This window comes from Psychroflexus gondwanensis ACAM 44 (assembly GCF_000355905.1).
GTDB classification, from domain to species: Bacteria; Bacteroidota; Bacteroidia; order Flavobacteriales; family Flavobacteriaceae; genus Psychroflexus; species Psychroflexus gondwanensis.
The window spans coordinates 115,344-171,467 of record NZ_APLF01000004.1; the positions used below are offsets into that span (position 1 = coordinate 115,344).

Genomic DNA, 56,124 nt, shown 5'->3' on the forward strand with positions numbered 1-56,124 from the left:
TAAAGATAAGTAAATATATGTGTTAGAAATTGTTTGTCTCATTAAAATACTTGCACAAAATTCCTATTACAAATCCTTATCTTTGAAAAAAATTAAAAAAATGGATTTGCAACTTATTCCAAGACTAAAACATACCAACTCTTCCAACTTTTTCTTACTAGCTGGACCCTGTGCTATAGAAGGTGAAGATATGGCGATGAGAATAGCCGAACGCATCTTAGAAATTACTGATAAGCTAGAAATCCCTTTTGTATTTAAAGGCTCTTTCAAGAAAGCAAACCGAAGTAGAATAGATAGTTTTACAGGAATAGGTGATGAAAAAGCCTTAGAAATCCTCAAAAAAGTGAGTGAAAAATTTGATGTGCCGACGGTTACAGATATTCACCAAGAGAGTGATGCTGCAATGGCTGCAAAGTATGTGGACGTCTTACAAATTCCTGCTTTCTTAGTACGACAAACCGATTTACTTGTTGCAGCAGCAGAAACAGGTAAGGTCATCAATCTTAAAAAAGGACAATTTATGAGTCCTGAAAGTATGCAGCATGCAGCGCAAAAAATAAAGGATTCTGGCAATGATAAAGTGATGATTACAGATCGTGGAACCATGTTTGGGTATCAAGACTTAATTGTAGATTTTAGAGGTATTCCAACGATGCGGGGTTATGCTTCAACAGTTTTAGACGTCACCCATTCTTTACAACAACCCAACCAATCTTCTGGAGTGACAGGAGGAAGACCAGAAATGATTGAAACTATTGCTAGAGCCGGAATAGTCAATAATGTAGATGGACTGTTTATTGAAACTCACTTTAATCCAAGCGAAGCTAAAAGTGATGGCGCCAATATGCTCAATATAGATTTACTGGAAGGGATTCTAACCCGTTTGGTCAAAATAAGACAGACTATTAACCAATTTTAATCATCGGAATCCTCGTTTAAATCTACCATATCATCTAGAGCCGAATTGACTTCGGTCTCGGTTTTGGTTAACACTGTTTTACAATACTTAATCAACTCTGAAGCTCGTTCTACCTTTTTGGTAAGTTCGTCTACAGACACCGAGTCATTTTCGATTTTTGAAACTATTGTTTTTAATTCGCTTAAAGCAGTTTCGTAGTTTTTAATTTTTTCCATTGAGTTTTGTTTTTATCACTTTACTTTCAGCATAACCGTCTGCAAACATCGTCTTTAGTTGGTCACCAGTTTTTAAATCGGAAACGGATTTTATAATCTTATCGTTTACCAAATTCAGTGTATATCCACGCTTAAGAATTTGATCAGGCGATAATAATTTTAAATTGGAAGATAAGTAATCCAGAGTGTTGTGATTCTTTGCCAACAAAACTGAAGTTTCCCTCTGTAAGGTATTCGAAAGCCGTTTTAACTGTTGGTTTTCAGTTTGAAAGCCTTGCTTGGTCATAAACTTAAGTTGAAAACTCAACTGTGTTAAGCTATCAAACCGACTTCTTACATAGGAAGGTAGTGTAGATTTGATTCGTTGCCGCTGTTGTTTCAACATAAAGTCATGCCGCTGTAAAAGCGTGTCGACTTGAGTTTTAAATTGTTGGTGCAGAGCCTTCAATTCAAACTGTTCTTCCTTCAATTTAAACTTAACTAATCTATTGAATTCTGAATGAAGCATACTCAACTCTTCTAGGCAATCCTTAAAGCTATCGATAAAAAAATAAGCGACATCTGTAGGAGTGATTTTGTTGATATAGGTTACCATTTCGACTAGAGTTTCGTTGGTGGAATGACCAATCCCAGAAATAACGGGCAAAGGGAATCTTGCCACTTTAGAGGCTAAAATAAAACTGTCGTAACAACTTAAACCTACATCTCCTCCACCTCCACGGATGATAGTGACAGCATCGAACTCTAATTTTCTTTGCTGAATACTTTCTAGAGCTTTAGAAATGGAGGTAATGGCATTATCGCCTTGAAGCAGAGCGGGAAAAAGCTCCAACTCAAATCTAAATCCATATTTGTTATGGGAAATGATATTTAGAAAATCTTGATAACCTTTACTTGTTTCCACAGAAATAATGGCTATACGCTTTGGAACTTTTGGAAAAGTAAGAGTCCTATTTAGGTTAAACAAGCCTTCTGTTTTTAGACGCTTAAGGCTTTCTAGCTTTTCTTTGGCCATCTCACCTAGGGTGAAACTAGCATCAATATCTACAATATTCAAAGAAAACCCATAATTGGGATGGTAGTTTACTTTAGCTAAAATCATAACCGTCATCCCTTCAGACAAAGGTTTTCTGGTCACGTCTTCAAATTGTTTTGAAATAGTCTTAAAAGTATCCGACCATATAGTCGCTCGCATTTGAGCCAATACTTGTCCGTTCTGTTTTTCGACTAAGTCTGGATAACAATGTCCACTTTTGGTATATGCATTTAACTTGGCAATCTCGGTTTTGATCCAGTATGGCTTGTGGTAATGCGTAGAGATCATCCGTTGCAAACTCTTACCAATATCTAGTAAAGTAAATACAGAAGTTGCAGTTGAGTTTGACATTGAATTCTTATAAGTAACGCTCTTTTATTATTTGGATATGATGCTTTTGGTGACCACATAAAATAAAAGGTAAAACTCTTACAGAAAATGGACCTCCACTGGCTTGTCCAATATTGGTTAGCATCTCATTTTCAAAACTTTTAAATAAAAATATGCTCGACATCCTCAAAGCCTGGAATTCTTCTAACAAAGTGTCTATAGTTCTGTTATTAGAAAAACAGTGCTCCGCATAGTGGTCTTCATCATAACCAGGTAACTCTGTAAAGTCTTTTCTTGCAAACCTTAAAGCCCTATTCATAAAAATACGCTCGGTATCGATGAGATGTTGGAGAACTTGCTTTGGTGTCCACTTATTAGTTTCATATCTGTAGTCCAATTTATCCTTTGGGATAGCATTGAAAAAATTAATTAACTCCTCTTTTTGATCCAGAGCTTCTAGTAGAGTGGTTTCTGAAAGGACGCGTTGAAGATACAAGTCGTAATACGGTTTATACTCGCCTAAAGAAATCTCTGCTTTTGTAACTTTCATATTATTCAACTCGTTTTACAAATTGGCCATCTCTTCTTTGCTTTTCTTCTCTTAATAAAGATAATTCACGGCTCGTCTGACCTTGAACAGAAGAATTTTCTTGAGCTCTTCTTATCAGATAAGGAATCACATCATTGATAGGACCAAATGGAATAAGTTTAATTGCATTGGAATTAATTCTGCCAATATTGAAAGAGATGTGGTCGCTCATCCCATACAATTGTCCAAACCAAATTCGGTCGTCTGAAAGCGAAATTTCTTTTTGGCTCATTAACTGTAATGCCATATAAGTACTCACCTCGTTGTGAGTTCCTATAAATTGCGAAATTTGATCTATTTTGTCTATACAAAAACACATGACTGCATTAAAGTTGACATCGGTGGCTTCTTTATCCTCACAGATAGGAGTTGGATAGCCTTTTTTCTTGGCCCTCGAATTCTCTTTTTCCATATATGCACCCCGAACTGTTTTAAACCCTACTTTAAAACCATCCTTTTGGGCTCTGTCATGAATAGCCTTTGCATAGGATAATCTGTCCCAACGGTAACATTGCAGCGTATTAAATATGATCGCTTTTTCCTTATTGAATTTTCTCATCATATCCTCAGCCAGATTGTCTGCTGCATCTTGCATCCAAGTTTCTTCTGCATCGATAAGAAGTTTGGTATCATTATCGTAAGCGGCTTGGCAAACTCTTTCAAACCTGGCTTTTATACTGTCCCATTCTTGTTGTTCTTCTCCAGAAAGGACATCGTTGGCAGTGACTTTTTCCCATATTGCAAAACGTCCCAAACCCGATGGCTTTGCTACAGCAAAAGGAATTTCTTTTGACTTAGAGGCATATTTTATAATCTCTATTTTTGCGTTCGCAGCTTTATCAAATTCTTCTTCGGTTTCCTTGCCTTCTACAGAATAATCCAAAACACTGTACACATTTTCCGTATACATTTTTTTAACCAGGGGCATGCATTCATCTTGACTTTCACCTCCGCAAAATTGTTCGAAAATAGTGGCTCTCACCAAACCCTCGATAGGAAGTTTTAAGTCCAAAGCTAAATTGGTGGCTCTCGTTGAAATCGGAACAAAAAAAGGAATGTTCATCATAGTAAAGAGGAACAAGGAACGCTTCAAGTCTTTATCTGATTTTAAAACAAAAGCGTGTTTGGTGTCGTTAAATATTTTAGTATCGATCATATTGAAAAATTGTATTCAAATATAGGGATTGATGTAGTATTTTCGCTGAAGCAACTAAGCTATTTCAAGAATCTTAACAAAGCTTTTTAATGATGAATACGATAGAGCTAGAAAACTACACCATAGCATTTCAAGAACAGGCCTATATTGAACTCAATTTATTAATAAACACCAAAGCTTATTCTTCCATTTATATTTTGGTCGACTCCAATACTCAGGAGAACTGCTCTAAGTTTCTTTCAGAAAAAATGGAAGCAAATGTGAGAATTGAATGGATTGAAATTGAACCTGGAGAAGAATTTAAAACTATTGCAACTTGCTCGGAAATCTGGAAAACCTTATCTGAAACTGGGGCTGATAGAAAGTCGCTTCTGATAAATCTCGGTGGTGGAATTGTAACAGATATTGGTGGGTTTGTAGCCTCTAGTTTTAAAAGAGGAATTGACTTTGTTCATATCCCTACCACTCTACTCGGCATGGTAGATGCAGCGATTGGGGGAAAGAATGGTGTAAACCTTGATAGTTTAAAAAATCAAATCGGAATTATTCGCCCACCTCAAATGGTTGTGGTAGATGTTGGTTATCTCTCTACTTTACCTTCCAAAGAAATGAGAAGTGGGTTGGCCGAAATGCTAAAACACGGTTTAATTGCAAATGAAGAATATCTAGACAACTTTAAAGATTTATCTCAATTTCAAGTGGACAAACTGCCTGAATTGATTAGAGATTCTATTCAAATTAAAACTAAAATAGCCGAAGAAGATCCTTTTGAAAATGGATTGAGAATGGCCTTAAATTTTGGACATACCCTAGGACATGCAATAGAGTCCTATCAAATGGAATCGCCTTCTAAAACAAAACTTCTTCACGGAGAAGCTGTAGCTATAGGAATGATTTTAGCATTGAAGCTATCTGTAGATATATTGCAATTTTCAGAAGAAAAATGCGATGCCGCAAGTCAATTAATAAGCCAATATTTTAAACCCGTTACCTTCACTTCAGAGGATGTGTCCAAGGTGAAAACTTATCTTAAACACGATAAGAAAAACACGGGGGGCACTATTAACTTTGTTTTGTTAGAAAAAATAGGTCAGCCAAAACTAAATTGCAAAGTGAGCGATGATCAAATAAATAAGGCCTTTGCATATTACAAAGGCCTTGATTAATTTGCTATGTAAGTAAAATCTAACTTAGCGCAGCCTGTGGTTCAGTTCTAGGTGTAGATTCTAGACTTGCTAGATAACGCTCTGCATCTAATGCAGACATACAACCTGTACCTGCTGCTGTAATTGCTTGACGATACACTTTATCTTGAGAATCACCGCAGGCAAACACACCAGGATAATTCGTTTTAGTAGATTTTGGTTTTGTGATAATATAACCAACCTCATCCATGTCCAAATAACCTTTAAACATATCAGTGTTAGGTTTATGCCCAATGGCTATAAACAAACCAGTAATTTTTATCTCTTCTTTTTCACCAGTTTTGTTATTCAGAATTCTTAAGCCTTCCACAACTTGTTCTCCAAGTACCTCGTCGACTTCAGAATAATATCTAAGATCGATGTTTTTTGCATTTTCAACACGATGCTGCATAGCTTTAGAAGCTTTCATATCTCCTTTTCTTACCAACATAGTCACTTTAGTACAAATATTGGATAAGTATGTTGCTTCTTCACAAGCAGTATCTCCACCACCTACAATCGCAACATCCTGTCCTTTATAGAAAAAACCATCACAAACCGCACAAGCTGAAACTCCTCCACCTCTCAATCGCTGTTCACTTGGTATCCCTAAGTATTTAGCTGAGGCACCTGTTGAAATAAGAAGTGTCCTAGCTTCAACCCATGTTTTATTATCGATTTGGGCTTTATGAATACCACCTACTTTATCAGACAGTTCTACCTTGGTGACCATACCTATGCGGACATCAGTTCCAAAACGCTCGGCTTGTTCTTGTAACTCTACCATCATTTTTGGACCATCAATTCCTTGAGGATAACCAGGGAAGTTATCAACTTCTGTAGTGGTTGTCAATTGCCCTCCAGGCTCCATTCCTGTATAAAGCACTGGTTTCATATCTGCTCTTGCAGCATAAATCGCAGCTGTGTAACCAGCAGGTCCTGAGCCTACAATTAAACATTTGATGCGTTCTATAGTATCTGACATAATTTCTAATTTTATACAAAGATAATAAGTTTTTAGGTTTTCTAGGACTTCAAAAATATGTTCTTAGTATATATGTATTAGCTTACTTTATGGTAATAAAAGTTTTGATACTGATATTACAAAGAGTTAATGATTTGGTCAACCTTATTTAATCAAATTGACCTTTAACTTGACTAATTTTAATAAATTTGAATTAAAACAAAATTCGATGAATGAAGAGCTTTTAAAGCAACTCAAAAACAAGTATGAAGCCTTAGGAGAGAATCCTGAAACTTACTTAAAAGGCCTTTTGCATTCCAAGCCTCTCAATTATTGGGATTATATTGAAGTAGATACCTTGTTGTCTTTACAAAAACCTAAAACAGATTTTAAAGACGAAACCGTTTTTATCATTTATCATCAAATTACTGAGCTTACCTTAAAGCTTATGATCCATGAGGCTCGACAAATTACAGAACTTAAAGACTTTACTAAGGAAGAGGTCTTTATGGATAAGCTCAAACGACTTATGCGCTATACCGATATGCTTATCACTTCTTTTGATGTCATGAAAGACGGCATGGATTACGACGATTACAATCAATTTCGATTATCTCTAACACCGGCTAGTGGGTTCCAGAGTGCGCAGTTTCGTCATTTGGAATTGATGTGCACACCTCCCATTAATTTAGTAAATGAAAGCGGAAAAAAAGAGCTTTCCACCTCTCCTAGCACTGATGACATTTTTGAAAATATCTATTGGAGAGATGCTGGCTATAACAGAAGTACTGGTAAAAGCACTCATACGCTTAAGGCCTTTGAAGAAAAATACCTTGAAGGTTTTAAAGCTTTAGCAGTGAATATTCAAGGCCACAGTATTTTAGAACACTATTTAAAATTTGAAAACCCCAGCGAGAAACTAAAAATTAGAATGAAAGATTTTGACCATCACTACAACGTAAGATGGCCAATGGTTCACCTTAAGACTGCAACAAAATACTTGCAAAAGAAAGGAAAAACAAAAGAAGCAACTGGTGGTTCCGACTGGAAAAAGTATCTTCACCCTAAATATCAGCAACGCTCTTTTTTTCCGGATTTATGGAAGGGGGATGATATCTTAAATTGGGTATAATTTTTGATCAATTGTAAGTATGAAATTCTCAAAGCTTTTTTTAATTGCCACTTTCGTATTAAGCTTTCATTTTTTGAAAGCTCAATCTGATTTTGACATGTTTGAGCCTAGACTAATTACATCCTTAAGTTTTACTGAAGACCCTTTTAGCCTTAGAACAGTGGGAAGGCAGTTTAATTTACCTGAAGTCAATATTTTTAAAGACCCCTTTTCTTCAAGGCCAGAAATAAATATGGTAGAAGCAGCGAACAGAAAAGCTTATAGAGCTAAGCAACAACAAGAGCAACAATTTTCTTTTGTAGAAAGACAAACTGCTATGTTTGGTAATTTCAAACCAAAAATAGACAACAGTTCGTCTTCACCTTGGGCTCCCTCATATCACAATCAACCTATATATTCAGATCTCCATAGACTCAAAAATTCTGCTTATGAAGATTTAGGGGACCAATATCGATTTATATCTCCGTTTTATCAATTATCGCCTTACAGAAGATCTTCAGGAACGGGATTTTACTTTAGATAATTTCTTTTTTAATATAGATACCAACTCCATTTTCAATAGTAATTTGCCTGTTTTTATATAGTGTTCCTATAGCTTTTTTGAAAGCTTTCTTACTCAGATGAACCGTATTATATATCTGCTCAGGATTGGACTTATCATGTAAAGGAAGAAAACCATCCTCTGTTGCTTGAAGAACCTCCATCACCTTATCGGCATTTGGTTCAATACCCCTATAACCTGGGCGTTGAAGAGAGACATCTATTTTATTATCAGGTCTTATTTTTTTGATAATCCCTTTGAGTTTATCTCCAGTTTTTAATTCTTGAAAGACTTCATCTTTATATAGTAACCCTGAATGAATTTCATTAATAATGACATTATATCCCATATCTGTAGGATTAGTCACAATCAAATCTACTTCATCAAAATGCTCTACAGTAAGGATAGAATTATCGACAAATTTATTGACACGACTCGATGCGACTAGACGGTTGGTTTGCTCATCTAAATAACAGAATATCAAATAATGCTCACCTTCTACCATTCTGTAGGCTTGCTCGATGTGAGGGACAAACAGATGTTTTTCTAATCCCCAATCCAAAAAAGCACCAAAATCATTACTGTCGACGCACTTCAAAAAAGCAAATTCATCTAACATCACTTTAGGCTCCAAGGTTGTCGCTACTGGACGCTCATCGAAGTCTAAATAGACGAACACCTCCAACTGATTTCCGATTTCAAACTGCTCTGGTTTGTATTTATTGGGGAGAAGAACCTCTTCTTCAGTAGAATCTTGTATTAAAAACAATCCTGGAGGGGTGTCTCTATCAATCGTTAAGGTATGCTTTACGCCTAAGTCTAACATTAAATTTAATTTATTTGTAAAAGTAAGTAAAATTAAGCTTGCTTATAAATTAAGCCGCCACTAAGACTTTAAAGATTTAGGTTGAAGCACAGACTTGAAATCAATATTATTTTTTAGGAAATCAAAATAACTCAATAAGACTTTGTCATTTTTTAATCGAGGGGTGAAGATTTCAATAAGTTGTGGACTATTATTTCTTTCAAAAAAAGCGGGTAACTCCTTGTTTACCTCTTTTTGATCGTGTGCAGTTACGTAGTTTATGCCATACATAGCACATAAATGCTCAGCATTAAACTGATGGGTGGTCTCAAAGAAATTTTCAAAATAGTCCTCTTCTTTATTACCGGGTAGAATTCTAAATATTCCGCCGCCAGCATTATTCAAGAGAATAATTTTGAAATTCTTTGGGATGTACTGGTTCCAAAGCGCATTAGAATCGTAAAAAAAACTCAAATCTCCAGTTACCAAAGTGGTTGGTTCTCGACTAGCTACAGCATAACCTATGGCTGTAGAGGTGCTGCCATCTATTCCACTAGTTCCCCTATTGGCGAAGGTCTTTATAGGACGTTTAGAATCAAATAAATTAGCATACCTAATGCTTGAACTATTGGCGAAATGAACGATTTCATCTTGAGGTAAGGTCTCAAAAAGGCTATAGTAAAAAGCAAAATCTGTAAATTCTATGCGTTGCTTGTAAATCTCTCTATACTCTAGGGTTTTTAACTTAATAGCATTCCAAGATTCAAAGTAGGAAGAATGAACTTCATCTAAGCTAGGCCTTACAATTTTAAAAAAGGAATTCACCGACGTTTCAAAATGCTGGGTCAAGGAAAAAAAGGTGTCATTTGCTTCTCTTGGATCGATATGGAAATGCTGTTTTGGTTTGTATTGTCTTAAAAATTTCTTTATTTTTTTAGAGACAATCAACCCGCCAAAGGTAATAAGCATTTCTGGCTGCAGAGCTTCAAAAAGCGAAACCGAATCTGACTCCTGCTCTATTGGAGCCAGTATTGAGTCGATATTCGTAAAGAAATTAGCATCGGAGATATTGGAGGTAATTTCTGTCATCACAATAACCGAAGGATCTTCAGACAACAACTTCAAAACCTCTATGTCTATTTTTTCATCAAGATTTACCCCTACCAGGACCAATTTTTTCTTAGAAGAATTCCAAGCTTTCGCAAATGCAGAACTATCAAATTCAACCGACTCCAGATTAAATGCATCCTGACTAGAAATCTTAACGTTCAATTTCTCAACTTTATGATACAAGGGCTCATCAAATGGGGCATTGATATGAACAGGACCTTGTTTTAGAATAGCAGTCTGTAAAGCTTTATGTGTTTCCTTAGCATTAAAATCATGAACAGATTTATCTTCAGAATTATGAAAGTCTCCTTTAAGATTAGCAGAATAGAGGATATGATTTTTAAAGACATTTGTTTGTCTTATAGTCTGTCCATCACCAATGTCGATAAGGTGTTTTGGTCGATCTGCAGAGATCACTACCAAAGGTAAATTGCTATAAAAAGCTTCTGATACAGCTGGATAATAGTTTAAAAGAGCTGAGCCTGAAGTACAAACTACCGCAACTGGGGTATTGAAACGCTGAGTCATTCCTAAAGCAAAAAAAGCGGCACAACGTTCATCAACGATGCTATAGGCTTTTATTTTAGGGTGATGAGCAAGTGTAATAGTGAGTGGGGCGTTGCGAGAACCAGGAGAAATAACTACATGTTCGATGTGATTTTTTACACAAAGTTCTGTTATAATTTGAGCTGTAGGAATTGAAGAATAAATCTGCTTCATGATACAAAAATACAAGGAACTATGCCTATACCTTAAGGTTATTCAAATTCTTATAGCACTTTTAACATCGTCCTAGATTTATTGACCGTTTCGGTCCATTCTTCTTCAGCAATACTATCTTTAGTAATTCCCCCACCTACGTATACATGCACCTTTCCATAATTAAAACTCATACATCTCAAATTCACATATAAATTGGAGGCTCTCACAATTGATTTGTAAGCTTGGTTTTCTTGATTTCTAGTTCTCTTGGATCGTTGTGTTTGCTTAGCCACGTTTAATTCTCCAAAAAAACCAGTATAAAACTGCCTATCATAGCCTTCATTCTCTTTTAAAAATTTGTAAGCCTTTGCTTTGGGAAGACCACAAACAGCTGGGGTGGGGTGTAAATCTTTTAAGACTAAACCCAATTTGGAAGAGTCTAAGTCTGTTGAAATGTCTGTTCTAAGATGAAACAAATCTCCAGCCTGATCGGTTGTTCTAGGATGAACTTGCACATTTTGGGTGTGATTTTCCAAGGCACTCACGATTTCATCGGTTACGATCTGCTGCTCATCTAGCTCTTTTTGTGTCCACTCCCGATTTTCATTTACTCGCTTTGTTCCAGCTAAAGCCATCGTTTCAAATTTGGTCCTATACGTTTTGGCAAATATTTCTGGTGAAGCTCCAGCCCATAAGCCTATTTCTGGATGAAACCAGACATAAGTAAAAGCTTCTGGATAAAAATGTATTAACTTCAAAAGCAACTCTTGTGGATTTTCCAAAGTATAATCCTGGGTCATTACCCTAGAAACCACTACTTTTTTATATTCCTCGTTTTTAATTGCTGTAATGGTGTGCTGCAACAAATCTATGTATTTATTCTTATCGGATAGAGTATTCTTTAGGCTGAATTTAGACACATAATCTATTTCAGCATCGATGAGCTCATACTTAAGAACATCAGAGTTCTCTTCAGAAAAAAAGATGGGCCGAGAGTTAACTTCAAAAGGTGAAAAGATAAATCCAGACTCTTCATAATTCTGAAGGTAACGTAAACCAGCTTCCTTTTGAAAAAAACAACTCACCTCTCCAGAATTTGGAGAATGATAGGCGACGAAAGGCAAGTTAGAAGCCCATTGTTTCTGTATATCTTCTTTTAGTTTTTGCATTATTTCGCTTTTGGTAAAGCAATTGTAGTCAACTTTACAGCAGAAATAAGCCGTCCTTCTTCATCTTTCAGTTTGATGTCCCACACCTGAGTTGTTCTTCCCTTATGGATGAACTGGGCTGTTGCAAATACGTCTCCACTACTCAAACTTCTTACATGATTAGCAGAAATTTCTAAACCGCGAATCATAAAATTTTTGGTATCCAAAAAAACAAAACAAGCTGCGCTCCCAACACTTTCAGCTAAAGCTACCATAGCACCGCCATGTAAAACTCCATCGGGTTGATGTACTTTTGGTGTTACAGGCATCTTAGCCACCAAAAAATCATCACCTACATCAACGTAAGTGATATCTAAAGTTTCCATTAACGTATTCTTATTATAAGCATTGCACTGCTCGAGTATCTTTTCTTTATTCATGATTGCTTTATCAGAATTCAAAATTACAAAAGGAAATTCATTGCTTACTAGAAGTAAGTCGATTTTAAAATACTTTTATAACTTCCATAAAACGTTAAAAAACGATTTAATGGTCAGCATAAAATTCTTTGAGATAGGCTTCAGATTTTTTCCCCTGTATAGAAAACCGATTTCGATGTCGATCTGATTTTAAATTATAGTAAGGAAACCACTTCCATAAAAATCCACCAGCAAACCAATCTTCTTTCCATAAGCTTTGGTGTAAAGCCTTTAACAGGTTGAGTTGTGCATTTTCATTTGACTTATCTTCCACTCTTTTAGAAACCCAAGGCTTCTCTCCTGCAAAATCTATACTCCTATATCCGTATTCTGTGAATAACACTCGTGTTTGAAAATCTTTAGAATAGGCCTTGAGATCTTCTTTTAAAATCTCCCACTTCAAAAAAGCCTCTTCAAAACCAGGAGTTTTAGAATTAGAAATGGGAAAATAAGCATCAATACCTATAAAATCTAGACTATCCCAAAAGTAAACTTCGGTATACGTATCCCAGTTTTCTGCGTAAGTGAGATCACCAGAATAAACAGATTTGACTTCATCAATAAGCGAACACCAAAACACAGGTCTTTGATTTACAAAGCTATTTAGTTCAGTACCAATACAAAACAATTTAACTTTCATAGATTCAGCTAGATGTGCAAACGCTAAAATGTATTTTTTGTAATTGTCTTCAAACTGAATCCAATCCTCTTCAGAAAACATCTTGATATCTCCAGTAAAATTACCATTCCAAACCCAAATGTGAGGTTTTAACATCACTCCTAACTTTTGAGCCTGTAGCGTTTCGATATCTGCTTTGATACCACTCATGGTTTCACCAAACCATTGTTTATTTGTATCAAAAACAAGTTCTGGTTGAGAGAGTTTAGGCATAAAAGCATAAGGCATAACACTTACGAAATTAGAATTTAAATGAACTATTGCCTTCGCATGATTTTGAGTGATGGCATTTCTGGAGGCTACCATACTTATTCCATTTATCTGTGTGTTTTCTTTAAATTGGGAGTGAAGTGAAGAACATCCAAGATAGAAAATAAAGAAAATTGAAAAATAATGTCTCAGATAGCTCATGTAAAGCGAAATTAATCAATTACTTTGATTTTTATAAAGAGAAAAAAAAAACAAGAATGAGTCATCAGAATCAAGTGAGTTACCAAACAACCAATACTTACTCTACCCTCAATAAATTAACCAATAAAACACAAAATATATGGATAGCCTGCCATGGAATTGGCTTTTTGAGCAAGTATTTCATTAGTTACTTTGAGGATTTAAATCCAGAAGAAAATTATATCATCGCCCCTCAGGCTCCTTCTAAATACTACCAAACCAAAGCCTATAAATATATAGGAGCCTCTTGGCTTACCAAAGAAAACAGAGAGCTTGATACAGAAAATATCTTAAATTATTTAGATGCACTCCTTACCAAAGAATCTCTTCCCACCGATAAAAATATAATTTTGATGGGGTTTTCCCAAGGCGTATCGGTCGTGACACGGTGGATGGCTCAACGCCATATAACTTGCGATCATTTGGTTCTTCATTCTGGAAGCATTCCCGATGAATTTGATGCACAAGATTTTAACTATTTACCAGAATTAAAAACCAGTATTATTTATGGATCAAAAGATGGGTATTTAACCGAAGAGAAAATCCAAACTCAACTTAAAATAGCTTCTACTATTTTCCCTAACCCTGCTGAGATTCTGAAATTTGAAGGCAAACATGAAATGCATAAAGCAAGTCTTGAGAAAGTAGCTAGCGCTATAAATCTCTAATAATTAATTTCTAAAATTTCAATAGGCCGAGAATCTTGGCCTAGTTTAAATTCAAAATTATCTCCTTCCTTTTTAGAAGTCATCGCTATTGCTAGTGGTGAGGTAAAGGCTATTTTCTTTTCTTTGATGTTGGCCTCATCCACTCCTACAATTTTGAAGTCTTGAATGGAACCGTTCATTTTGAACTTTACAGTCGCACCAAACCGAATTTCGCTTTTATTTTGTTGTTCTGGATTTAGAACTTGTGCACTATTTAATCTTTCATTGAGCAGCTTTAATTTTCCATCAATCACTGCCAATTCTCGTCTTCGCTCGGTATCGTCTTGAATATTAAGATCGGCTCTTTGTTTCTCTAGTTTTATTTTTTCTTCTCTGAGCATCTCTTTTCCTTGAGGAGTAACGTAATTGGTCACACCATCAGGCAAGGAGGCTCTTGGTGGTATTACAGGCGGTTCCTCTTGATCGCTTTCCTTTACAAATCCTCTACTCATAATATATATTTGAATTCAATATAACAATAAAGCTGTACAAAATGAAATTTTCACTCTGTACAGCTTTATCTAACAAACTAAATAAACAACCATGAACTTACTTCTGGTCTCTTTCTGGAGGATATTCCTCCAAGATTTTATTTACTATTTTATTAATTTTTTCTTCTTTCTTTTCCATATCAAGGCTCAAAATACCCGTTCCTAATCCTTGCCAAACCAATTCATTTTTTCGAGCATCAATAAAATCGATATACAGCGTTCCTTCTACATTACTTGATACTATATTATTTCCGCCAGGACCCCAGAAATAAGGATTCCATCCCCATCCATAACCAAAATTATTTTGATGAATATTTACATTTTCTCTGGTTTCTGTAAAGATACTTATGAGTAAGTTTGGATTGGAAGCTTTAAACATGCCCTTAGCCTCTAATTCTCTTTCTATAGCTCTTAGAATTCTTTTTTTATCTAAATCAGAAATTTTAGCTTCGTCTATGCCAGGTTTAAAAAAAGCAAAAGACGTATACATTTTAAAATCTACTTCTTTATCATAATCTGTTGCGACTCTAACTGACGAACATGACATTATAGACATAATTCCTAAAAAAAGCAATAGGCGTTTATAAATTTTCATGATTATAGTGTTTTTAATATTGAATCTTCTACATGAAACGGTAAGGTTACTTTTAGCTTAGGTTCTTGACGCATAGCTCTTTTTATAGCGATTTCTGCACCTTCATTCCTAGCCCAAGATCGTCTGGCTACACCATTGTTTACATCCCAATGCAGCATAGATTTTAATTTCTTACCTGCTTCTATACTACCATCAAGTAACATGCCAAAACCTCCGTTGATAACTTCTCCCCAACCTACACCTCCTCCGTTGTGTATACTCACCCATGTCGCGCCTCTAAAACTGTCTCCTATTACGTTTTGAATTGCCATATCTGCTGTAAATTTACTTCCATCATAAATATTTGAAGTTTCTCTATACGGTGAGTCCGTTCCAGAAACATCGTGATGATCTCTACCCAAAATAATTTCACCAAGATCACCTTCAGCAATAGCATTGTTAAAAGCATCTGCAATCTTCATTCTCCCTTCTGCATCGGCATATAATATTCTCGCTTGAGATCCTACTACCAATTTATTGCCTTGAGCTCCTTTTATCCAAGTAATGTTATCTTGCATTTGTAGTTGTATATCTTTCTCGGAGGTTTTTATAAGCTCTTCTAGAACTTGAGTAGCAATATCATCTGTCTTCGCTAAATCTTCGGGTTGTCCTGAAGCACAAACCCACCTAAAAGGGCCAAACCCATAATCAAAACACATAGGTCCAATGATGTCTTGAACATAACTAGGATAGGCAAACTCTTTTGAATTTGATTCTGCATCTCTTGAACTAACACGCTGTCCTTTATCATTTTTATGAACTTTAGCTCCAGCTCTAGAAGCCTCCAGCAAAAAAGCGTTCCCATAATCGAAAAAGTAAGTCCCTCGATTTGAATGAGTATTTATAGCATCAACATGACGTTTTAAGGTGTTTTCAACTTCAGTTTTGAAAATTTCAGGTGAATTTACCATCAGTTCGTTGGCATCTTCGTAACTGAATCCAACGGGATAATAGCCGCCTGCCCAAGGATTATGAAGCGAAGTTTGATCTGATCCTAAATCGATGTGGATATTTTGTTCTTCAAATTTCTCCCAGACTTCAACGATATTTCCTTGGTAAGCAATTGAAAGTACTTCTTTATTTTTCTTTGCTTGAGTTACTCTTTGGACTAAAAAATCCAAATCATCAATAACCTCATCTACCCAACCTTGCTCATGTCGTGTTTGTATAGCTTTTGGGTTAACTTCGGCACAGACTGTCACACAACCCGCTATATTACCAGCCTTAGGCTGTGCTCCACTCATTCCCCCAAGGCCAGAGGTTAGAAACAATCCTCCATTTGGAGATTTATTAATTTTTCTAAATCCATTTAAAACTGTAATCGTCGTCCCGTGAACTATGCCTTGAGGGCCTATATACATATAGCTTCCTGCTGTCATTTGTCCATATTGGGAAACTCCAAGGGCATTAAACCTTTCCCAGTCCTCTGGTTTAGAATAATTGGGAATAGTCATTCCGTTAGAAACCACTACCCTAGGTGCTGAATTATTAGAAGGGAAGAGCCCTTGTGGATGACCAGAATTCATGACCAGAGTTTGGTCATCTGTCATTTCTGCTAAATATTTCATAGTTAACCTGTACTGAGCCCAATTTTGAAAAACTGACCCGTTGCCTCCATAAGTAATCAATTCATCGGGATGTTGAGCGACTGCCTTATCTAAGTTGTTCTGAATCATAAGCATAATAGCCTTAGCTTGAAGACTTCTGCCTGGATAATCTGAAATTGGTCTAGCATAAATCTCAAAAGTTGGCTTAAATCGAAACATATAAATCCTGCCATAAGACTCTAACTCTTCTTTGAATTCTTTTGCTAAAGTTTTATGGAAGTGTTGTGGAAAGTATCTTAGCGCATTTTTGAGGGCAAGAAGTTCTTCTGAAGCCGTTAGGCATTTTTTTCGTTTCGGGGCGTGATTGAGAGCACTATCATAATTTCTTGGTAATGGCAATTGTGATGGTATTCCTTCTAAAATTTCTTCGCTGAACGTCATATCTATGAATTATCTCTTCCCTTTTTGTAACCGTATGGGCAATGTCTACAACCACTTTTACAACAGTAACCTCGCTTGAGGTGGTACTGTTCCGTAAAGCACCTATAGCCTTCTTTTGTTATGTAATAGTCACCCTCTTCCAAGGGTAATTGCTTTTTAAAATTAATCATTACTAGAAATTTAAATAAACCAGACTACAAATTGAATTTAAGACTGTAATTTTGAATTTTATTCTGAATCTACCTATGACTTCCACGTCTTTTTTTTCTAAAAATTTCTCATCGCCCAACCAATTTATTGGAAAATTTAATGGCGTTGAGTTAGTTGTGAAACGAGAAGATTTAATTCATCCTATAGTCTCGGGCAACAAATTTAGAAAGCTTAAATATAATCTTTTAAAAGCTCAGGATGAAGGATTTACTAAAATCCTAACATTTGGTGGAGCCTACTCAAATCACATTGCGGCAACTTCAGAAGCCTGTCATATTCTCGGTTTAGAGTCTATCGGAATTATACGTGGGCAAGAACTAGGAGAAGATTTGCAGAAAACACTCGCCAGTAATCCAACGCTTAATTTTGCATACCAAAAAAACATGGAGTTGGTTTTTGTAACCAGAAAAGACTACAGGCTTAAAGAAGGTATTCCAAGCCTCAAAGACCTCTTTGAGTCAGATTTATCAATTTATAGCATTCCAGAAGGAGGCTCTAATGCATTAGCTATAAAAGGCTGCACTGAAATATTAACTGCAAAAGATGACAGTTTTGATGTCATTTGTTCATCGGCGGGGACTGGCGGAACGGTTGCTGGCCTTATAGAGGCCTCAAAACCTCATCAACATGTCTTAGGTTTTTCTGCTTTGAAGGGAGATTTCCTTCAAAATGAGATCTCCAGATGGACTTCAAAATCCAATTGGTCTCTTCAAACCGACTTTCATTTTGGAGGCTATGCTAAAGTAAATTCAGAATTGATAGACTTCATAAATTCCTTTCAAAGTAAATATCAAATTCAACTGGACCCCATTTATACTGGAAAGATGTTTTACGGCATTTTTGAATTAATAGACTCAGGCTTTTTTTCCAAAAATACTCGTATTTTAGCAGTTCATACGGGAGGCCTTCAAGGAATTGAAGGTATGAACCGTAGTTTAAAACAAAAAGGACTTCAAACCATTACCCTTTTATGAAACTAAAAACCAGCCTCTATATCCTCTTAGTGATTTTAATATCATCCTGTGGATCTTCAAAAAAATCTGTAGCAACAATATCTAAAAAGACCGAGGCTTCCAGGGAAGTCCCTAGAGCCGATCCTCGACCAAAGGAGAATAAAGAGGTAGACAGAACAGAAGACTTGGTGGTTTCTGAAGCTGAAATAGACCTTGCCAGCTTAAGCCCAGTCGATCGCTACATATACGATTATGCGGGTGTTGCCCAAGAAGAAATGAGACTCTACGGCATCCCTGCGAGCATTAAGATTGCTCAAGGAATTCTGGAATCTGGATCTGGAAATGGCCCGCTCACAAGGCGCTCTAACAATCATTTCGGGATAAAATGTAACGGCTGGCAAGGCGAGAAGGTCTATCATGATGATGATGAGGCTCAAGAATGTTTTAGAAAATACAATGACCCCAAATATTCCTTCAGAGATCATTCTTTATTTTTATTTGAAAGAAATCGGTATGCTTTTTTGTTTGATTATAAGAGCGATGATTACACCTCCTGGGCTAGAGGATTAAAACGTGCAGGCTACGCAACAGACCCTAGATATCCTCAAAAATTGATAAGTCTCATTGAACGGTATAACCTTAATGAGTTTGATAAAGAAGTGTTAGGAAAAAATGCAGATATGCCTTTACCGAAGCCACAGAGGGTTTCAAATAGCGATTTAGAATTCTATCTCGTCAAAAAAGGGGATACACTTTATAATATTTCTGAAAAATTTGACTTAACTGTTGAAGAATTAAAATTAATTAATAGGTTGAAGCATGACCACATCCAAATTGGTCAAGAATTAAAAGTAAAAACAAGATAATATGATTTACAAACGAAGTAGTGCATTGTTTAATGAAGCCAAAAAGTACATTCCAGGGGGTGTGAATTCTCCTGTGAGAGCATTCAATGCTGTGGGTGGCGATCCTATTTTCGTAAAAAAAGCTAAAGGAGCTTATCTATATGACGAAGACGATAACAAACTGATTGATTATATCTCATCATGGGGCCCTATGATTCTTGGGCATGCGCATCCAGCTGTTGTTAAAGCAATAGTGGAGCGAACAAAAGACGGAACATCTTTCGGTATTCCTACTGCTCTAGAAACTGAGATTGCTAAACTTGCAGTGAATATGGTTCCAGGAATTGATAAGATTCGATTTGTCAATAGTGGTACTGAAGCCTGTATGAGTGCCGTAAGGTTGGCGAGAGGGTATACCCAAAAAGATAAAATCATCAAGTTTGCAGGATGCTACCACGGACATAGTGACTCCTTTCTCATCCAAGCCGGAAGTGGTGCCGTAACTTTTGGTGAACCAAATTCTCCAGGAGTTACCAAAGGAACTGCAAAAGATACTCTGTTAGCAGATTACAATAATTTAGAAAGCGTTGAAAAGCTAGTAAAAGAAAATAAAGGAGACATAGCTTGTATTATTATAGAACCTGTCGCCGGTAATATGGGTTGTATTCTTCCCAAAAAAGGATTTCTTGAAGGTCTGAGACAGATTTGTGATGATAACAAGATCTTGCTAGTATTTGATGAAGTGATGACAGGCTTTAGGCTTGCACCAGGAGGTGTCCAAGAATTATTGGGAGTTGAAGCCGATATTGTGACGTTTGGAAAAGTTGTAGGTGGAGGTCTACCCGTTGGGGCTTTCGCTGGAAAATCAGAGATCATGAATCATCTTTCTCCGGACGGCCCAGTTTATCAAGCGGGTACTCTTAGTGGTAATCCCTTGGCTATGGCGGCAGGGTATACCATGCTCAAAGAGCTGAACAACAATAGAGAGATCTTTGAAAGCCTTGATAAAAAGACTGCATATTTACATGAAGGCATGGCCAAGGTGCTTAACGACGCTAATATTGATCACCAAATCAACAGAATAGGATCTATGATTTCTATTCACTTCTGCAAGGAACCTGTCGTCGATTTTGAAACGGCTGCTCATGGAAATAACCCTAAGTTTAAAACCTACTTTCATGGGATGCTGGACCGAGGTGTCTATATGCCCCCTAGTGCCTTCGAGAGTTATTTTTTAAATGATGCTTTGTCTTATGAAGATATAGACCACACCGTCAATGCACTTTCTGAATTTGTCCATGAGTTAAAATAATTTTTTTGAAAATGCTTAGGATATTATTGACTAAATGTTAATTTTATCAAAATAAAAATCTAATCTAATGGAAACTAACCAAACTAAACCACCAATGCCCTCTAACCATTTGGCATTGGCTATCATTACTACTATTTTATGCTGTTTACCAGCGGGAATTGTAAGCATTGTTTATGCCTCTCAGGTTAACACAAAGTATAATGCAGGAGATTACGAAGGCGCAGAAAAGTCTTCTAAAAATGCGAAAACATGGTGGATTGTTGCCCTTATCGTTGGACTTGTCATTGTGATCGCTTATGCATTATTTATTTTTGTATTTGCGGGTGAAGCTTTTTTGGATGCTTATAATGAAGAGATGCAAAATTATAATTAAAAGCATAAGTGAAGAAAAGCATATCAATTCTTAAAAAAATAAGCATACCCATTGCGATTCTAGCCTTGGGTATGCTTTATTTTAATTTAAACCCAAAGTCTTTTGCCTACTTCCCAAAATGCCCCTTTTATAGTTTTACCGGTTTGTACTGTCCTGGATGTGGATCCCAACGTGCTTTTCATGAAATGCTCCACGGAAATTTATGGGTAGGCATCCAACATAATTTTCTTATAATCTTAGCTCTTTTGGTTATTTTCTATAAGTTTTATGTATTTTTCCATAATAGTTTTCAAAAGGAAAACACAGTTAAAAACATACTTTATCATAACGCAGCGCCATGGGTCATATTGGTAGTTGTGTTGAGTTTTTGGGTTTTGAGAAATATCCCGATGGATCCATTCATTATTTTGGCTCCTTGATCCTATATGATGGTATTACAGATTTTAGTTTTATTTATAAGCGTTTCTTTCTTTTTTTATGGACTAGGATGTTTTTATAGTCCTACCATGTATAAAGAATTTGAACGTTTTGGTTTATCTAAGGGGCAAAGGAAAATCACTGGATTTTTTCAAGTCTTAGGAGCTTGTGGCCTGAGTTATGGATTTTATTTCAATCCTATTTTAGGGTTCTCTGCTGCTTTGGGTCTTAGCGTTTTAATGAGTCTTGGATTTGGAGTCCGGCTAAAAATAAAAGACAGCTTCGTACAATCCTTTCCTTCTTTATTTTTTGCGCTACTTAATTTGTTTGTCTCTTACCAATTCTATGCCTTGCTAATTTCAGTTTAATTAAACCAAATTAAAGTACCAAGGAATCATAAAACTTGAAATTACCCAGAATAAAAAATTCAAAAAGATCCCTACTTTAAAAAAATCTTTGAATTTATAATTTCCAGCACTATAGACCATGGTATTGGTTTGATAACCAATGGGTGTCATAAAAGTAGCTGAAGCAGCAATCATAACCGTAACCAAAAAAGGTAAAACTTCTACGCCAGAGGTATGCGCGATAGCTATCGCAATAGGGGTCATAAGAGCTGCAGAGGCATTGTTGGACATGACTTCCGTTAGCAGAGAGGTAGCTAAATACAATCCAGAAATCACCGCAATAATTCCCATGGGCGCAAGTTGATCTACCAACGCTTCTGCGATAAACAAGTCAAGACCTGTTTTATTGATAGCTAAACCTAAACTAAGCGCTCCAACCAATAAGAAAATTATCTTCCAGTTGATAGCTTCATAAATTTCTTTCATGCTAAGAATCTTAGCCAAAACAAGGATGATAACAGCTGAAATGGCCCCTACCATAATATCTAAAATTCCAAGACTCGCTAAAACAACCATAATGGAAATAAGACCTATCACAATACCAAATTTCTTTTTATCAAATTCTGTGATATGATTTTCTGATAAAAGAACAAAAGGTGTGTTTTGACCAGCTTCTAATTTATTTAGTTCTTTGACATAATGTGATTTTACTTCGGCCAGAATGACATCTCCTGCGCTCAGTTTAACATCGTATAAATCATCATGCTTAATATCTTCTTTATGCTTTATCGCCAGTGGTATAGCTCTATAGCGCCTCCTAAAATCGAGCTCTTTTAGGGTTTTTCCGTGAATTTCTGAAGAGGAGGTAATCACCATTTCTACCAAAGCTGAATTCTTACCAGATAGATCACTATCCCCTATTTTTAAGGGAGACACTGCTAAAGTTTTTGTTTTTCCTTTTAGGGATTTCAACTTTTCTACATCACATTTCACTTTCAGGATATCACCTTCATTTAATTCAAAATCACCTGGAGGTAAAGTAAATGAGTTGCCGTTTCGCCTTACTTCAATAATATCTATATTGAATTCTGTCACCAATTCGGAGTCCATAATTTTTTTGCCAATGGATGATGAATTGGATAACAACTCGACTAAAGTGATGTAATTATTGACGTCAAATTTGGATTTTAAATCTTTAGAACGCCTTGATTTAGGTAATAATTTAATACCGAAAATCGACATATACACCACACCTACAACAAGTAATACCCCTGCAATGGGAGTCATTTGGAACATACTTATAGCTTGTTCGCCCTCTTTTTCAGCTATCCCGCTCACCAAAATATTGGTAGAAGTCCCAATTAAAGTACACATACCACCGAAAATGGAAGCGAAAGAGAGAGGTATAAGCATTTTGGAAGGACTTTGCCCCGAAGCATGGGCAATTTGAATAACCACGGGAATAAAGACTGCAACGACCGGTGTATTATTCACAAATGCTGAAATAATAGCGATCATAAACATCATCATCAAAATTCCTGCATTGAATTTATATCGGAAAATTTTTGATAACCGATGAGCTAGGACTTGTAAAGCTCCAGTTTTGAGAAGTGCTGCACTCAATACAAACATAAAGGCCACAGTAATGGTTGCTTTGTTACTAAAGCCCTCTACCCCTTCTTCAGGCGTAATGACTCCTCCTATTACCAAAATAATCATGATAGAAATAGCAACAAGGTCTATAGGTAAGGCTTCTGTCGCAAAAAGAATAATTGCAAGAACAATGACACCAATAGTTATAATTGCAGCTGTGGTCATTTATTTTTTTTGTTCAAATATAGAATAGTCTACTAAATCTATAGACTTTATTTGTAAAAAAATAGATTCAACTATAAATCGGTAATTAAATGACGTTCTCTTTTGATGATTTCCGCTAGATTCGCTTTCTTGAGGAGTTCCACAGTTTTGTTTCTTACTTCATAAAAAACATCCCTTATTCCGCAGGTTTCTTCATCCTTACATTCCTCACACCTTTCGTAATATTTGTAGGTCACACAGGGAAGAAAAGCGATAGGCCCATCAAAAAGACGCATCACATCAGCTAAGTTAATATCTTCTGGATTTTGTAACAGATAATAACCACCGCCCTTTCCTTTTTTGCTAGCGAGAACCCCAGCCTTTTTTAGATTAAGTAGAATAGACTCTAAAAATTTTCTGGGAATATGTTCTTTTTCAGCAATTTCACTAATGACAATAGGTCCTTCTCCGTTTCGCTTTGCAAGATAAACCAAAGCGTTAATTGCGTATTTTGTCTTTTTTGAAATCATTCTTACAAATATATCATTATTCATCTTTAAAAAAATGGAACTGAAATTGTAATTTGCGATTTCAATTTCGAAATCCATTTCATGACCTCTCAAGTGATAGCAAACAGTCTTTCTCATCTTAAAAAATACTTCGGTTACGATAGTTTTAGAAAAGATCAAGCTGAAATTATTAAACATGTTTTAGACGGTAAAGATGCCCTTGTCGTGATGCCCACTGGTGGAGGAAAGTCGATGTGTTTTCAGCTTCCTGCCTTAGAATTTGAGGGACTTACTCTAGTTATTTCACCACTCATCGCTTTAATGAAAGATCAAGTTGATGGATTGAGAAGCAATGGAATTCCTGCAGATTTCTACAATTCTACCCAAACTCCTGAAGTCCAACTTGAGATTAAATCTAAAGTAGCCAACCGAAAAATAAAACTGCTTTATACAGCCCCAGAAAGTTTATCTGGACTCCAAGAGATTTTAAGCGAAACTTATATCAGTTGTGTTGCTGTAGATGAAGCTCATTGCATCTCTTCTTGGGGTCATGATTTTAGACCTTCCTACCAGCAACTTGGATTTTTAAAAAAGTCTTTACCTAACACACCCGTCATTGCTTTAACAGCAACTGCAGACAAAACTACCCGGAAGGATATTTTAAAGCAATTGGGGATCCCAAAAGCTAAAGCTTTCCTCTCTTCTTTTGATAGAGAAAATATTTTCCTTGAGGTGAGAGTTGCAGATAAACGCCTCAAACAAATTGAAAACTTTCTTTTAAGAAGGAAAGATGAAGCTGGCATAGTGTATTGTTTAAGTAGAAAATCCACTGAAAAATTAGCCAAAGATCTTACAAAGAAGGGATTTAAAGCGAAGGCCTATCATGCTGGTTTAGCATCTGAAGAGAGGTCCAAAATTCAAGAAGAATTTGTCTATGATAAGACTCAAATTATTTGTGCAACAGTAGCCTTCGGAATGGGAATTGACAAGTCCAACGTTCGTTGGGTGATACACTATAATATGCCTAAAAACCTTGAAGGCTACTATCAAGAAATAGGTCGTGCTGGGAGAGATGGCTTGCAGGCGAATGCTCTTATGTTTCATTCTTATGCAGATGTGATACAATACAAACGCTTTATTGAAAATAGTATGAACCAAGAGGTTCAGGAAGCTAAACTGGACCGTATCAAACAATTTGCGGAGGCTACCTCCTGTAGAAGGCGTGTTCTATTAGGTTACTTCGGCGAACACCTTACAGAAAATTGTGGGTTTTGTGATGTTTGTAAGAATCCTCCTCGCTTTTTTGATGCCAAACTTACAGCACAAAAAGCACTTTCTGCTGTAGCGCGTGCTAAACAAAAAGAGCCTATAGGGATGATTATAGATATTTTGAGAGGGGCAAAAAATGCCGCGATCTACGACAAGGGATATCAAAATATTAAAACCTATGGCATTGGTGACAACATAAGCTGGAAAGACTGGCAGCATTATATTTTACAACTTATTAATTTAGGCTATATAGAAATTGCATTTCACAGAGGGAATGCTTTAGAGTTTACACCACTAGCCAAAAAGGTCTTATTTGAAGATGAACAGGTTTGGCTAACGAAACCTAAACAAGATCAGATTTCGTCTTCACAACCAAAACAAACCTTGAAATCTTCTAACTTGTTCACTCAGTTGAAACAATTGAGAATGCAAATATCTATTGAAGAAAACATACCGCCCTACTTAGTTTTTAACGATGCCACTTTAAAACAAATAGAAAAAGAGAGGCCACTTGACGAAGATGAATTTAAAACCATTAGCGGTGTAAATTCTTTAAAGTCTGAAAAATATGCCGATAGCTTTATTGAAGTCATTGAGAAATTCAACATTAAAAAAAGAAAGAAAACCTCAACTTATGAGCAGACCTATACTCTTTTCAAAAATGGAAATAGCATTGAAGAAATTGCAAAAACAAGAAATTTAAAGTCGACGACAGTCATTTCACATCTCTGCACTCTAGTAGAAAAAGGTAAACCCATCGATTTAAGTAAACTGGTTTCATCTTCCGAAGTAAAAAAAGTCGAAAATATCCTCAAAGAAACAGACTACGAAGGAGCCCTAAAACCGATTTTTGAAGCTCTAGAAGGAAATATGAGTTACGAAAAAATTAGGCTTGCAGTAACAATTCTTAAAAAATAATTATTTATTTCTAACAATAACAGTACTCGCTTTTACACCAGTCAACAAATTCCAAACGTTTCTAGATATCATTTTTGAACCATCTATAATTTTCAACTCTGCAGTATTAGGACCTGCTTCACCTTGATTCAACGCAATAAACTCTATTTTATTGAAACCAATTTCTATAGGAATAGTAATTTCTTTATAAGCATTTTCGAGTAGTAGATTTTCTACGATAATCTTACCGTTTAACCTTACCTGTACGCGATCTCCATCATACATCATATGGTCTCTACAGATAAAAACAATCTTATCTGAAGAAGTCACGAATTCACCGAGACTCATGTCTTCAGCCCATTCTTCCTTCATGTTTTTATTCTCGTCCTCAGGCTTTCTATTCAGTTTATCTGTCCATATATCGCTAGGATTCGTAAACTGAGTCTTAGCCTTAAAATCAACACCCTCTTCATTTTTAGCAAAAATATCTTTGACTTTACTTCTATTGGGTACACCTAGTCTATTCATTCCCGAAGAAGAATTTGAAGACTTAAATTTTGGGTTATTGATCACTTCAGATCCACGAGAAGGAAAGTCGCGATTTTGTGCATTCGCCATAAAAGCAACACAAAGTAAAAAGGGTAAGAAGCTGATTTTAAAGATTTTCATAATTCAAATATACTTAATCTTAATGTACATAAATTATACCACACGCAAAATTCTTTCTTAAAACCTCAAAATTGAATGGCAAAGTAAAGACCATGATGAGTTGTCGAGACAGGAATAATTTTAGAAACAATCTTTATAAATGGAAGGCCGTTCTTCAGTTTTAATAACTCTGGTTGCGATGACTCACCAAATTCCATTCTCAAGTTTTGTAGAAGTTCTTCCATTGAATTGGCGATAAGTGATCGAGTAAACGTTGAATAAGAGACACTACTATAAATATAATTCTCGCTATTAAAGGTGGTTGTTTTAACAGAGTTTCCCTCGAAATGAACCAAACCGTTTTCTAAATCAATAAGTTCACAATAAAATGCAAAAGGGTTGAAAATTGACTTAAAATTAAGTTCTCGCTGAAAGGCTTTATAGGCACTTTCTTTCATAGTCCAAAGCCGCCAAAACCTTTGTTCAGGGTTTGGACTTGATAAAACTAAATTTTGTTCATTTTGAGAAAGTACCTTTTCCATATACCTAGGTCTGAAGATATTTGAATCGGTTTTAGCTTTCTTTAGGTCTACAATGTCATTTCCAATCACTTACTTTTAAGTTTCTTTTGAATCACATTGACAGTCGCTTCTACGCTAATCATTTTTTCCATGTCGTCATTTTCAATCCGGATATCGAATTCATCTTCCACGTCTAGCACTACATCCACTAAGTTCGCTGAATTGATTTGCAAATCGTTTATAAAATCGGATTTGGATGTCAAATTATCGAAATTTTCTTGATGATTGACATAAGGTTGAACGATAACCTTCAATTTATCCTGTATTGCTTCAGCAGTCATATGATCTTTTTGGAAGCAATTTACAAATTAGTTTTCGTAAATCAAGGATATGGGGAGAAGCCCATAAGGTTTATAGTTGAAGACTGATTTTGGAATTTCAAGGCAAACCTCTAGCAATTACACTTACAATAAGAGATTAAATCAGAAACCATCAAGCCACTACAGTTGATATTCAGATTAAAAAGAAGAGATTACATTTATTTTTTAGAACTCAGTTTTAACTTACACCTAAAACTTTCAAAAAGAAAGTTCACTCCTGTCATAATAGCTATAAGCGATAGTGTTCCTGCTAGAACCCACTTCCAAGTTTCGGCATCACTATGTTTCATAAAGCCACTTTCCACGAGTGCCGAGAGTCCAAAACCTAGTAATCCCGTTCCTAACCCACCAAATATCCAAAACCGTTTTTTAAGCTGAGTTGTCTCCATTACTGTATTTTTTCAAAATTACACAAGCGTTCACATCGCCAAAACCAAAACTAGCTTTAGCGATAATATTCAAGTTCTTTTTTAGTAAAGTCCTAGGGATTTTCTCCTTATCGACTATCTTCAAAATATTTGGATGTATAGTGTCGCAATTCAAATTTGGAAATATAAAGCCTTGGGATAATTCCAAAATAGAACTCACGAGTTCTACACTTCCTGCTGCGGCCAAGGCGTGTCCAACATGACTTTTTAAAGAATTGATGTAAGGGAAGTTTTTTCCGGATTTTTGTAAGGCTTCAGACCAATTCTGCACTTCAGTAGCATCCATAGCGGTAGCGGTAAGGTGAGCATTAATAAGGTCTATATCTTCTGAATTTACTCCTGCCTCTACTAAAGCTTTTGAAATACAACTTTTAACTGCTGAAGAATTAGGCGCGGTCATACTCCCCTGTTCTCTTTGCCCTCCAGAATTGATACAACCTCCTAAAACTTCAGCATAAATGGGGGCTTCTCTTTCTAGAGCAGATTCCAAACTTTCTATAAGCATGGCTCCTGCGCCGCTGGAAGGCACAAAACCAGCTGCAGATTCGCTCATAGGCTTCGAAGCTTCCTCTGGCCTATCATTGTACTGATGCGGTAAAATACGGAGAGCATCAAAACCACCCCACACATAAGGTCCAGAGTCACTACAACTCCCGACTAACATTCGTTTAGCCTTCCCTGAAGAAATACGGTCATACCCCATTAGCAAAGCTTCTGTTCCTGTGGTGCAGGCGGAGGAATTGGTGGTAACTTGATTGCCACAGCCTAACTTACCTCCCAGAAAAGCACTTATCCCGCTAGCCATTGTTTGCAGAACACTGGTACTTCCCAAGCGTCGGACTTGCTTTTGGTCTATACGGTGAAAGGCTTCTCTCAACTTATCTACACCTAAAACTCCAGTCCCAAAGATAATTCCTGAGTCTGGATCGACCTCCTCCGTAATGTCCAAACCAGCATCGGCCCAAGCTTCTTGACCAGCAATTCCTCCATAAATAAGTCCCGTAGCTAATAAACCCCTTTGCTCCAAAGCGGTAAAATAGGTATCCATAAGCTCTTGAGAAATCTCAGGAATTCCTCCAATCTGACAACTAAATTTCAACTCTTTTAAATTTGAATGAAACTGAATTCCACTTTTACCAGATTTTATAGCATCCGTAAAAGGGGAAACCCCAACAGCATTGGATGCCACAACTCCTAAACCCGTAATCACTACTCTTTGTGTCTTCATAATTAAATTAAAATAACACCTGCGATGTCTCCTCTTAAAATTAAGTCTCCATTGATATTAAACATTTTAACCGATGACTTCAACTTATTAAATCTAAAATAAATCTTCTCTGCTTCAATGATGACTTTTTCATCGGGCAAAATGGGTTTTAGAAATTCTATGTTGGTGCTGGTCATTGCAAGTCGAATCTTCCCTATGTCTGAATTCTTATCTTGAGAAAGTATGAAAAGTCCTAAACTAGCTAAGCCAATCTGAGCAGCACATTCGGTGAGAATTACTCCTGGAGTAATGGGATGATCTTTAAAATGCCCTTTATAAAACCAAGAGGAGGCTTTGAAAGTGTAACTGCCTTTTATAAAATCTTCAGAGACGTCTTCAATTGTATCGACAAACAAAAAAGGGTGTTGATAAGGAAGTTGAGAGATAAGTTTGTTTTTCAATAGATTTTAGTTTTGAATATTAAAATTACACAGATAATTTAAAACTCCTATTCTACAATGCAAAGTTATTACAAGCTCTCCCCGCCGTCTGCTTTGATGACGGTTCCATTAATCCAATTAGACTCCTCTAAACTCAGCAAATAGACTACATTGGCAACATCTTCTGGCGTAGTTAAGCGTTTAAAAGGATTTCGTATAATAGCTGAATTTTTTAAAACGTCATGCCCAGGTATCATTTTAAAAGACTGAGTTTCGACCATTCCAGCTTGAATGCAATTCGCTGTTATTTTAAACTCAGCAAACTCTACTGCCATATACTTCATGAGCGTTTCTAAACTGGTTTTGGCTACTGAAACGGCAGCATAATGCTTCCACACGCGTTGATTCCCTTCGCTAGTAAAGGCTAATAATTTTGACTGTTCGGCAAACAATCTGGCCTCAAGGATTGCTTTGGACCAGTCGTAAAAACTATAGGCCATAGCATTGGCGGTGATTTGCAAATCCATCTGATTGAGAGGTGAATCTCCTGTCATCGCCTTCAAATTTCCTTTAGCGATGCTATGCAAAAGCAGTTTTATCTTACCAGATTCCCCTAGAAGTTTTGGGAGTTCAGTGATAAATTCGTTTCTCTTTTCTGAATTTATCGCGTCAAAATTAAAGGTTTTCAATTCTACACCACACTGCTTAATCTCTTCAAATCTAGCTTCGATTTCTTGAAAATCACTTCGCCTATCTCTATGAATGATAAGTAAATTCCAACCCTGCTGAGCTAACTTTAAGGCTGAAGCATACCCCAAACCTTGACTTCCCCCAAGGATTAAAGCATAATTGTGTTGAGATGACTGTGGCATAGGTATCCAATTATAAATGAGTTCATATCAAATTCAGAAGAAAATTTACTTTACCATTGAAGCAAAATTCTTTGTGCAGAAAATCCAGGCCCAAAACTTAGCATTAGTCCCTTTTCTCCTTTTTTCATATCTTTCTTTAGCATTCTTTCTAAAACATAGAGAACTGTAGCACTACTCATATTCCCAAAAAGCCGAAGCACTTCTTTGGTATCATCTATGTTTTTGCCCATAGCACCAAACAAAGCTTCTACTGTATTAATTATTTTCTTGCCGCCGGGATGAAAAATAAGATGATTGATGTCTTCTATTTTTGTATCGTTAGCTTTAAGAAAAGGGTGAATAATATCTGGAAAATGATCGCTTATTTTTTCTGGTACATCTATATCTAAGATCATTTTTAGACCAGAATTAGTCAAGTCGAAACCCATCATATGGGTATCGTTATAAAAATGATACATAGATTCATCTATGATTTCCGGACCTTTACAAGCCTCTTCTGAAGACATGAGCACACAGGCAGAACCATCGCCAAAGATGGCAGAACTTACCATATTGGCCATAGACAAGTCATTGAGTTGAAACGTGGCAGTTGGCGCTTCAAAAGATACAATAGCAGCTCTCTTATTGGGATTGGCTTGCAGAAATTGCTTGGCATAAATCATTCCCGAAATTCCAGCGGCACAACCCATCTCGGTTACGGGAAGTCTTACGATATCTTGCCGTAATTCCAAATCATTAATCAAGTAGGCATCTAAGGATGGGATCATAATCCCAGTGCAGCTTACTGTAATGATATAGTCCAAACTTTCTGGCGACCAGTCGGCTTGTTTTAAGGCCTTTTCTAAAACCTTTTTACCAAGTTTCTTCGCTTCACGCACGTAGATTCTATTTTTATCCTCAAAAGAAGTCGCTATAAAAACCTCTTCAGGATTCATGATCGAGTAGCGTTTATCTACTTGAGCGCCTTCAAATATTTTGATGACCTTTCGTTGAAATCTTTCGTCTTCATCTGCCAACCAAGTCTCTACAAAAGGAATAATATCTTTTGTTTCCTTAAAATATTCTGGATTCTGGGTAGCAACCGTTTCTATCTTAACACTCATGAGCTATAAATAATCCACTGGTATCGGAAAGCCCAATACCATTTGATGTGGTGTTTTAGGTTTAAATTTTTGGCGTAAGTTTCAAAATCTTTTGCCTTAAAGCCTCTTAAGATGGAGGTTAATCCATCTTTCCTTGCAATATCTGAATTTACAAAGACTAGACAATAGAGTTTAAAAAGTTGATAGGCTAATTTATGTCTATGTAAATCGTTAATAAGCACGCCGTATTTTGTTTTTTTTTCAAGTACGGGGAGCAGTTTTTCTATAAATTGATCTTCAAAATGATGAAGAGTTAAGCAGCACGTGATAATATCAGCTTGGAAATACTCAAAGTCCTCACTAAACACATCAATGACCCGATAAGAGATATTCTTATAATCTACAGACAATTCTCTTGCAATCTCAATAGTATGTGGATTGGCATCTATGCCTATAAGTTGAAGGTTGAAATCTTGTGATTTTGCCCATTTGGAAATATGGCGTAAAGCATCTCCACTTCCACAGCCTAGATCCGCTATGACTAAATGTTTTTGATTTCTATCTTTCAGTAATGTTTTAATTCCCTCAATAGTTGCTCTGTGTCCCCCAAGTTGTGTATTGATTCTATCTATTGTAGCAAGGACGTGCTTAAGATCTTCTCCCTTAAAATCGAAACCATCCATGATTTCTTCTTGCTTACTTCTTTTTTTGGTTGAAATAGTACTCATTGAATTGGCTTTCCGTGGGTTTGCTGAATCATTTTTTTTAGCAAAAAGGGTGATTTTAAAACCATCCACATTCCATAACGGGTGAGTTGAGGTTGCAATAATATCTTTTGAAAAATAGACCCGAAAATAAGTCTTTTTTGAAAGGTTTTCTTCCAAATACGCGAATAATTCGCTTCCAGTTTATCTCGATCTTTATGTTCGAAATAGCTCTTTATTTCATTAGAAACTAACTTGGCAGAATGTATAGCCATTGCCATACCATTTCCACACAAAGGATGAATGAGCCCTGCAGAATCTCCTGCCATAAGCATATGCTGTTCTACAGCCTTTTTATTTTGAAAAGAGACTTGAGAAATGGCTAGATGCTTTTCGAAATCCATTTCAGAATTCTCTAAAAAAGATTTCAGATAGGGGTTTTGCGATAAGATTTTCTGGTTAAAATCTTCAATTGATTTTGCTTTTTTAAAGGTATCGTAATGAGCGAGATAACAAAAATTGACTGACCCAGTTTCTGTTTTTGATAATCCACAATACCCGCCCTCAAAATTATGCAATTGAACTAAACCTTCAGGAAAATCAGTTGATGTATAGTGAGCTTTTATCCCAATCCAAGGGGTTTTTTGAGTAATGAAAGATCTATCCATCTTTTTATCTATGTTGGAGCGCTTCCCATAACTCCCAATCGCTAGGATAGACATAAAGGTTTGTTGTGCAGTTTTGATAATAAAGCGGTCATCGATAAATTCAATATCAGTTACCGTTTCAAAAACGAAATCAACTCCATTGGCTTTCGCTTTTTTAAACAAGAGATGATCGAAAGCATACCTTGAAATACCAAAGCCTCCGAGTGGTAGTTTTATTTCAACAAGTTGGCCTTTTCTGTCGCTCAATTGAAGGCGGTTAATATGATCTGGCGGAGTCGTTTCAAAGTTGACTCCCAAGCGATTTAAGTAGGGAAGCACTTCGTTGGAAACATATTCTCCACAAACTTTATGTTTTGGATAGTTGTCTTTTTCTACGAGCAGAACTCGCAAACCATCCTTAGATAAATCTATTGCAGAGGTGAGCCCCGCAAGACCACCACCAACTATAATGACATCATATATGTTCATTCTTGAAATTTAGGCATAAAAAAAATCCTAAAGTTGATTTAGGATTTTCTTGTGACTTCTTAAAGCTTATTGAGCTTTTTGTCTTGCTTCATCTTTTAACTCTTCACTGGCTACAATGGCGAGTTCTACTCTTCGATTTTTAGACCGACCTTCTGGAGTAGTATTATCAAACTTAGGCTGCTCTTCTCCATACCAATTGGTATTGATCCTTGAAGTAGATATCCCATTACTACTTAAGTAGTCGGTGACTGATTGAGCTCTTCTTTTGGATAAGTCCATATTATAAGAATCACTCCCTGTAGAATCGGTATGGCCTTCTACAATAATATTTGTTTTAGGATACTTTTGAAAAATGCCGATCAATTTCAAAAGAGAAATTTCAGATTCCCCAGCAATATTAGATTTTTCAGTAGCAAAATAGACCCCTGAATTTTCGTCGAAAGTCACATTAATTCCTTCTCCTACTCTTGTGACTTCTGCTCCAGGTATTTCTTGATCAATATCTTTAGCTTGCTTGTCCATTCTATTACCGATATAAGCACCAGCAGCGCCACCAACAACCCCTCCTATAATAGCGCCAAGAACAGAATTATCACCGTCTCCTGTGTTATTACCAATAACTCCGCCAATTACAGCTCCACCGGCAGCTCCTGCAGCTCCACCTCTTTGAGTCTTATTAGTATTTTTAACCGCTTCACAAGAGCTAAATAAAAAAGCAATGGCTAATAATAGTCCTAGTATTTTGTTTGTTTTTAATTTCATAATTTATTGTTTTACAAATGTCATTTCAATAATGACTTCTTTATTTTCTAAGGTAACTTTTTGTTGCCACACCATTTGGTCTTCTAACAAAGATTTAATGCTTACTCTACTCCCTTCATCCACCGCTTTAGCCTTTTGGTTTGTGGTGATTTTGAATAACATTTCTGGGGTAGAACTCTCAACAGTTTGTTTATCGATATACCACACGAAATTCTGTTCTTGTTTATCACATGCATTGCCGTCCAAAATAAAATCGCCTGTTGCGTTATTTGAAACGAAACTCCATTGTGAATTTTCAAAACAAGTGACTTCTGCTAAATTGAAAATAGCAGTATCAAAAAATCCAGATGAATTGGGGAAGCTAACTTCTTCTAAAACCCAATCTCCTTTCAATTGTCTTTCAACTTTGTTTGCTAAATAAGCAGAGCCACATGAGGTTAGTAGCAGCGACAAAGCAATAATCGTAATATATTTCATAAGTTATTTAATTAATTCAAAAATGTAATAAAAAAATCCATAAGCCATTTTAAAAACAAACTTATGGATTTAAACTAGATATTGATTACTTCCTAAATAATCTTCCAATAATGGAAATAACAAATAAGACTATAAAAATGTAAAAAATGATTTTGGCAATTTCAGCGGCGCCTTCCGCAATTCCTCCAAAGCCAAGCACAGCAGCTATAAGTGCAATAACTAGAAAGGCAATAATCCATCGTATCATAATTTAAGGTTTTTGGTTGGTCTATCAATATAATAAAAAATTATGACGTTAGGATTATTTTAATAGTTATTTAATCTTTTGAGTTCGTTTTCAAATTTCAGTTTTGCTAAATATTGGTCCTCTAATTCTTTGGCAAATGGGATAGGTGTGGATAAACTAGCAACTCTTTTTATTGGTGCATCTAGATATTCAAAGCAATGTTCTGAAATAAGTGCGGAGATATCGGAAGCAATTCCTCCAAACAAAGAGTCTTCTTGGAGTATAATTACTTTCCCAGTTTTCTTTACTGAAGTAAAAATAGCGGTTTCATCTAGGGGGGATAAACTTCTTAGATCCAAAACCTCAGCAGAAATCTCTGGACAACGTTCTAAAACTTCTAAAGCCCAATGAACTGCAGCGCCAAAAGTAATTACTGTAATACCCTTGCCTTCTTTTAAGAGGTTAGCTTTCCCAATTTCAATAGAGAAATAATCTTCATATACATCTTCTCTTATGCTTCTATATAAGGCTTTATGCTCAAAAAAGAGAACTGGGTTTGGGTCTTCTATAGCTGCTGCCAAAAGACCTTTTGCATCTTGTGGCGAAGACGGATAAACCACTTTAAGACCAGGAATCTTTGTAAACCAAGCTTCGTTGGTTTGACTATGAAATGGCCCCGCTCCTACTCCTGCCCCACAGGGCATACGAATAACAACATCTGCTTTTTGACCCCATCTGTAGTGAACTTTTGCCAGATAATTCGCAATTGGATTGAAACCAGAAGTCACAAAATCACTAAACTGCATTTCAACTACAGATTTTATATCTTGTATGGATAGTCCCATAGCCGCCGAGACAATAGCAGACTCGCATATTGGGGTGTTTCTTACTCTATCCTTTCCAAACTTTTCGACAAAGCCATCCGTAATTTTAAAAACCCCTCCATATTCAGCTATATCTTGGCCCATAATAACCATCGTCTTGTATTTCTCCATACTCTGCTCGAGGCCTTTCGAAATAGCATCAATAAATCGCATTTCAATTTTATGAGAAGGTTTTTGATGCTCATCGAGAGTGAACTGCTGGTATACATCCTCTAATTCTAGCTTTTCATCTGGCTCAATGCTAGGCTCTTTGTTGGTTCTCTTCAGATGTTCATTGATTTCTGATTTTATGTCAGATTTAAATTTTGAAATCTCTTCTCTGGTTATAAATTCAGATTCAAGCAAGAACAGTTCATAATTTTCAACTGGATCTTGTTTTTCCCAATAGTCCATCAATTCCTCCGGAACATATTTAGTACCACTAGCTTCTTCGTGCCCTCTCCTTCTAAAGGTTTTAAACTCAATCAAAACAGGTCTAGGATTCTCTCTAACCTCTTCAGCAATTTCTTTCATTTTAGTGAAGACTTCTACAATATTATTGCCCTCTATAATATGAGATTCCATACCGTAGCCCTTACCTTTATCTGCAATATGTTCACAGTTGAACTGTTCGGATACAGGAGTTGAAAGCCCGTAGCCGTTATTTTCTACGCAAAACAAAACAGGCAATTGCCAAACAGAAGCTATATTAAGAGCTTCGTGAAAATCGCCTTCACTAGTTCCTCCTTCTCCAGTAAACACTGCAGTTACAGCTTTTTCATTCTTTAACTTATGCGCTAAAGCAATACCGTCTGCTACACCAAGTTGTGGGCCTAAGTGAGAAATCATACCAATAATTTTATACTCTTGAGTACCAAAATGAAAACTTCGATCTCGGCCTTTTGTAAAGCCATTTGACTTTCCCTGCCATTGAGAAAATAAACGATACAAAGGAATCCCTCTCTCCGTAAACACCCCTAAATTCCTATGCATGGGTAAGATATATTCTTCTTTATTTAAAGCCTTGGTGACCCCTATAGCAATAGCTTCTTGACCAATGCCAGAAAACCATTTCGATATTTTTCCTTGCCTTAAGAGTATTAACATTTTTTCCTCTATAAGTCGTGGCTTTAGCAAACTGCGATAAAGATCAATATGATTTTCTCTGGAAAGAGAGTGATGTTTAAAATCCATAGGTGTTGTTTTGTAAGTTTTCAAATTTATCATAATGATAATTCATAATTAATAGGAATCTGAAAATTCTTGTTGAATAAAATTCATTAAATTTGTATTTCTAAAATTTCCACGTATGTCTATGACCAATATACCCAGTGTAAATCTATCAGATTTTTTATCTGATGACCCAAAAAGAAAACAAAAATTCGTCAATGAAATTGGCTCCGCCTACGAAGAAATAGGTTTTGTAGCTTTAAATCATCATTTTTTAGATGAAAAATTGGTAGAAGAACTTTACTCTCAAGTAAAAGCCTTTTTTGAACTTTCTGAGGATGCAAAAAAGAAGTATGAGCGTGAGGATTTGGGGGGACAACGCGGATATGTTTCCTTTGGAAAAGAGCATGCTAAAGGCAAAAAAGAGGGAGATCTTAAAGAGTTTTGGCACTTTGGGCAAGAACCAGCTGAGAATGCAAATCTAACTGAAGAATATCCAGCAAACATAAACGTTGAAGAATTACCTCAGTTTAATAAGGTAGGTATGCAAGCTTATAAAATGTTGGAAAAGACTGGAATTTATGTTCTAAGAGCTTTAGCCTTATACATTGGGTTAGATGAGTTTTATTTTGACCACTGGGCAAGCAACGGAAACTCCATACTTCGTCCTATCCACTATCCGCCTATTAAAACCGAACCAAAAGGGGCCGTAAGGGCAGGTGCTCATGGAGATATCAATCTCATTACTTTGCTTATGGGTGCCTCTGCTGGTGGCTTGCAAGTAAAAAGAAAAGATGGCGAATGGATTGATGCGATTCCCAAACAAGATGAGTTGGTTATCAACGTAGGAGATATGCTGGAAAGGCACACCAATAATAAACTCAAGTCCACTATACATAGAGTGACCAATCCTCCTAAAAAAGAGTGGGATAAACCAAGATATTCAATTCCATTCTTCTTACATCCTAGAAGTGAAATGCCTCTAGACTGTTTGGAAGAATGTAGTTCTGAAGACAACCCAAAACAGTATGAAGATATTACCGCAGGCGAATTTCTAACTCAGCGCTTAATAGAAATTGGCCTTATTAAAAAATAAATTATGGATCTTAAAGATCAATTAAAGGATTTATTTCCAGATCACGAATCTCAGGAGAACAGTCAACCTCCATCCAAAAGTGAAGAGTTGGATATTTGGCTTCAAGACGATCCTCTTATTTGCGAATATTCTAAAAGAAAAGGGAAAGCAAACACCTTGATAAAAGGCTATTCTGGAGCAAAGAAAGATTTCCAAAACCTCACCAAAGTTTTAAAAAAAGAGATTGGTGTTGGAGGGAGTCATAAAGAGGAGGTCATCATCATTCAGGGAGATTACCGAGATCAAATCATGCAAATCCTAAAAGATATCGGTTTCAATGTAAAGCGCGTTGGAGGCTAGTTTCAACCTAGGAATCTTATAGCCTAAATCAAAATCCTATTAAGTGAATTGACCTCAAAAAACAAGTCTAGTTTCTACATCAAGAATCTATTGTTTGTCTAGATCAATTTCAATATTTTAAATAAAACATTTGGATTGGAAGTTCATCCCAATCCATCAAAACAATTAATATGCCTATAGCATCATCAGAATTAATCTTAAATCCAGACGGTAGCCTCTATCACCTCAATTTAAAACCAGAGGATATTGCCCATACCATTATCACCGTGGGAGATCAAGAACGGGTTGCAAAAGTAACCTCCTATTTTGATGAGATTATTTTTGAAACTCAAAAGAGAGAGTTCAAAACTCAAACTGGATTTTATAAAGGCAAAAAAATCACTGTCATCTCTACAGGAATTGGTATTGATAACATAGATATTGTTCTTAATGAACTAGATGCCTTAGTTAATATCGATTTAAAAACTAGGGAACTTAAAAAGAATCATCAGAAGCTAACTATTGTAAGGATAGGAACGTCTGGTGGGATTCAGCCTTTCGTAGACTTAGATAAATTTGTGATGAGTGAAGCTAGTGTTGGATTTGATGGCTTGCTGCATTATTATAAAAACGATGTGACCAATGTAGAGGCGACAAAAGCTTTATGCGATCATCTAAAGGTTTCACCAAAAAAACCTCAACCTTACATCGTTGACGCAGATCAGACTCTCATCGACCATTTCCTTAAAGAGTCAAATGTTGTCCTTGGATATACAGGAACGAATTTAGGCTTTTATGGACCCCAAGGAAGAACTTTACGTCTTCAGCTAGAAGATCCAGATTTTATAGACCAACTCGTATCCTTTAGATATGAAAATCATAGCATAACTAACCTGGAGATGGAAACCAGTGCAATTTACAGTTTAGCCAAACTTCTTGGCCATAGAGCTTTATCCATGAACGCCATCATTGCCAATAGAGCAACAGGCGGATTTAGTAAAGACCCCAAAGCGTCTGTAGATTCTCTTATTCGTTTCACCCTAGACAAATTATCTAAGCTTTAAGATGATGAGTAATAAGATGAAACACATTAGAGTGGGTGGTGTCCCAGAACATTTTAATCTACCGTGGCATTTATGCATCGAAAATAAAGAATTCGAATCGCATGATATAAACCTCACTTGGACAGATTTTCATGGCGGAACAGGAGAAATGAGTGAAGCTCTTAAAAATGATGATGTTGATGTTGCCGTTATGCTTACGGAAGGTTCCATAAAAGAAATCTGCGAAGGCAACCCATTCAAGATTTTACAAAGTTATGTGCAGACTCCCCTTATGTGGGGCATTCATGTTGATGCTAACTCCAAGCACCATGTTATGAAGGATTTAAGAGGTAAGACCGCTGCTATAAGTCGTTACGGATCTGGATCGCACCTTATGACGTATGTGAATAGCAATAATAATAACTGGGATACAAAACATTTGGATTTTAAAATCATTAAAAATTTAAATGGTGCAGTAGAATCTCTTACTGAAGGGACATCAGATTATTTTTTATGGGAACACTTCACGACCAAACCTTTAGTAGATAAAGGAATCTTTAGAAGAATAGATGATGTCCCTTCACCTTGGCCGTGTTTTGTAATTGTAACCACTGAAACATTTATAAAAAATAATTCTGAAGTTATTCCTGCTATTTTAAAACCGCTTAACCAGAAAAGCAAAGCTTTTAAAACAATTGAAAACATTGAGGACTTAGTTTCAAAACGCTATCAACTTAAAATTGAAGATGTTAAACAGTGGCTTTCCATAACGGAATGGAGCCAAAAACAAATTTCTGAAGATGATGTTTTTATCACTCAAAAAAAATTAATTGACCTGGGGCTGATTTCAAAGGGAAAAACTTATTCTGAAATTATTTATTGATCCACGCAACCAATCCTATTATTTAGCATCTATATTAAAGGATAAAGCTTTATCCTGAAACCAAAAATTACTTATGATTTATTTGATTATACTTATCTCTCTATTACTAATCAATTTAGCACTACTCAAATTCAGCTGCGATTGTCCTGATTTTGTTTCTAAAAAATCGAAGAAGAAACTTTTGAAAAAGAATATAAAAATCAATACTCCAAAAGTCTGGTCTAAAGAAACAACTGCCTCAGACCCTGTACTTGCTGATAAATAGAGAATTACCAGTTTACTGGGGAAGTATTTTGTTTAACTAAAATCGTATTCGTTTCACTGAAATGTTTGTTGCCAAACCAATAGCCTCTATTTGCGCTTAATGGTGAAGGGTGACCGGAAGTTAGAATATGATGCTTTACCGGGTTGATTAATTTCGATTTCTTCTTAGCATAACCACCCCAAAGTAAGAAGACTATTCCTTCCCTTTCTGAAGATAATTTTCTGATCACTTCGTCTGTAAAAATCTCCCAGCCTTTATTTTGATGACTCCCTGCCTCGTGCGCTCTAACGGTTAAAGTAGCATTGAGTAGTAAGACTCCTTGTTTAGCCCAAGATTCTAAATTACCATGCTCTGGGATTTCTATATTTAGATCTTCTTTCAATTCTTTGTAGATATTGATAAGGGAAGGAGGAGCCGATATTCCTTTAGGGACAGAAAACGATAAGCCATGAGCCTGCTCCGGACCATGATAAGGATCCTGTCCCAAAATCACCACTTTGGTCTTTTCGAATGGGCAAAACTCGAAGGCATTGAAAATATCTGCCCCTTTAGGATAACAGGTATAGTTTTTATATTCAGTCTTTATGAAAGTTATAAGGGACTTGAAATAAGGTTTATTAAACTCATCTTTTAAGATTTTTTTCCAATTTGCTTCAATCTTTACCTCCATATATTATGCGTATTTTTGCGAGACTACGAATGTAGAATTTTAGTATGATAAACATTAGCGAAAAATCCTTAATAGATTTAGAATTTCCAACAATTTGTGGACAGTTGAGCACCTATTGTATCACCGAAAAGGGACAGCAAAAAGCTCTCGACCTAAAACCCTATACCTCTTATAAGTCCATCTATTTTCACCTGCAACAGACTGAAGAATACAAATCTTCAGCACTTCAGGAAAAACCTATCCCCAACCATGGCTTTGAAAGTGTAGATGAGGCCGTAAAACTTTTACACATTGAAGGGTCGGTGATGGAACTCAACGGCTTTAGAAAAATTTTAAATTTATCTGAGACCACGAATATTCACTTAAAATACTTTCAGAAGTATAAAGAACTATACCCTAATCTTTTCAGATCTACTCAACCTATAGAATATACAACTGATATTGTAGATGAGATAAGACGGATTATCGACAAATTTGGAGATGTTAAAAATGATGCCACTCCAGAACTTTTTAGAATTAGAAAGACTATAAACGTTGCTAAGGGTAAAATCAACTCTAGTTTTTCTAAAGCCTTATCAAAATATATTAGCTATGGTTACCTAGATGATATAAAAGAAACCATAGTAGATAATGTACGTGTACTTGCAGTAACAGCCATGCACAAGCGCAAAGTAAAAGGAGCTATGCTAGGGAGTTCAAAATCTGGAAATATTGTTTACATCCAACCTGAAGAAACACAAAATTCTGAAAGAGAACTAGATGAAGCTGAATATGAAGAAAAAGAGGAAGTCAATAAGATTTTAAAAGCCTTAACAAACTTCTTAAGACCTTACATAGATTTACTGAAGGAGTATCAAAATTATCTAAGTGAGATTGACCTTGTTTCCGCTAAAGTGAAATATGCAGAGTTGTATGATGGATTACTTCCGAAAATAACCACAGATAAGGAAATCTTTTTAAAAGATGCTTATCATCCTTTATTATTGATCAATCATAACAAAACCGGAAAAAAAACCTATCCACAAGACATCACTTTAAACGATTCTCAACAAATTATCGTGATTTCTGGCCCTAATGCAGGAGGAAAAAGTATAACGCTCAAAACCATTGGCTTAGTCCAGATCATGCTCCAATCTGGTATGCTCATTCCGGTTCACGAATACTCTAGGATTTGCTTTTTCGATAAAATCCTTACCGATATTGGTGATAACCAAAGTATTGAAAACCATTTAAGTACTTACAGCTATAGGCTGAAAAACATGAAGAAGTTTTTAAAAGTCTGTGATGATAAAACTTTATTTTTAATCGATGAATTTGGTACTGGATCCGATCCTGAACTTGGTGGTGCCATAGCTGAAACCTTTTTGGAGGTCTTTCATGAGAAAAAAGCCTACGGTATTATTACAACCCATTATGCCAACCTTAAAATGATGGCCAATGAGAATCCTGAAATCGTAAATGCTAATATGGCTTTTGATAGCTATACTATGGAACCCTTATTTGAGCTGAAGCTAGGAGAAGCAGGAAGTTCTTTCACCTTTGAAGTTGCTCAAAAAAATGGAATCCCCTTCAGTTTGATTAATCGGGCTAAAAAGAAAGTCGAGCGAGGTAAAATCAGGTTCGATAAAAGTATCGCTAAGCTACAAATGGAACGTTCTAAACTGGCTAAAACAAATTCAGAATTAAAATCTAAAACCACCGAAACCCAGAAAGAACAGGAAAAACTCGATGAAATTAATTCTAAAATCCAGCAGAAGCTAGAAAGTTATCAAGAACTTTACGATAGTAATCAACGTATGATTGGTATCGGAGAGAAGATCGATAAAATTGGACTACAGTACTTCAATAATAAAGATAAGAAACTGCTTTATTCCAATATTTTAAAAGTCGTAGAAAAGGAAAATTCCAAGAGAATCAAACAGACCCGGAAAGACGAAAAAATCCAAAAGCAAAAGGAGCATAAGGTCAAGGAAGAAGCACAAGAAAAGGTTGAAAAAATAAGGCAAAAGAAGAAAAAAGAGAAAACTAAAGAGGAAGAAAATGCTTCGAAAACTTCTGCAAAACCTATCTTCAAAAAAGGGGATTCTGTTAGACTACAAGATGGGCGTGCGGTTGGTACTATCGATAAATTTGAAAAAGGAAAGGTAGTCATCAATTATGGAATGTTTACGACCAGTGTCTCCGATAATCAAATTGAACTTGTAAAACGAGCCAAATGAACCTACCAGAAGATAAAAAAATAGTCTTGTTTGATGGTGTTTGCAATTTCTGCAACGCTTCTGTACGCTTTATAATGAGAAGAGATAAAAAAGACCTGTATAGGTTTGCCTCTCTTCAAAGTGATCTCGGCAAAAAAATGACAGAAGAAAGGGGTATTGATTCCTCTAAGGTGGATTCCATCATTTTAATAGATCCAGGACATGCTTATTATATTAAATCAACGGCTGCCCTCGAAATTTGTAAGGATCTAAATGGACTATATCCTGCCTTGAGCATCTTTTTATTTATTCCCGAAGGTTTTAGAAATTTAGTTTACGATTATATAGCTAAGAATCGGTACCAATGGTTTGGAAAAACAGAAACCTGCCCTATGCCTTCAAAAGAAGAACAGACCAGGTTTCTAGATACTTAAAACTAGGATTTGAAAACTGGCAAAATCTTGGTCGAGACTTCACCAAAACCAATTCTAACTTCGTAATTCTGGTAATATCCACGTAGGGTTACCGTATCGTTATCTTCAATATATCGGCGTTCTTCACCACCATTTAATTTAACTGTTTTAGAACCTCCCCAAGACAACTCAAGCATAGAGCCGTAAGAATCTGGTGTGGGGCCAGAAATAGTTCCACTCGCCATCATATCACCACTATTCACAGGACATCCATTAACCGTATGGTGAGCTAACTGCTGGCTCATATTCCAATACATATATTTGAAATTAGATTTTGTAATAACCATCTCATCAGAATTTTCTGGCTTAATTGCTACTGAGAGATTGATATCAAAACTTTTTTTATCGGTGGTTTGTAAATACGGTAATAGTTTCTTGACAGGCTTAGGCCCCTCTACTCTAAAAGGCTCTAAAGCGTCTAAAGTAACGATCCAAGGAGAAATTGAGCACCCAAAGTTTTTGCCAAGAAATGGTCCTAAAGGCACGTATTCCCACTTTTGGAGATCTCTAGCACTCCAGTCGTTGAAGAGTACCATACCAAAAATATAGCTTTCAGCGTCTTCTATTGGTATTGGTTCTCCCAAATGGTTACTATCCGTGGTAATAAATGCCATTTCTAATTCGAAGTCTAACTGTCTGGTGGGCCCAAAAATTGGCTCATCAGATCCTTTAGGTAATTTTTGCCCTTGCGGCCTGTGAATAGGAATTCCACTTGGCACTATAGACGAACTCCTACCATGATAACCGATTGGCGCATGGAGCCAGTTAGGCAATAAAGCATTTTCTGGATCTCTAAACATCTTACCTACATTGGTAGCATGCTCCTTACTAGAATAAAAATCTGTATAATCTCCAACTTGGACGGGCATTTGCATTTCAATCTCATCCAAAGTAAATAAGACAGTTTCTTTGTCTTTTTCGTTGGACTTAAATTCATCATTATTAACGTCAAATAGTTCTGCAACTCGATTTCTGACAGATCTCCAGGTTTTTCTGCCATCTGCAATAAAATCATTTAAGGTATCCTGCAAAAAAATATCATCTGTCAATGGAATATCTTTAAAATAGCCAAGTTGGTGCAAAGCACCTAGATCTATTGCATAATCACCAATGCGCGTTCCTATGGTAATGATATCATCTCTGGTAAGAAAAACACCAAAAGGAATATTCTGAATAGGGAAATCTGTATTATCGGGGAGATCCAACCAAGTTTTTCGAGAAGGATCATTAGCTTTTAAAGACATAGTATGATTTTAGTATGTTGAAATTAATCTTAAATCTTCCTTCAAATATATTATTTTATGCGAATTAACCGTTCCAAATAATTAAATTTGGACCATATTTAACTTTAAAATGTAAAGATGAAAGATAAAGCGATTTCAGACTTGATTCTTGAAGAAAAAAACAGACAAACTAATGGTTTAGAATTGATTGCAAGTGAAAATTTTGCAAGTCAAGATGTAATGGATGCCGCTGGGTCTGTACTTACCAATAAATATGCTGAAGGGTATCCAGGTAAACGGTATTACGGTGGATGTGAAGTCGTAGATAAAGTTGAAAACCTGGCTAGAGAACGTGCTAAAAAGTTATTTGGTGCCGAGTATGCTAATGTTCAACCACACTCTGGGTCTCAAGCCAACACTGCTGTTTTTTCCATGTGTTTAAATCCAGGAGATACTATTCTTGGTTTCGATCTTTCTCATGGTGGTCATCTTACCCACGGCTCTCCTGTAAATTTTTCTGGAAAGCTATACAGTCCTGTATTTTACGGTGTAGATAAAGAGACTGGACTTATCGACTATGATATGGTGAGGGAAATGGCTCATAAGGAAAAACCAAAAATGATTATAGCAGGCGCGTCCGCCTATTCTAGAGAAATCGATTATAAAAGGTTTAGAGAAATAGCCGACGAAGTTGATGCCGTTTTGCTTGCCGATATGGCTCACCCAGCCGGTCTAATAGCTGCTGGACTTTTGCAAAGCCCACTACAACATTGTCATATTATCACGTCAACTACTCACAAAACTATCCGTGGTCCTAGAGGTGGTATCATCTTAATGGGCAAAGATTTTGAAAACCCATTTGGTCTCAAACTCAAAAATGGAAATTTAAAGAAAATGTCTAGCTTACTAGATAGCTCAGTCTTTCCTGGGAATCAAGGTGGCCCCTTAGTACATATTATCGCTGCTAAAGCAATAGCTTTTGGGGAAGCGCTTACTGAAGATTTTGTGACATACCAAAAACAAGTTATCAAAAATGCCTCGGCAATGGCAAAAGCTTTTATGGCCAAAGATTATAAAATCATCTCAGGCGGAACCGATAATCACATGATGCTTATCGACCTGCGAAATAAAAATATTTCAGGCAAACAAGCTGAAGAAGCTCTTGGCGTTGCTGGTATAACAGTCAACAAAAACATGGTACCCTTTGACGATAAATCTCCATTTGTTACTTCAGGAATAAGAATTGGAACCCCTGCCATAACCACTAGAGGTTTGGTGGAAAGTGAAATGTCTAAAATAGTAGATCTTATCGATGATGTTATCGTTAATCATGAGAATACATCACATCTAGAGTCGATAAAAGAACAAGTTCACGCTATGATGAGTCAAAAACCTTTATTTGCTGAAGCTGTAAAGAGCTAATAAGTCTACTAAAATCGAATTTGAGTTCTAGAAAAGCTACGTTGATAACGTGGCTTTTTTTGTTTATTCCTCTTCAAATTGAATACTCTGATACGCACCCAAATCAGGATTCTGAGTTCTATTCACGCCCAAAATATCAAACGGAACCTGATTGGCAGTATTTTGATCTCCCAGGTTATTGGCTGCAGATTCCTCTCCGATGATTAATTGGTTATTTTGAGCATCTAGAAATTGTAGAGATTCATTCAAAAGTACATTTTCAAATAGGGAAGTATTATCAAAATCGTATAATTCATTTTCAGAAAATTGATTATTAAAATCATTGAAACGAATTAAGCAATTTTTAAAATTATAATTAAACGCAGCGTCTTCTACTTTATTAAACAAAAGTTCAATAGACTCATTCCCATAAATAATGCAGTTGGTAAAATTAGCTTCTATTAAATCTGCAATAAATAAGGTTTCTCCAGACTGAAGATTGTTCTCTATCAAGACTGAGGGAAATTGACGAAAGCTATTTTGCCAATAATTAGCAAAGGTACTATGGCGGAAATTATAACGTCCTCCAAGAGACAAATTTAATGATGCTTGGCCGCTATTGTTGATCACCAAATTCTCTGCATCTATAAATCCGGTTCTAGCTAACAAGCCGACGTTTGCAGAATTATAAATTTGAGTGTTTTTAATGCTGAGTGTCGGTTGTGCTGAGCCATCATTGGAATCCATTAAAATTCCAACTGTAGAATTTTTAATAGTCACATATTCAAAGTTATGGTTTGTACTCCCTTCAGTTAACCAAATTGATGCCCATTGTCCTGGAATGTCGGAAAATTCTGGTTCTAACCGATCTCCTTCAAAAATAATTTCATTTTCTAGCAATTCGGGGTCAGAACTTAAGCCTCCTACAGCCTGTACAGAAGCATTATTTGCTACAATAATTCCGCTGTTATTATGAAAATGGATTCTAGCCCCAGGTTCAATTGTAAGCGTTTGACCAGAGGGAACTCCAGCAAAACCATAGATAACGTATGGTTTTTGGTTGGTAAAGGTAAGATGTTCTGCATCCAAGATAAATCCATCAATTTGGATAGCTTCTCCTTCTTCATCTATGCCTAAAGTTAAGGTTTCTGAAGATCCATCTTCGAAGCGTTCCGGAAATAAAAAAATAGCATCTTGGACAAGAGTAACAAGTTCTACTTGCTGCAAATTGGCTCCTGAGTCGAAATTGATTTGATCTGAATATAAAAATGACACTTCATTTTGAGATAAATCTTGAATATCCGCTGTCACTTCTACAAACACAAAAATACTGTCTTTTGCCAAAACATTAATATTGGAAATCGACTTCCCTGCAACACCATCTACATTAAGTCTAAAGTTTGAACTTTCGCCTTGGTTAAGTTGAATGTTAGGGATATTAATATCCTGGCTACTCCTGTTATACACTTTGAAACTATAAGTACTAGAGCCTATATCGGTAAAGACAGTGTCTAGATATACCGTGTCTTTTGAAAATTCCAGACTTCCAAAACTAGGCTCTGTTTCAAAATCATCTCGACATGAAGTTATTGAAAGTAGACCAAATGCTACTAGAATAAAGCAAATTTGTTTCATAAAAACGATATAAGGTAGATAACGCTGTGCGTGATAGTTTATTTCTTTATAATTTTAACTTCAAAAAGCTTATCCCAATTTTTTCCGGTTACGAAAAGTCGTTTAGAGCTTTTATGATAGGCGATACCATTTAAAACATCGAGTCTAGAATGCTGTTTAACTTTATCGCGAAGCCCTCTAAAATCAATCACCCCTTCTACTCCGCCATCATCAGGATTTATAATCACTACACCATCTTTTTGGTAAGTATTAGCATAAATTTTATCCTCAACCCACTCTAATTCATTAAGTTGATTAAGGATCGTTTTATTGGTAGTAGGCTGAATATATCCTTCCTCTTCCAGAGTTTCTGAATTCAACATCCAAATTTTATCGGTACCATCACTTTTAAATAGTTTTTCTCCATTATTACAAAGTCCCCAACCTTCTTTACTGTTCGTGTAAGCAAATTTATTAAGCAACTCCATTGTTTGTAAATCGTATACAAGACCTTCTTGAGATTGCCAGGTAAGCTGGTAAATTTTATTGTTTAAAATAGTCAAACCCTCACCAAAGTAAAACTGGTCTAGCTCCACTTTATTGAGAACCTCACCAGTTTCATAATCCACTTTTCTCAGTGACGATTCCCCACGTTGACCAGTACTTTCATATAAAGTATCTGCATGAAACTCTAAACCCTGAGTGTATGCCAAGATATCATGAGGATAGGTGTTTACAATTTCATAAGTGTAAAGTTTAGGTGAAATACTACTCAAAAGTTTTATAGATTTTGAAAGTTCTACCTTCTCTCCATTCACTTTTAAATTCACTTTTAGATCATGGTTGCCTAGTTTAAATTCTGAAAGATCCACTGAAAAAGCTTCGAGACTCGTGGAATTCAAGATGATTTTATCTTGAAATTTAATCTCTACGGAACTCACCTCGTGATCTTTTAGAGCTTTAATACTGCCCTTAAGCAAATCAGAATCAGTAAAAGATTTGGCGTCTTTTTCTAAAGTAATTTTGAAGTCTTTCGACAAATCCTCATCACAAGACATGAAAACTATGGCTAAAAATATGATTGCCAATGAATTAAAAATACGCATCACCATTAAATTAAATTATGCAGTAAAAATAGGGAATTTGACTAGAAAACGCCTTGTTGCAATTAAATAAGATTGTATATTTGCAGTCGGCAAGTCCTACACAACCAGCTCCTGTCGAATCCCCCAGGGCGGGAACGCAGCAAGGGTAGATGGTCGTAGCGGTGTGATGTAGGTCGCTTGCCTTTTTTTATTTCCAAAACTTTCTCTCATTTTTTTCTTAATACTATAAGTTAGATATTTGCCTAAATTAAATTTTAATGCAAAACGTAATATTGATCACTGGAGCTTCTTCAGGAATTGGAAAATCTATAGGCGAATATTTAGCCAAACTCAATTACAAAGTATACGGTACCAGCAGAAATCCTAAACAGTCAGAATTAAACGGGGTTCACTTTCTTAAACTTGATGTTACCGATCTGGAAAGCATTCAAACTGCCATTGGTACAATCATTTCAAAAGAAAAAAAAATAGACTTCCTCATCAACAATGCAGGAGTAGGTATTACGGGACCTTTAGAGGAAATTCCTGAGGAAGAACAAAAAAAAATATTCGATACCAATTATTTTGGCCCCCTTAGAGTCATCAATACTGTTTTACCTTATATGAGGGCTAGACAAGCTGGCTTCATAATCAATATCACTTCTATTGCTGGACATATGGGCTTACCTTTTCGCGGATTCTATTCAGCTTCCAAAGGGGCTTTAGAGTTAACCACTGAAGCCTATCGAATGGAGTTAAAGGCTTTCGGCATAAAAATGACTAATGTTGCCCCTGGAGATTTTGCTACAAATATCGCTGCTGGCAGATACCATGCCCCGATTAAAGAGGATTCTCCCTATAAAGAGGTTTACGAACGAAGCTTAAAGCTTATGGATGCCCATGTGGATGAGGGCAAAGATCCTAATCTTATGGCTAGGAGCATCTACAGCATCATGCAAAAGTCCAATCCAAAGATTCATTATAAAGTAGGGGATTTCACACAGAAGATTTCAGTATTTTTAAAACATATTCTTCCTGATAAAGTTTTTGAAAATCTCTTACTTAAACACTATAAACTGTAAATTTGTAACTAAAACGTATTCTTATGAAATTTTTTATTGACACAGCAAATATCGACCAGATAAAAGAAGCTCAAGACCTAGGTATTCTTGATGGCGTCACTACCAATCCTTCGCTTATGGCAAAAGAAGGGATTACTGGAGAGGAAAACATCAAAAATCACTATATCAAAATCTGTGAAATCGTAGATGGTGATGTAAGTGCCGAAGTTATTTCTACAGACTTTGACGGTATGGTAAAAGAAGGAGAAGCTCTTGCAAAGCTGCATGACCAAATCGTTGTAAAAATCCCTATGATAAAAGAAGGCATAAAAGCGATTAAATACTTTTCCGAAAAAGGAATACGTACCAATTGTACCTTAGTCTTTTCCGTAGGTCAAGCTCTACTAGCGGCAAAAGCTGGAGCTACTTACGTTTCGCCTTTTATTGGTCGCTTGGATGATATATCTACAGATGGATTGAATTTGATTGAAGAAATTCGTTTGATTTATGACAACTATATGTTCGAAACGCAAATTCTTGCTGCTTCCATAAGACATACCATGCACATCATAGATTGCGCAAAAATTGGTGCAGATGTTATGACGGGTCCATTATCTTCTATTGAAGGACTTTTGAAACACCCATTAACCGATAGTGGTCTAGAGAAATTTTTGGCAGACTACAATAAAAACAACTAATACTCTATTTATTTTTATCGAAGAAGCTGTAAAATACTTTTATTGTCACCTTTAACTTGTTTCAAGGTGACAATAAAAGTATTTTAATTAATTGAGATTCTGAAATAAATTCTGAATGTCAAAGAATGACAAAATTTTAGGATTTTAGACAGCTTCTTTTATTTTATAAAGCCTTAATGGTTTCAAGAAAATAGCTATGCTGAGCTTCGGTGTAATCCAAATGGGTGACTAACCTCATCTTTCCATTTCCCATATTGCTTATTCGTATCCCTTTTTCTTCTAAATCTCTCATAAATTGAATTTCGTCCAAATGAGGCTGAAGATAAAAAATGACAATATTGGTTTCTACGTGATCTACCGCTTTTATGAATGGATGCTCCGACAAGGCTTTTTCAATGTCTTTAGCTCTTTGATGATCTACACTCAATCTATCCACGTGATGGTGTAACGCATAATAAGCACCTGCTGCCATATAGCCTACTTGTCTCATACCGCCCCCCAAAACTTTTCGAATACGTATGGCATTTTTCATGAGGTCAGAATTTCCCATCAATACAGTACCCATAGGTGCTCCAAGACCTTTGGAAAGACATAACGAAATGCTGTCGAATAAATGACCAAAGTCTTTAGGATCGTGATTGTTGGCAACAATGGCATTATATAATCGAGCGCCATCCAAGTGAAGACCCAATCCATTTTTATCGCACACCGCTTTTATAGATCGAATAGTCTCTAGATCATAACAGGCACCTCCGCCTTTATTGGTTGTGTTTTCTAGACACACCAAGGAGGTTAAAGGACTATGGTAAAAATCCGGTGGATTAATAGCTTCCTCTACGAGTTGAGCTGTAATTTTACCTTTATCTCCATCCACGAGTTTGCAGGAGACTCCACTATTGAAAGAAACTCCTCCACCCTCATAATTATAGACATGAGCCCATTTATCACAAATAAGCTGCTCGCCAGGTTGAGTGTGGAGTTTGATAGCGGCCTGATTGGACATAGACCCCGTTGGAAAATACAAAGCTGCATCCATCCCAAATAGATCTGCCAAATAAGATTCAAGTTTATTTACAGAAGGATCTTCTTTATAAACATCGTCTCCAACCTCAGCGTTCATCATATAATCGAGCATTTCGGGGGTAGGTCTAGTAACGGTATCGCTTCTTAAATCGATTTTCATGCTTATACTTTTTATTCGAAAATAAACATAATTAGGATGATGGCACTTCAGAAAATTTTTAAATTTGACAAAATTTTAATCATGATCAATTCTGACTCTATTAAGACTATTAATGAGCGTATCACTTCTCTAAACCAATATCTTTGACTTAGATGCTAAACGCATAAAAGTTGCCAACGAAGAAGAAAAGACATTTGCTCCAGATTTTTGGGATAAGCCTCAAGAAGCTCAAAAACTTATGCAAGCAATCAATGATGAGAAACAGTGGGTCAAAAGCTTCGATTTTGCAAAACAAAAAGTAGAAGATCTAAATGTCTTATTTGAATTTTTTGAAGAAGGAGATGTTTCTGAAGATGAGATTAAAGAAAAATACGCCGAGGCTTTAGAGTTAATTGAAGATTTAGAATTCAAAAACATGCTTTCTGAAGAGAGCGATCCCTTAACGGCAATTCTACAAATCACAGCTGGAGCTGGTGGAACAGAAAGTTGTGACTGGGCAGAGATGCTCATGAGAATGTACATCATGTGGGCCGAGCGCAGAAACTTCAAAGTAAGGGAACTCAACCACCAAGGTGGTGATGTTGCAGGAATAAAAACCGTTACTCTAGAAATTGAAGGAGAATATGCCTTTGGTTGGCTGAAAGGAGAAAACGGAGTCCATAGATTGGTTAGAATTTCTCCCTTCGATAGTAATGCAAAACGCCATACCTCTTTCGCATCGGTTTATGTATATCCCCTTGTAGACGACACCATTGAAATTGACATCAATCCCTCAGATATTAAATGGGAGTTTGCTAGATCTGGTGGAGCTGGCGGACAAAATGTTAATAAAGTGGAAACCAAAGCTATATTAACACACCATCCTAGCGGTATAGTGATACATAACTCAGAAACAAGATCGCAACTAGAGAATAGACAAAAAGCGATGCAAATGTTGAAATCTCAGCTATATGAAATTGAACTGAAAAAACAACAAGCTGCTAGATCTGAAATAGAATCTGAAAAGAAAAGTATAGAATGGGGCTCTCAAATTCGCAACTATGTGATGCATCCCTATAAACTCGTTAAAGATGTTAGGACTGGTTTTGAAAGTGGCAATGTTGATGACATCATGAATGGCCATATCGATTCATTTCTAAAATCCTATTTAATGAGTATTGGACAAAAAAAAGAAACTGATAGTTTATGATAAGTATATACCACAATCCACGTTGTAAAAAATCTAGAGAAGGCCTGACTATTTTGGAAGATTCTGGACAGGATTTCGAAACCCTAAAATACTTAGATGATACCCCTTCTCCAGAGGACTTAAAAATCATCATCAAGAAAATGGGCATTAAACCCATAGAACTGGTTCGAAAACAAGAACAAATATGGAAAGAGAAGTTTAAATCCAAAGATCTTTCCGATTCTGAAATTATTGAAGCTCTCCATGACTTTCCCAAACTCATAGAGCGACCTATAGTCATAAATGGTGAGAAAGCGATCATAGGAAGACCTCCAGAAGATATTAAAGGAATTCTTTAGGGATTGTAATAACAATGTATACGGGATCTTAGTAATTTACTGTTTTTAAAATTTGAAATACATGAATCATTATACTACTCAAAAAAATGTTCAAAACGACTATCAAAACTGGAAGCTTGCTCAACTTATACTCAAAGAAATAGCTAACTTTTTAGGTTCAAAAGCTAAATTCCAACACGTTAAAGCAGGTCTTGAAAATACCCTTATGAACACCTTGGGCGATCATCAAGTCCATGGAGTAGAACTTTTTCAAAAAGTAGATCAGCATTATCTGTCTTCAGGGTTTAGCTACGCAGATATTTCACTTGATGAGTCTGAGTCCAGTTCTTGCTTAGGTATTATCAATACAATAATCGCTGAGCATTCTAAGGAAATCAAAATACCTTCTGAAGTTGGTTCTTCTCCAGACACTTTACTTATAGATGATTTTAAACTTAAAAGAAATCAATATATCGATAAAGCTTATCATTTTGTAAAATCTAAAACTGATGATGTTACCGCTACCAATGCAATCTTAAGATCTGCATTGCGGTATGGGTCCATTTATGCTGAAACACGACACATAGGACCTCCGCAGAAAGTTTACGACTTATTTTATAAGTGGGGCATCCGAAATGAGGGTTTTGCCTCTCCATTCAATGCTAGATTATTAGGTAAGCCTAAAGCTCAATTTTATAGTCTTTTTGAAGATACCGATGAGATTTTTGGGAGTGGCGGAAGCTTTTTCAATTTAAATCACCCTGAAAATCCTGGACACTGGTGCTTAGATCCACCCTTTACTTCGGAACTTATGACGAAGGTAGACTCTATTTTAGCCTCTTGGTTAGAAACCTATAAGGATCTGAGTTTTTTACTTATTATTCCAGAAAGTCATGCTCCATCGAACGTACCCGATGAGAGCGTAACTCTCAAAAAAGACCTCCATTATTATGAGGGTTTGGAAGGTGTTTTAAAGCCCCTACCTGTCAACGTTTGTATACATAGGTATGGAAATATTGAAGGCTTCTCTTCAGATGCCATCGAAGAGGGATATTCCAAATAAAAAAAGCTGCCTTTTTAAAGAGGCAGCTTTTGAGAATGATTAATAAATTCACTTAAGAATTTGTCATGTCTTCAGGTCTTACCCATTTATCGAATTCTTCTTCAGTAGTATACCCTAATTTTACGGCTTCTTCCTTTAAAGTAGTTCCATTTTTATGAGCTGTATTGGCAATTTCTGCAGCTTTATAATAGCCTATCTTTGTATTTAAAGCGGTCACCAACATTAAAGAATTTCTCAATAATTCATTGATGCGTTCTTGATTAGGCTCAATACCTGCGGCACAATTTTCTTCAAAAGACACACACGCATCTCCAATTAATTGAGCAGACTGCAATAGGTTGGATGCCATGACGGGCTTAAAGACATTGAGCTCAAACTGACCTTGCATCCCTCCTACTCCAATAGCCACGTCATTCCCCATAACTTGAGCACAAACCATGGTAAGCGCTTCACATTGAGTTGGGTTTACTTTACCAGGCATAATCGATGAACCAGGCTCGTTGGCAGGGATTGTAATCTCACCTATTCCACTTCTAGGTCCAGAAGACAACATTCTTATATCATTACCGATTTTATTTAAAGAAACCGCTAGTTGTTTTAAAGCTCCATGAGTTTCTACTAAAGCATCATGAGCCGCTAAAGCTTCAAATTTATTTTCTGCAGTAACAAAAGGAAGCTTTGTAAACTCTGCAATGTAATGGGCTACTTTTTCTGCGTAGCCTTCTGGTGTATTAAGCCCAGTCCCTACTGCAGTTCCACCAAGTGCTAATTCCTGAAGGTGAGGTAGTGTATTTTCTAATGCCTTAAGCCCATGGTTTAATTGGGAGACATAGCCGCTAAATTCTTGTCCTAAGGTTAACGGAGTAGCGTCCATAAAATGAGTCCTTCCGATTTTCACAACGTCTTTAAAAGTCTCTGCCTTTTTCTGAAGCTGATCTCTCAATTGTCCAACACCAGGAATGGTGACTTCTACAATTTTTTTGTAGGCAGCAATATGCATTCCTGTAGGGAAGGTATCATTAGACGATTGAGATTTATTTACGTCATCGTTTGGGGATACAAATTTATCACCTTTGCCTAATTCATGGCCTTGTAGTTGATGAATCCTGTTGGAAATCACTTCATTCACATTCATATTACTTTGGGTACCAGAACCGGTTTGCCATATAACCAAAGGGAATTGGTCATCGTGTTGTCCCTCTAAAATTTCGTCGCAAACTTTAGCAATCCAATCCCGCTT

At 36.2% G+C, this 56,124-nt stretch carries 60 protein-coding genes and 1 other RNA gene (1 of these 61 cut by a window edge); 25 read left to right on the forward strand and 36 right to left on the reverse strand.

The features are described from left to right. Positions 1-100 precede the first annotated feature (100 nt). Positions 101-919: a 3-deoxy-8-phosphooctulonate synthase gene (gene kdsA, locus PGOND44_RS04240; RefSeq protein ID WP_003437059.1), complete on the forward strand. Its 819-nt coding sequence runs from the start codon at positions 101-103 to the stop codon at positions 917-919. Here kdsA and xseB read toward each other — a convergent pair. The 4 genes from xseB to PGOND44_RS04260 are packed head-to-tail and all read right to left on the reverse strand — an operon-like array spanning position 916 to position 4,245. Then, entirely contained in the window at positions 916-1,134 is a 219-nt protein-coding gene (xseB, locus tag PGOND44_RS04245; RefSeq protein WP_003437061.1) for an exodeoxyribonuclease VII small subunit, read from the reverse strand. The two genes, kdsA and xseB, sit on opposite strands and share 4 nt — an antisense overlap. After that, positions 1,121-2,521, reverse strand: a complete 1,401-nt coding sequence (xseA, locus tag PGOND44_RS04250) for an exodeoxyribonuclease VII large subunit (protein ID WP_003437063.1) — start codon at positions 2,519-2,521, stop codon at positions 1,121-1,123. The genes xseB and xseA overlap by 14 nt, the downstream gene beginning before the upstream one ends. Positions 2,522-2,528: 7 nt before the next feature. After that, on the reverse strand, positions 2,529-3,050 hold the full coding sequence (locus PGOND44_RS04255) for a DinB family protein (protein ID WP_040555785.1): 522 nt from the start codon (positions 3,048-3,050) through the stop codon (positions 2,529-2,531). 1 nt (position 3,051) lies between these two features. After that, the gene (locus PGOND44_RS04260) at positions 3,052-4,245 is read right to left on the reverse strand and encodes a proline dehydrogenase family protein (RefSeq protein WP_003437068.1); all 1,194 of its coding nucleotides are present in this window, start codon (positions 4,243-4,245) and stop codon (positions 3,052-3,054) included. Positions 4,246-4,337: 92 nt separating this feature from the next. Here PGOND44_RS04260 and aroB point away from each other — a divergent pair, with 92 nt between their 5' ends. Then, positions 4,338-5,411: a 3-dehydroquinate synthase gene (gene aroB, locus PGOND44_RS04265; protein ID WP_003437070.1), complete on the forward strand. Its 1,074-nt coding sequence runs from the start codon at positions 4,338-4,340 to the stop codon at positions 5,409-5,411. A 19-nt stretch (positions 5,412-5,430) separates the two neighbouring features. Here aroB and trxB read toward each other — a convergent pair whose 3' ends face one another. Beyond that, positions 5,431-6,414, reverse strand: a complete 984-nt coding sequence (trxB, locus tag PGOND44_RS04270; protein WP_003437072.1) for a thioredoxin-disulfide reductase — start codon at positions 6,412-6,414, stop codon at positions 5,431-5,433. 208 nt (positions 6,415-6,622) lie between these two features. Here trxB and PGOND44_RS04275 point away from each other — a divergent pair, with 208 nt between their 5' ends. Further along, positions 6,623-7,525, forward strand: coding sequence for a tryptophan 2,3-dioxygenase family protein (locus tag PGOND44_RS04275; protein ID WP_003437074.1), 903 nt, complete (start codon positions 6,623-6,625; stop codon positions 7,523-7,525). Positions 7,526-7,598: 73 nt separating this feature from the next. Beyond that, positions 7,599-8,048 carry a hypothetical protein gene (locus PGOND44_RS04280; RefSeq protein WP_236611964.1) on the forward strand — a complete coding sequence of 150 codons (450 nt, stop codon included), beginning with the start codon at positions 7,599-7,601 and terminating at the stop codon, positions 8,046-8,048. Here PGOND44_RS04280 and PGOND44_RS04285 read toward each other — a convergent pair. The 5 genes from PGOND44_RS04285 to PGOND44_RS04305 all read right to left on the reverse strand — a co-directional run bounded on the left by PGOND44_RS04285 (position 8,041) and on the right by PGOND44_RS04305 (position 13,400). After that, a complete protein-coding gene (locus tag PGOND44_RS04285; protein ID WP_003437081.1) occupies positions 8,041-8,892 on the reverse strand; it encodes a CvfB family protein in 852 nt (283 codons plus the stop codon). The genes PGOND44_RS04280 and PGOND44_RS04285 overlap by 8 nt on opposite strands. A 60-nt stretch (positions 8,893-8,952) precedes the next feature. Next, positions 8,953-10,701 (reverse strand): 2-succinyl-5-enolpyruvyl-6-hydroxy-3-cyclohexene-1-carboxylic-acid synthase, encoded by a 1,749-nt coding sequence (gene menD, locus PGOND44_RS04290; RefSeq protein ID WP_003437085.1) that lies wholly within the window; start codon positions 10,699-10,701, stop codon positions 8,953-8,955. Between the two features lie 50 nt (positions 10,702-10,751). Beyond that, positions 10,752-11,852, reverse strand: coding sequence for a chorismate-binding protein (locus PGOND44_RS04295; RefSeq protein WP_003437088.1), 1,101 nt, complete (start codon positions 11,850-11,852; stop codon positions 10,752-10,754). Next, positions 11,852-12,271 (reverse strand): PaaI family thioesterase, encoded by a 420-nt coding sequence (locus PGOND44_RS04300; RefSeq protein ID WP_003437091.1) that lies wholly within the window; start codon positions 12,269-12,271, stop codon positions 11,852-11,854. Before PGOND44_RS04300 ends, PGOND44_RS04295 begins: the two co-directional genes overlap by 1 nt. A gap of 106 nt (positions 12,272-12,377) precedes the next feature. Beyond that, on the reverse strand, positions 12,378-13,400 hold the full coding sequence (locus PGOND44_RS04305; RefSeq protein WP_040555788.1) for a glycoside hydrolase family 113: 1,023 nt from the start codon (positions 13,398-13,400) through the stop codon (positions 12,378-12,380). A 56-nt stretch (positions 13,401-13,456) separates the two neighbouring features. Here PGOND44_RS04305 and PGOND44_RS04310 point away from each other — a divergent pair, with 56 nt between their 5' ends. Beyond that, positions 13,457-14,107 carry an alpha/beta hydrolase gene (locus PGOND44_RS04310; protein WP_040555790.1) on the forward strand — a complete coding sequence of 217 codons (651 nt, stop codon included), beginning with the start codon at positions 13,457-13,459 and terminating at the stop codon, positions 14,105-14,107. Here PGOND44_RS04310 and PGOND44_RS04315 read toward each other — a convergent pair. The 4 genes from PGOND44_RS04315 to PGOND44_RS15660 form a co-directional block, all read right to left on the reverse strand. Next, the gene (locus PGOND44_RS04315; protein ID WP_003437101.1) at positions 14,104-14,598 is read right to left on the reverse strand and encodes a GreA/GreB family elongation factor; all 495 of its coding nucleotides are present in this window, start codon (positions 14,596-14,598) and stop codon (positions 14,104-14,106) included. The two genes, PGOND44_RS04310 and PGOND44_RS04315, sit on opposite strands and share 4 nt — an antisense overlap. A 97-nt stretch (positions 14,599-14,695) precedes the next feature. Further along, positions 14,696-15,232 (reverse strand): DUF4136 domain-containing protein, encoded by a 537-nt coding sequence (locus PGOND44_RS04320; protein WP_003437104.1) that lies wholly within the window; start codon positions 15,230-15,232, stop codon positions 14,696-14,698. 2 nt (positions 15,233-15,234) lie between these two features. Next, a complete protein-coding gene (locus PGOND44_RS04325) occupies positions 15,235-17,259 on the reverse strand; it encodes a urocanate hydratase (RefSeq protein WP_003437107.1) in 2,025 nt (674 codons plus the stop codon). 2 nt (positions 17,260-17,261) lie between these two features. After that, the gene (locus PGOND44_RS15660; protein WP_162138433.1) at positions 17,262-17,429 is read right to left on the reverse strand and encodes a DUF5522 domain-containing protein; all 168 of its coding nucleotides are present in this window, start codon (positions 17,427-17,429) and stop codon (positions 17,262-17,264) included. Between the two features lie 75 nt (positions 17,430-17,504). Here PGOND44_RS15660 and PGOND44_RS04330 point away from each other — a divergent pair, with 75 nt between their 5' ends. From PGOND44_RS04330 to PGOND44_RS04355, 6 genes are all read left to right on the forward strand, one after another. Next, positions 17,505-18,443 (forward strand): 1-aminocyclopropane-1-carboxylate deaminase/D-cysteine desulfhydrase, encoded by a 939-nt coding sequence (locus PGOND44_RS04330; protein ID WP_003437110.1) that lies wholly within the window; start codon positions 17,505-17,507, stop codon positions 18,441-18,443. Further along, complete coding sequence (locus PGOND44_RS04335; RefSeq protein ID WP_003437113.1) at positions 18,440-19,288, forward strand: glucosaminidase domain-containing protein; 849 nt, start codon at positions 18,440-18,442, stop codon at positions 19,286-19,288. The genes PGOND44_RS04330 and PGOND44_RS04335 overlap by 4 nt, the downstream gene beginning before the upstream one ends. A gap of 1 nt (position 19,289) precedes the next feature. Then, positions 19,290-20,579 (forward strand): glutamate-1-semialdehyde 2,1-aminomutase, encoded by a 1,290-nt coding sequence (gene hemL / locus PGOND44_RS04340; protein ID WP_003437116.1) that lies wholly within the window; start codon positions 19,290-19,292, stop codon positions 20,577-20,579. Between the two features lie 67 nt (positions 20,580-20,646). Continuing rightward, the gene (locus PGOND44_RS04345; protein ID WP_003437118.1) at positions 20,647-20,952 is read left to right on the forward strand and encodes a CD225/dispanin family protein; all 306 of its coding nucleotides are present in this window, start codon (positions 20,647-20,649) and stop codon (positions 20,950-20,952) included. An 8-nt stretch (positions 20,953-20,960) separates the two neighbouring features. Beyond that, positions 20,961-21,371: a DUF2752 domain-containing protein gene (locus PGOND44_RS04350; RefSeq protein ID WP_003437121.1), complete on the forward strand. Its 411-nt coding sequence runs from the start codon at positions 20,961-20,963 to the stop codon at positions 21,369-21,371. A gap of 9 nt (positions 21,372-21,380) precedes the next feature. Beyond that, complete coding sequence (locus PGOND44_RS04355; RefSeq protein ID WP_223810198.1) at positions 21,381-21,737, forward strand: DoxX family protein; 357 nt, start codon at positions 21,381-21,383, stop codon at positions 21,735-21,737. Here PGOND44_RS04355 and PGOND44_RS04360 read toward each other — a convergent pair whose 3' ends face one another. Next, positions 21,738-23,534 (reverse strand): SLC13 family permease, encoded by a 1,797-nt coding sequence (locus PGOND44_RS04360; RefSeq protein WP_003437126.1) that lies wholly within the window; start codon positions 23,532-23,534, stop codon positions 21,738-21,740. 71 nt (positions 23,535-23,605) lie between these two features. Then, positions 23,606-24,043 (reverse strand): RrF2 family transcriptional regulator, encoded by a 438-nt coding sequence (locus tag PGOND44_RS04365; RefSeq protein WP_040555823.1) that lies wholly within the window; start codon positions 24,041-24,043, stop codon positions 23,606-23,608. An 81-nt stretch (positions 24,044-24,124) separates the two neighbouring features. On the opposite strand from PGOND44_RS04365, the gene recQ reads away from it, so the two are divergent. Then, on the forward strand, positions 24,125-26,209 hold the full coding sequence (gene recQ / locus PGOND44_RS04370; protein WP_003437131.1) for a DNA helicase RecQ: 2,085 nt from the start codon (positions 24,125-24,127) through the stop codon (positions 26,207-26,209). Here recQ and PGOND44_RS04375 read toward each other — a convergent pair whose 3' ends face one another. From PGOND44_RS04375 to PGOND44_RS04440, 14 genes are all read right to left on the reverse strand, one after another. Beyond that, the gene (locus tag PGOND44_RS04375) at positions 26,210-26,857 is read right to left on the reverse strand and encodes a hypothetical protein (RefSeq protein ID WP_003437133.1); all 648 of its coding nucleotides are present in this window, start codon (positions 26,855-26,857) and stop codon (positions 26,210-26,212) included. It abuts the gene before it with no gap. A 65-nt stretch (positions 26,858-26,922) separates the two neighbouring features. After that, positions 26,923-27,447, reverse strand: a complete 525-nt coding sequence (locus PGOND44_RS04380; protein WP_003437138.1) for a 4'-phosphopantetheinyl transferase family protein — start codon at positions 27,445-27,447, stop codon at positions 26,923-26,925. After that, positions 27,444-27,698 (reverse strand): acyl carrier protein, encoded by a 255-nt coding sequence (locus tag PGOND44_RS04385; RefSeq protein ID WP_003437141.1) that lies wholly within the window; start codon positions 27,696-27,698, stop codon positions 27,444-27,446. Before PGOND44_RS04385 ends, PGOND44_RS04380 begins: the two co-directional genes overlap by 4 nt. A gap of 197 nt (positions 27,699-27,895) precedes the next feature. Beyond that, positions 27,896-28,126: a hypothetical protein gene (locus PGOND44_RS04390; protein WP_003437146.1), complete on the reverse strand. Its 231-nt coding sequence runs from the start codon at positions 28,124-28,126 to the stop codon at positions 27,896-27,898. Continuing rightward, on the reverse strand, positions 28,107-29,393 hold the full coding sequence (locus PGOND44_RS04395) for a beta-ketoacyl-[acyl-carrier-protein] synthase family protein (protein WP_003437148.1): 1,287 nt from the start codon (positions 29,391-29,393) through the stop codon (positions 28,107-28,109). The genes PGOND44_RS04390 and PGOND44_RS04395 overlap by 20 nt, the downstream gene beginning before the upstream one ends. Before the next feature lie 2 nt (positions 29,394-29,395). Next, entirely contained in the window at positions 29,396-29,833 is a 438-nt protein-coding gene (locus tag PGOND44_RS04400) for a 3-hydroxyacyl-ACP dehydratase FabZ family protein (protein WP_003437150.1), read from the reverse strand. Between the two features lie 68 nt (positions 29,834-29,901). Beyond that, the gene (locus PGOND44_RS04405; protein ID WP_003437153.1) at positions 29,902-30,684 is read right to left on the reverse strand and encodes an SDR family oxidoreductase; all 783 of its coding nucleotides are present in this window, start codon (positions 30,682-30,684) and stop codon (positions 29,902-29,904) included. Between the two features lie 50 nt (positions 30,685-30,734). Then, positions 30,735-31,787 carry a type III polyketide synthase gene (locus tag PGOND44_RS04410; RefSeq protein ID WP_003437155.1) on the reverse strand — a complete coding sequence of 351 codons (1,053 nt, stop codon included), beginning with the start codon at positions 31,785-31,787 and terminating at the stop codon, positions 30,735-30,737. Continuing rightward, positions 31,784-32,494, reverse strand: coding sequence for a methyltransferase domain-containing protein (locus tag PGOND44_RS04415; protein ID WP_003437157.1), 711 nt, complete (start codon positions 32,492-32,494; stop codon positions 31,784-31,786). Before PGOND44_RS04415 ends, PGOND44_RS04410 begins: the two co-directional genes overlap by 4 nt. Continuing rightward, positions 32,491-33,606: an NAD(P)/FAD-dependent oxidoreductase gene (locus tag PGOND44_RS04420; RefSeq protein ID WP_003437160.1), complete on the reverse strand. Its 1,116-nt coding sequence runs from the start codon at positions 33,604-33,606 to the stop codon at positions 32,491-32,493. The genes PGOND44_RS04415 and PGOND44_RS04420 overlap by 4 nt, the downstream gene beginning before the upstream one ends. A 66-nt stretch (positions 33,607-33,672) precedes the next feature. Continuing rightward, a complete protein-coding gene (locus tag PGOND44_RS04425) occupies positions 33,673-34,368 on the reverse strand; it encodes an OmpA family protein (RefSeq protein ID WP_003437163.1) in 696 nt (231 codons plus the stop codon). A 3-nt stretch (positions 34,369-34,371) separates the two neighbouring features. Continuing rightward, a complete protein-coding gene (locus PGOND44_RS04430; RefSeq protein WP_003437165.1) occupies positions 34,372-34,845 on the reverse strand; it encodes a lipocalin family protein in 474 nt (157 codons plus the stop codon). Between the two features lie 85 nt (positions 34,846-34,930). Next, the gene (locus PGOND44_RS15230; RefSeq protein WP_003437166.1) at positions 34,931-35,092 is read right to left on the reverse strand and encodes a DUF1328 domain-containing protein; all 162 of its coding nucleotides are present in this window, start codon (positions 35,090-35,092) and stop codon (positions 34,931-34,933) included. Positions 35,093-35,151: 59 nt separating this feature from the next. Beyond that, positions 35,152-37,128: an alpha-ketoacid dehydrogenase subunit alpha/beta gene (locus PGOND44_RS04440; protein WP_003437167.1), complete on the reverse strand. Its 1,977-nt coding sequence runs from the start codon at positions 37,126-37,128 to the stop codon at positions 35,152-35,154. A gap of 121 nt (positions 37,129-37,249) precedes the next feature. Between PGOND44_RS04440 and PGOND44_RS04445 the strand changes: the two genes are divergently transcribed. The 4 genes from PGOND44_RS04445 to PGOND44_RS04460 all read left to right on the forward strand — a co-directional run bounded on the left by PGOND44_RS04445 (position 37,250) and on the right by PGOND44_RS04460 (position 40,444). Further along, a complete protein-coding gene (locus tag PGOND44_RS04445) occupies positions 37,250-38,200 on the forward strand; it encodes an isopenicillin N synthase family dioxygenase (protein WP_003437170.1) in 951 nt (316 codons plus the stop codon). 3 nt (positions 38,201-38,203) lie between these two features. Beyond that, on the forward strand, positions 38,204-38,539 hold the full coding sequence (locus PGOND44_RS04450; protein ID WP_003437175.1) for a translation initiation factor: 336 nt from the start codon (positions 38,204-38,206) through the stop codon (positions 38,537-38,539). Positions 38,540-38,709: 170 nt separating this feature from the next. After that, positions 38,710-39,582 carry a nucleoside phosphorylase gene (locus PGOND44_RS04455; protein ID WP_003437178.1) on the forward strand — a complete coding sequence of 291 codons (873 nt, stop codon included), beginning with the start codon at positions 38,710-38,712 and terminating at the stop codon, positions 39,580-39,582. A gap of 16 nt (positions 39,583-39,598) precedes the next feature. Further along, positions 39,599-40,444: a substrate-binding domain-containing protein gene (locus PGOND44_RS04460; protein WP_040555798.1), complete on the forward strand. Its 846-nt coding sequence runs from the start codon at positions 39,599-39,601 to the stop codon at positions 40,442-40,444. Between the two features lie 269 nt (positions 40,445-40,713). Here the strand turns inward: PGOND44_RS04460 and ung are convergent, their stop codons facing one another. After that, on the reverse strand, positions 40,714-41,379 hold the full coding sequence (gene ung, locus PGOND44_RS04470) for a uracil-DNA glycosylase (RefSeq protein ID WP_003437185.1): 666 nt from the start codon (positions 41,377-41,379) through the stop codon (positions 40,714-40,716). A gap of 44 nt (positions 41,380-41,423) precedes the next feature. On the opposite strand from ung, the gene PGOND44_RS04475 reads away from it, so the two are divergent. Beyond that, entirely contained in the window at positions 41,424-43,598 is a 2,175-nt protein-coding gene (locus PGOND44_RS04475; RefSeq protein ID WP_003437187.1) for an endonuclease MutS2, read from the forward strand. Then, on the forward strand, positions 43,595-44,011 hold the full coding sequence (locus tag PGOND44_RS04480; protein ID WP_003437188.1) for a thiol-disulfide oxidoreductase DCC family protein: 417 nt from the start codon (positions 43,595-43,597) through the stop codon (positions 44,009-44,011). Before PGOND44_RS04475 ends, PGOND44_RS04480 begins: the two co-directional genes overlap by 4 nt. 2 nt (positions 44,012-44,013) lie before the next feature. On the opposite strand, the gene fahA is transcribed toward PGOND44_RS04480, so the two are convergent. Next, positions 44,014-45,294: a fumarylacetoacetase gene (gene fahA, locus PGOND44_RS04485; protein ID WP_003437189.1), complete on the reverse strand. Its 1,281-nt coding sequence runs from the start codon at positions 45,292-45,294 to the stop codon at positions 44,014-44,016. 117 nt (positions 45,295-45,411) lie between these two features. Here fahA and PGOND44_RS04490 point away from each other — a divergent pair, with 117 nt between their 5' ends. Continuing rightward, on the forward strand, positions 45,412-46,695 hold the full coding sequence (locus tag PGOND44_RS04490) for a serine hydroxymethyltransferase (RefSeq protein ID WP_003437191.1): 1,284 nt from the start codon (positions 45,412-45,414) through the stop codon (positions 46,693-46,695). A gap of 63 nt (positions 46,696-46,758) precedes the next feature. On the opposite strand, the gene PGOND44_RS04495 is transcribed toward PGOND44_RS04490, so the two are convergent. Together PGOND44_RS04495 and PGOND44_RS04500 are read right to left on the reverse strand one after the other, a co-directional pair. Next, complete coding sequence (locus tag PGOND44_RS04495) at positions 46,759-48,309, reverse strand: hypothetical protein (protein ID WP_003437193.1); 1,551 nt, start codon at positions 48,307-48,309, stop codon at positions 46,759-46,761. A 38-nt stretch (positions 48,310-48,347) separates the two neighbouring features. Continuing rightward, complete coding sequence (locus PGOND44_RS04500; protein ID WP_040555824.1) at positions 48,348-49,394, reverse strand: glutaminyl-peptide cyclotransferase; 1,047 nt, start codon at positions 49,392-49,394, stop codon at positions 48,348-48,350. A gap of 87 nt (positions 49,395-49,481) precedes the next feature. Between PGOND44_RS04500 and ffs the strand changes: the two genes are divergently transcribed. From ffs to fsa, 3 genes are all read left to right on the forward strand, one after another. Continuing rightward, positions 49,482-49,580: signal recognition particle sRNA small type (gene ffs / locus PGOND44_RS15235), an RNA gene on the forward strand. A 71-nt stretch (positions 49,581-49,651) separates the two neighbouring features. After that, a complete protein-coding gene (locus PGOND44_RS04505) occupies positions 49,652-50,455 on the forward strand; it encodes an SDR family oxidoreductase (RefSeq protein ID WP_003437197.1) in 804 nt (267 codons plus the stop codon). A 23-nt stretch (positions 50,456-50,478) separates the two neighbouring features. Continuing rightward, the gene (fsa, locus tag PGOND44_RS04510; protein WP_003437199.1) at positions 50,479-51,132 is read left to right on the forward strand and encodes a fructose-6-phosphate aldolase; all 654 of its coding nucleotides are present in this window, start codon (positions 50,479-50,481) and stop codon (positions 51,130-51,132) included. A 163-nt stretch (positions 51,133-51,295) separates the two neighbouring features. Here fsa and PGOND44_RS04515 read toward each other — a convergent pair whose 3' ends face one another. Then, positions 51,296-52,315, reverse strand: coding sequence for a threonine aldolase family protein (locus PGOND44_RS04515; RefSeq protein WP_003437201.1), 1,020 nt, complete (start codon positions 52,313-52,315; stop codon positions 51,296-51,298). Between the two features lie 81 nt (positions 52,316-52,396). Between PGOND44_RS04515 and prfB the strand changes: the two genes are divergently transcribed. The 3 genes from prfB to PGOND44_RS04530 all read left to right on the forward strand — a co-directional run bounded on the left by prfB (position 52,397) and on the right by PGOND44_RS04530 (position 54,884). Next, positions 52,397-53,504, forward strand: a protein-coding gene (gene prfB, locus PGOND44_RS04520) for a peptide chain release factor 2 (RefSeq protein WP_155943794.1) whose coding sequence is annotated in 2 segments (ribosomal slippage) — positions 52,397-52,459 and positions 52,461-53,504 — 1,107 coding nt in all. Because the reading frame shifts where the segments join, the coding sequence is not laid out codon by codon here. Continuing rightward, positions 53,501-53,842, forward strand: a complete 342-nt coding sequence (arsC, locus tag PGOND44_RS04525; RefSeq protein ID WP_003437204.1) for an arsenate reductase (glutaredoxin) — start codon at positions 53,501-53,503, stop codon at positions 53,840-53,842. The genes prfB and arsC overlap by 4 nt, the downstream gene beginning before the upstream one ends. 61 nt (positions 53,843-53,903) lie before the next feature. Beyond that, positions 53,904-54,884 (forward strand): PCIF1 family methyltransferase, encoded by a 981-nt coding sequence (locus PGOND44_RS04530; protein ID WP_003437207.1) that lies wholly within the window; start codon positions 53,904-53,906, stop codon positions 54,882-54,884. A 52-nt stretch (positions 54,885-54,936) separates the two neighbouring features. On the opposite strand, the gene fumC is transcribed toward PGOND44_RS04530, so the two are convergent. Beyond that, positions 54,937-56,124, reverse strand: partial view of a class II fumarate hydratase gene (gene fumC / locus PGOND44_RS04535; RefSeq protein ID WP_003437210.1) — the 3' portion only. 204 nt of this gene lie beyond the right edge of the window; 1,188 of the gene's 1,392 nt are visible here — the last part of the coding sequence; its start codon lies off the right edge, out of view; the stop codon is at positions 54,937-54,939.

Excerpts from the sequence above, each read along its gene's own strand:
- PGOND44_RS15230 (WP_003437166.1), bottom strand. The coding sequence starts at position 35,092 with ATGATACGATGGATTATTGCCTTTCTAGTTATTGCACTTATAGCTGCT.
- PGOND44_RS04405 (WP_003437153.1), bottom strand. The coding sequence starts at position 30,684 with ATGCCACAGTCATCTCAACACAATTATGCTTTAATCCTTGGGGGAAGT.
- ung (WP_003437185.1), bottom strand. The coding sequence starts at position 41,379 with ATGGAGGTAAAGATTGAAGCAAATTGGAAAAAAATCTTAAAAGATGAG.
- PGOND44_RS04295 (WP_003437088.1), bottom strand. The coding sequence starts at position 11,852 with ATGCAAAAACTAAAAGAAGATATACAGAAACAATGGGCTTCTAACTTG.
- PGOND44_RS04360 (WP_003437126.1), bottom strand. The coding sequence starts at position 23,534 with ATGACCACAGCTGCAATTATAACTATTGGTGTCATTGTTCTTGCAATT.
- PGOND44_RS04455 (WP_003437178.1), top strand. The coding sequence starts at position 38,710 with ATGCCTATAGCATCATCAGAATTAATCTTAAATCCAGACGGTAGCCTC.
- PGOND44_RS04365 (WP_040555823.1), bottom strand. The coding sequence starts at position 24,043 with ATGATTTCAAAAAAGACAAAATACGCAATTAACGCTTTGGTTTATCTT.
- PGOND44_RS04430 (WP_003437165.1), bottom strand. The coding sequence starts at position 34,845 with ATGAAATATATTACGATTATTGCTTTGTCGCTGCTACTAACCTCATGT.
- PGOND44_RS04260 (WP_003437068.1), bottom strand. The coding sequence starts at position 4,245 with ATGATCGATACTAAAATATTTAACGACACCAAACACGCTTTTGTTTTA.
- PGOND44_RS04410 (WP_003437155.1), bottom strand. The coding sequence starts at position 31,787 with ATGAGTGTTAAGATAGAAACGGTTGCTACCCAGAATCCAGAATATTTT.
- PGOND44_RS04505 (WP_003437197.1), top strand. The coding sequence starts at position 49,652 with ATGCAAAACGTAATATTGATCACTGGAGCTTCTTCAGGAATTGGAAAA.
- PGOND44_RS04255 (WP_040555785.1), bottom strand. The coding sequence starts at position 3,050 with ATGAAAGTTACAAAAGCAGAGATTTCTTTAGGCGAGTATAAACCGTAT.
- kdsA (WP_003437059.1), top strand. The coding sequence starts at position 101 with ATGGATTTGCAACTTATTCCAAGACTAAAACATACCAACTCTTCCAAC.
- PGOND44_RS04325 (WP_003437107.1), bottom strand. The coding sequence starts at position 17,259 with ATGACGTTCAGCGAAGAAATTTTAGAAGGAATACCATCACAATTGCCA.
- PGOND44_RS04390 (WP_003437146.1), bottom strand. The coding sequence starts at position 28,126 with ATGGAGACAACTCAGCTTAAAAAACGGTTTTGGATATTTGGTGGGTTA.
- PGOND44_RS04480 (WP_003437188.1), top strand. The coding sequence starts at position 43,595 with ATGAACCTACCAGAAGATAAAAAAATAGTCTTGTTTGATGGTGTTTGC.
- PGOND44_RS04490 (WP_003437191.1), top strand. The coding sequence starts at position 45,412 with ATGAAAGATAAAGCGATTTCAGACTTGATTCTTGAAGAAAAAAACAGA.
- PGOND44_RS04395 (WP_003437148.1), bottom strand. The coding sequence starts at position 29,393 with ATGAAGACACAAAGAGTAGTGATTACGGGTTTAGGAGTTGTGGCATCC.
- PGOND44_RS04425 (WP_003437163.1), bottom strand. The coding sequence starts at position 34,368 with ATGAAATTAAAAACAAACAAAATACTAGGACTATTATTAGCCATTGCT.
- xseB (WP_003437061.1), bottom strand. The coding sequence starts at position 1,134 with ATGGAAAAAATTAAAAACTACGAAACTGCTTTAAGCGAATTAAAAACA.
- PGOND44_RS04495 (WP_003437193.1), bottom strand. The coding sequence starts at position 48,309 with ATGAAACAAATTTGCTTTATTCTAGTAGCATTTGGTCTACTTTCAATA.
- trxB (WP_003437072.1), bottom strand. The coding sequence starts at position 6,414 with ATGTCAGATACTATAGAACGCATCAAATGTTTAATTGTAGGCTCAGGA.
- arsC (WP_003437204.1), top strand. The coding sequence starts at position 53,501 with ATGATAAGTATATACCACAATCCACGTTGTAAAAAATCTAGAGAAGGC.
- PGOND44_RS04450 (WP_003437175.1), top strand. The coding sequence starts at position 38,204 with ATGGATCTTAAAGATCAATTAAAGGATTTATTTCCAGATCACGAATCT.
- PGOND44_RS04300 (WP_003437091.1), bottom strand. The coding sequence starts at position 12,271 with ATGAATAAAGAAAAGATACTCGAGCAGTGCAATGCTTATAATAAGAAT.
- PGOND44_RS15660 (WP_162138433.1), bottom strand. The coding sequence starts at position 17,429 with ATGATTAATTTTAAAAAGCAATTACCCTTGGAAGAGGGTGACTATTAC.
- PGOND44_RS04310 (WP_040555790.1), top strand. The coding sequence starts at position 13,457 with ATGAGTCATCAGAATCAAGTGAGTTACCAAACAACCAATACTTACTCT.
- PGOND44_RS04420 (WP_003437160.1), bottom strand. The coding sequence starts at position 33,606 with ATGAACATATATGATGTCATTATAGTTGGTGGTGGTCTTGCGGGGCTC.
- PGOND44_RS04385 (WP_003437141.1), bottom strand. The coding sequence starts at position 27,698 with ATGACTGCTGAAGCAATACAGGATAAATTGAAGGTTATCGTTCAACCT.
- aroB (WP_003437070.1), top strand. The coding sequence starts at position 4,338 with ATGAATACGATAGAGCTAGAAAACTACACCATAGCATTTCAAGAACAG.
- fahA (WP_003437189.1), bottom strand. The coding sequence starts at position 45,294 with ATGTCTTTAAAAGCTAATGATCCTTCTCGAAAAACTTGGTTGGATCTC.
- PGOND44_RS04500 (WP_040555824.1), bottom strand. The coding sequence starts at position 49,394 with ATGCGTATTTTTAATTCATTGGCAATCATATTTTTAGCCATAGTTTTC.
- menD (WP_003437085.1), bottom strand. The coding sequence starts at position 10,701 with ATGAAGCAGATTTATTCTTCAATTCCTACAGCTCAAATTATAACAGAA.
- PGOND44_RS04285 (WP_003437081.1), bottom strand. The coding sequence starts at position 8,892 with ATGTTAGACTTAGGCGTAAAGCATACCTTAACGATTGATAGAGACACC.
- PGOND44_RS04415 (WP_003437157.1), bottom strand. The coding sequence starts at position 32,494 with ATGAGTACTATTTCAACCAAAAAAAGAAGTAAGCAAGAAGAAATCATG.
- PGOND44_RS04475 (WP_003437187.1), top strand. The coding sequence starts at position 41,424 with ATGATAAACATTAGCGAAAAATCCTTAATAGATTTAGAATTTCCAACA.
- PGOND44_RS04345 (WP_003437118.1), top strand. The coding sequence starts at position 20,647 with ATGGAAACTAACCAAACTAAACCACCAATGCCCTCTAACCATTTGGCA.
- PGOND44_RS04530 (WP_003437207.1), top strand. The coding sequence starts at position 53,904 with ATGAATCATTATACTACTCAAAAAAATGTTCAAAACGACTATCAAAAC.
- PGOND44_RS04315 (WP_003437101.1), bottom strand. The coding sequence starts at position 14,598 with ATGAGTAGAGGATTTGTAAAGGAAAGCGATCAAGAGGAACCGCCTGTA.
- PGOND44_RS04335 (WP_003437113.1), top strand. The coding sequence starts at position 18,440 with ATGAAACTAAAAACCAGCCTCTATATCCTCTTAGTGATTTTAATATCA.
- PGOND44_RS04330 (WP_003437110.1), top strand. The coding sequence starts at position 17,505 with ATGACTTCCACGTCTTTTTTTTCTAAAAATTTCTCATCGCCCAACCAA.
- xseA (WP_003437063.1), bottom strand. The coding sequence starts at position 2,521 with ATGTCAAACTCAACTGCAACTTCTGTATTTACTTTACTAGATATTGGT.
- PGOND44_RS04445 (WP_003437170.1), top strand. The coding sequence starts at position 37,250 with ATGACCAATATACCCAGTGTAAATCTATCAGATTTTTTATCTGATGAC.
- fsa (WP_003437199.1), top strand. The coding sequence starts at position 50,479 with ATGAAATTTTTTATTGACACAGCAAATATCGACCAGATAAAAGAAGCT.
- PGOND44_RS04440 (WP_003437167.1), bottom strand. The coding sequence starts at position 37,128 with ATGGATTTTAAACATCACTCTCTTTCCAGAGAAAATCATATTGATCTT.
- PGOND44_RS04355 (WP_223810198.1), top strand. The coding sequence starts at position 21,381 with ATGGTATTACAGATTTTAGTTTTATTTATAAGCGTTTCTTTCTTTTTT.
- recQ (WP_003437131.1), top strand. The coding sequence starts at position 24,125 with ATGACCTCTCAAGTGATAGCAAACAGTCTTTCTCATCTTAAAAAATAC.
- hemL (WP_003437116.1), top strand. The coding sequence starts at position 19,290 with ATGATTTACAAACGAAGTAGTGCATTGTTTAATGAAGCCAAAAAGTAC.
- PGOND44_RS04375 (WP_003437133.1), bottom strand. The coding sequence starts at position 26,857 with ATGAAAATCTTTAAAATCAGCTTCTTACCCTTTTTACTTTGTGTTGCT.
- PGOND44_RS04305 (WP_040555788.1), bottom strand. The coding sequence starts at position 13,400 with ATGAGCTATCTGAGACATTATTTTTCAATTTTCTTTATTTTCTATCTT.
- PGOND44_RS04460 (WP_040555798.1), top strand. The coding sequence starts at position 39,599 with ATGAAACACATTAGAGTGGGTGGTGTCCCAGAACATTTTAATCTACCG.
- PGOND44_RS04515 (WP_003437201.1), bottom strand. The coding sequence starts at position 52,315 with ATGAAAATCGATTTAAGAAGCGATACCGTTACTAGACCTACCCCCGAA.
- PGOND44_RS04275 (WP_003437074.1), top strand. The coding sequence starts at position 6,623 with ATGAATGAAGAGCTTTTAAAGCAACTCAAAAACAAGTATGAAGCCTTA.
- PGOND44_RS04320 (WP_003437104.1), bottom strand. The coding sequence starts at position 15,232 with ATGAAAATTTATAAACGCCTATTGCTTTTTTTAGGAATTATGTCTATA.